This is a genomic window from Streptomyces sp. NPDC087787 (genome assembly GCF_044743035.1).
Lineage (GTDB): Bacteria > Actinomycetota > Actinomycetes > Streptomycetales > Streptomycetaceae > Streptomyces.
Genome location: NZ_JBIUVQ010000033.1, coordinates 1 through 43910, shown reverse-complemented (window position 1 = coordinate 43910; position 43910 = coordinate 1). Strand labels below are relative to the sequence as shown.

30 protein-coding genes and 4 pseudogenes are annotated in these 43910 nt (G+C 68.8%); 13 read left to right on the top strand and 21 right to left on the bottom strand.

The window, feature by feature from the left end:
- Positions 1–227: dihydrodipicolinate synthase family protein (locus tag ACIOWN_RS32975; RefSeq protein WP_401984257.1), on the bottom strand; the 227-nt coding region annotated here is incomplete at its 3' end.
- Positions 228–318: 91 nt separating this feature from the next.
- Between ACIOWN_RS32975 and ACIOWN_RS32970 the strand changes: the two genes are divergently transcribed.
- On the top strand, positions 319–1119 hold the full coding sequence (locus tag ACIOWN_RS32970) for an IclR family transcriptional regulator (protein ID WP_401984255.1): 801 nt from the start codon (positions 319–321) through the stop codon (positions 1117–1119).
- Between the two features lie 237 nt (positions 1120–1356).
- Here the strand turns inward: ACIOWN_RS32970 and ACIOWN_RS32965 are convergent, their stop codons facing one another.
- Positions 1357–3441 (bottom strand): SpoIIE family protein phosphatase, encoded by a 2085-nt coding sequence (locus ACIOWN_RS32965; protein WP_362357948.1) that lies wholly within the window; start codon positions 3439–3441, stop codon positions 1357–1359.
- A 439-nt stretch (positions 3442–3880) separates the two neighbouring features.
- Between ACIOWN_RS32965 and ACIOWN_RS32960 the strand changes: the two genes are divergently transcribed.
- The 3 genes from ACIOWN_RS32960 (at position 3881) to ACIOWN_RS32950 (ending at position 6089) form a co-directional block, all read left to right on the top strand.
- Entirely contained in the window at positions 3881–4456 is a 576-nt protein-coding gene (locus tag ACIOWN_RS32960) for an NADPH-dependent FMN reductase (RefSeq protein ID WP_362357946.1), read from the top strand.
- Between the two features lie 376 nt (positions 4457–4832).
- Complete coding sequence (locus tag ACIOWN_RS32955; RefSeq protein WP_401984252.1) at positions 4833–5300, top strand: lipocalin-like domain-containing protein; 468 nt, start codon at positions 4833–4835, stop codon at positions 5298–5300.
- A 21-nt stretch (positions 5301–5321) separates the two neighbouring features.
- On the top strand, positions 5322–6089 hold the full coding sequence (locus tag ACIOWN_RS32950; protein WP_362357942.1) for an SDR family oxidoreductase: 768 nt from the start codon (positions 5322–5324) through the stop codon (positions 6087–6089).
- 66 nt (positions 6090–6155) lie between these two features.
- Here ACIOWN_RS32950 and ACIOWN_RS32945 read toward each other — a convergent pair whose 3' ends face one another.
- Positions 6156–7412, bottom strand: a complete 1257-nt coding sequence (locus ACIOWN_RS32945; protein WP_362357940.1) for a threonine/serine exporter family protein — start codon at positions 7410–7412, stop codon at positions 6156–6158.
- Positions 7413–8388: 976 nt separating this feature from the next.
- Here ACIOWN_RS32945 and ACIOWN_RS32940 point away from each other — a divergent pair.
- Positions 8389–8598 carry a DUF6243 family protein gene (locus tag ACIOWN_RS32940; protein WP_093896585.1) on the top strand — a complete coding sequence of 70 codons (210 nt, stop codon included), beginning with the start codon at positions 8389–8391 and terminating at the stop codon, positions 8596–8598.
- A gap of 626 nt (positions 8599–9224) precedes the next feature.
- A pseudogene (locus ACIOWN_RS32935) lies at positions 9225–9526 on the top strand (type III effector protein); the annotation flags it as partial.
- A 1006-nt stretch (positions 9527–10532) separates the two neighbouring features.
- Here the strand turns inward: ACIOWN_RS32935 and ACIOWN_RS32930 are convergent.
- Positions 10533–10775: pseudogene (locus tag ACIOWN_RS32930) on the bottom strand (IS630 family transposase); the annotation flags it as partial.
- Positions 10776–10796: 21 nt separating this feature from the next.
- Positions 10797–11786, bottom strand: coding sequence for a zinc-binding alcohol dehydrogenase family protein (locus ACIOWN_RS32925; RefSeq protein WP_401984250.1), 990 nt, complete (start codon positions 11784–11786; stop codon positions 10797–10799).
- 93 nt (positions 11787–11879) lie between these two features.
- Here ACIOWN_RS32925 and ACIOWN_RS32920 point away from each other — a divergent pair, with 93 nt between their 5' ends.
- Positions 11880–12545 (top strand): TetR family transcriptional regulator, encoded by a 666-nt coding sequence (locus tag ACIOWN_RS32920; protein ID WP_401984249.1) that lies wholly within the window; start codon positions 11880–11882, stop codon positions 12543–12545.
- Between the two features lie 219 nt (positions 12546–12764).
- On the opposite strand, the pseudogene ACIOWN_RS32915 reads toward ACIOWN_RS32920, so the two are convergent.
- The 8 genes and pseudogenes from ACIOWN_RS32915 to ACIOWN_RS32880 form a co-directional block, all read right to left on the bottom strand.
- Positions 12765–13198 (bottom strand): annotated as a pseudogene (locus ACIOWN_RS32915) (NAD-dependent epimerase/dehydratase family protein); the annotation flags it as partial.
- A gap of 129 nt (positions 13199–13327) precedes the next feature.
- Positions 13328–13735 carry a hypothetical protein gene (locus ACIOWN_RS32910; protein ID WP_362357936.1) on the bottom strand — a complete coding sequence of 136 codons (408 nt, stop codon included), beginning with the start codon at positions 13733–13735 and terminating at the stop codon, positions 13328–13330.
- A gap of 179 nt (positions 13736–13914) precedes the next feature.
- Positions 13915–14305: pseudogene (locus ACIOWN_RS32905) on the bottom strand (NAD-dependent epimerase/dehydratase family protein); the annotation flags it as partial.
- 528 nt (positions 14306–14833) lie between these two features.
- Positions 14834–15121: an acyl-CoA thioesterase gene (locus ACIOWN_RS32900; protein ID WP_401984259.1), complete on the bottom strand. Its 288-nt coding sequence runs from the start codon at positions 15119–15121 to the stop codon at positions 14834–14836.
- A gap of 265 nt (positions 15122–15386) precedes the next feature.
- Complete coding sequence (locus ACIOWN_RS32895) at positions 15387–15674, bottom strand: hypothetical protein (RefSeq protein WP_362357577.1); 288 nt, start codon at positions 15672–15674, stop codon at positions 15387–15389.
- Positions 15675–16125: 451 nt separating this feature from the next.
- Positions 16126–18885, bottom strand: a complete 2760-nt coding sequence (locus ACIOWN_RS32890) for a BTAD domain-containing putative transcriptional regulator (RefSeq protein WP_362357575.1) — start codon at positions 18883–18885, stop codon at positions 16126–16128.
- Between the two features lie 163 nt (positions 18886–19048).
- Positions 19049–19900: a shikimate dehydrogenase gene (locus ACIOWN_RS32885; RefSeq protein ID WP_362357573.1), complete on the bottom strand. Its 852-nt coding sequence runs from the start codon at positions 19898–19900 to the stop codon at positions 19049–19051.
- On the bottom strand, positions 19897–20478 hold the full coding sequence (locus ACIOWN_RS32880) for a YceI family protein (protein ID WP_362357571.1): 582 nt from the start codon (positions 20476–20478) through the stop codon (positions 19897–19899). Before ACIOWN_RS32880 ends, ACIOWN_RS32885 begins: the two co-directional genes overlap by 4 nt.
- A 269-nt stretch (positions 20479–20747) precedes the next feature.
- Here ACIOWN_RS32880 and ACIOWN_RS32875 point away from each other — a divergent pair, with 269 nt between their 5' ends.
- The 3 genes from ACIOWN_RS32875 (at position 20748) to ACIOWN_RS32865 (ending at position 26456) form a co-directional block, all read left to right on the top strand.
- The gene (locus tag ACIOWN_RS32875; RefSeq protein ID WP_362357569.1) at positions 20748–23477 is read left to right on the top strand and encodes an AAA family ATPase; all 2730 of its coding nucleotides are present in this window, start codon (positions 20748–20750) and stop codon (positions 23475–23477) included.
- A gap of 104 nt (positions 23478–23581) precedes the next feature.
- Positions 23582–24907, top strand: a complete 1326-nt coding sequence (locus ACIOWN_RS32870; protein ID WP_362357581.1) for a class II 3-deoxy-7-phosphoheptulonate synthase — start codon at positions 23582–23584, stop codon at positions 24905–24907.
- Between the two features lie 37 nt (positions 24908–24944).
- A complete protein-coding gene (locus tag ACIOWN_RS32865; RefSeq protein WP_362357567.1) occupies positions 24945–26456 on the top strand; it encodes an FAD-binding protein in 1512 nt (503 codons plus the stop codon).
- Positions 26457–26494: 38 nt separating this feature from the next.
- Here ACIOWN_RS32865 and ACIOWN_RS32860 read toward each other — a convergent pair whose 3' ends face one another.
- The 4 genes from ACIOWN_RS32860 to ACIOWN_RS32845 all read right to left on the bottom strand — a co-directional run bounded on the left by ACIOWN_RS32860 (position 26495) and on the right by ACIOWN_RS32845 (position 34891).
- On the bottom strand, positions 26495–28135 hold the full coding sequence (locus ACIOWN_RS32860) for a copper resistance protein CopC (protein ID WP_362357565.1): 1641 nt from the start codon (positions 28133–28135) through the stop codon (positions 26495–26497).
- A 74-nt stretch (positions 28136–28209) separates the two neighbouring features.
- Positions 28210–33432 carry a hypothetical protein gene (locus ACIOWN_RS32855; protein ID WP_362357563.1) on the bottom strand — a complete coding sequence of 1741 codons (5223 nt, stop codon included), beginning with the start codon at positions 33430–33432 and terminating at the stop codon, positions 28210–28212.
- 23 nt (positions 33433–33455) lie between these two features.
- Entirely contained in the window at positions 33456–34007 is a 552-nt protein-coding gene (locus ACIOWN_RS32850; protein WP_362357561.1) for a hypothetical protein, read from the bottom strand.
- Positions 34004–34891, bottom strand: coding sequence for an ROK family protein (locus ACIOWN_RS32845; RefSeq protein WP_362357559.1), 888 nt, complete (start codon positions 34889–34891; stop codon positions 34004–34006). Before ACIOWN_RS32845 ends, ACIOWN_RS32850 begins: the two co-directional genes overlap by 4 nt.
- A gap of 172 nt (positions 34892–35063) precedes the next feature.
- On the opposite strand from ACIOWN_RS32845, the gene ACIOWN_RS32840 reads away from it, so the two are divergent.
- Positions 35064–36053, top strand: coding sequence for an SDR family NAD(P)-dependent oxidoreductase (locus ACIOWN_RS32840; RefSeq protein WP_362357557.1), 990 nt, complete (start codon positions 35064–35066; stop codon positions 36051–36053).
- 37 nt (positions 36054–36090) lie between these two features.
- Here ACIOWN_RS32840 and ACIOWN_RS32835 read toward each other — a convergent pair whose 3' ends face one another.
- Positions 36091–37278: a macrolide family glycosyltransferase gene (locus ACIOWN_RS32835; RefSeq protein WP_362357555.1), complete on the bottom strand. Its 1188-nt coding sequence runs from the start codon at positions 37276–37278 to the stop codon at positions 36091–36093.
- Between the two features lie 236 nt (positions 37279–37514).
- On the opposite strand from ACIOWN_RS32835, the gene ACIOWN_RS32830 reads away from it, so the two are divergent.
- Positions 37515–38000: a MarR family transcriptional regulator gene (locus ACIOWN_RS32830; RefSeq protein WP_362357553.1), complete on the top strand. Its 486-nt coding sequence runs from the start codon at positions 37515–37517 to the stop codon at positions 37998–38000.
- 95 nt (positions 38001–38095) lie between these two features.
- Entirely contained in the window at positions 38096–39637 is a 1542-nt protein-coding gene (locus ACIOWN_RS32825) for an MFS transporter (RefSeq protein WP_362357551.1), read from the top strand.
- Positions 39638–39729: 92 nt separating this feature from the next.
- Here ACIOWN_RS32825 and ACIOWN_RS32820 read toward each other — a convergent pair whose 3' ends face one another.
- The 3 genes from ACIOWN_RS32820 to ACIOWN_RS32810 all read right to left on the bottom strand — a co-directional run.
- Positions 39730–41295, bottom strand: a complete 1566-nt coding sequence (locus ACIOWN_RS32820) for a bifunctional 3-(3-hydroxy-phenyl)propionate/3-hydroxycinnamic acid hydroxylase (RefSeq protein WP_362357549.1) — start codon at positions 41293–41295, stop codon at positions 39730–39732.
- Between the two features lie 4 nt (positions 41296–41299).
- Positions 41300–42079, bottom strand: coding sequence for an arylamine N-acetyltransferase (locus ACIOWN_RS32815; RefSeq protein WP_362357547.1), 780 nt, complete (start codon positions 42077–42079; stop codon positions 41300–41302).
- 25 nt (positions 42080–42104) lie between these two features.
- The coding region (locus ACIOWN_RS32810) for an acyltransferase domain-containing protein (protein WP_401984245.1) at positions 42105–43910 on the bottom strand (1806 nt) is incomplete at its 5' end.

The following is a 43910-nucleotide window of genomic DNA, read 5'->3' as shown; positions in this document are numbered from 1 at the left end:
TCGTCCAGGGCTGTGAACTCACCCGTCCCGCAGGCGGGGAAGACCGCGCCCGGGCCGGCCGCGAGCTGCCGTTCGAGGTAGGCACGGAAGGCGCCGGGATCCAGGTCGCCGTTGCGCTGAAAACTCGTCAGCGGGAAGGACAGCACGCCCTGCCCCATCCCCTCACCGAGACGCCGCACGACGTCCGCAATCTCTTTCATGTCCATCCCACTGGATATCGTCTTCATACAAAGACAGCGTCTACATGTGGAGACGGAGGCTAGGTACGCGGACAGTCGAGGGTCAAGGGTTCTGCACCGGCGGATTTAGGATCGGGACATGACGCAGAGTGGGGGCGTACCCGAAGTGAAGTCGGCGGTGCGGACCGTCGCGTTGCTGGAACTGCTGGCCGCGCGGGGTGACCGCCCGGCGCGGCTGCGCGAGCTCTCCGAGGAACTCGGCGTGCCCCGCAGCAGCATGTACGCGCTGCTGCAGACGCTCGTCGAGCACGGCTGGGTCCGCACCGACACCACCGGATCCCTGTACGGCATCGGCATCCGGGCGCTGCTGACCGGCACCAGCTACCTGGACAGCGACAAGCGCGTCCGCCTGGTCCGCCCTTATCTCGACGAGGCGTCGGACGCCCTGGGGGAGACCATCCATCTGGCCCGGCTGGACGGTCCGGACGTCGTCTACCTGGCGACCAGGGAATCCCACGAGTACCTGCGGACGATCAGCAGGGTCGGCCGCCGGGTCCCCGCACATGTCGGAGCCCTGGGCAAGGCCCTGCTCGCCGAGCGCGCGAACGGCGAACTCCCGCTCCCCGAAGACCCGTTGCCCGCCTCCACCCCAAACACGCTCACCACCCGGACGTCACTGCTGGCCGACCTGGCCGAGGTGCGGGAACGTGGCTACTCCATCGACCGCGAGGAAACCGTCACCGGCATCACCGGCTTCGGCTTCGCCCTGCGCTACGACACCCCCGCCACCGACGCCATCAGCTGCTCGGTGCCGACCTCCCGCCTCACCGACGAACACGAGCACCGCATCATCGCCGTCATGCGCGAGGTCCGCACAAAGATCGAGACTCTCCTGCCGCTGCCGTCCCGTGACGTCGACTGGCGGGAACCGCAACGATGAGCGAGCGGCAGACCCCACGAGCGTCCACGACGGTTGTGAGCCCACCGCACTGCGCCGACTCGGCACACGTTCACTTGGTTCGAGCTGGAACGACCCACGCTCGCGCTCGGCTGAGCGGATGACACCGCCCCGCGGACGCACGGTCGCCGGGCCCACAAACCGTGACGGTGTTGAGGGCCTTTGAAAATGAAAACCCGCATCCCTGCTTCCCTCTCCTCGGCGGCTGTGACGCTGCCGTCAGTCATGTCGGGCGGGAAGCGCCTGCTCGGTCCAGACCGTCTTGCCCTTGGGCGTGTACCGGGTCCCCCAGGCCTGGGCCAGACGGGCGGCGATGAATAGTCCGCGTCCTCCCTCGTCCACCGTCCGGGCATGGCGCAGATGTGGCGCGGCCTTGCCCGTGTCCCGCACCTCGCAGGTCAGGGTGCCGTTGCGGATGAGGCGGAACTCGATGGGCGGGGCTCCGTACCGCACGGCGTTGGTGACGAGTTCGCTGACGATGAGCTGTGCGTCGAACGCCGTTTCGTCGTTTACACGCCAGGCGCTGAGCTGCCTGCCGGCGCGGGCGCGGGCGACCGCCACCGAGGCAGGGTCGCGGTCGAACTGCCAGGCGGCGACCCGGTCGGGCGGGAAAGGTCGGGTGCGGGCCACGATCACCGCTGCATCACCCGCGCCCACGCCCTCCGGGAGGGCGTACACGAGGGCATCGCAGAGCTCCTGCAAGGGGCGGTCGGCGTAGTCTCGGGCCGCGTTGAGCGGCAGTGAGGACTCCGACAGGTACGTCGTCAGCAGTGGATCGCTGGTGAAGACCAGGGTGCTACCGGCCGGCACCTCGAATGACACGGCTGCGAAGGGCGTGTTCTCCCGCGAGCCGAGGAGCGGCCCCGTCGGCGGGTCGGGAACGGTGAGGGTGTGGTCGGGGTGCACCGTGACGGGGGCCAGGGGGCCGGCCGTCGCCATCACGCAGGTGCCGGCCAGGGGGTCGTGGATGGCGTAGACGCAGTCCGCGGTGAGTGCCTCGCGGCGTAGCGGGTCGCCCAGCGGCAGGTTGGCCCGTTCAGTGGCCAGTCCGGTTGCCGTGTCCTGCAGGCGGGCGAGGAGTTCGTCGGGCGCGAGGTCAAAGGCGGACAGGGCTCGGATGACCGTCCGCATCTGGCCCATGGTGGCGGCCGCGTTCAAACCCTGCCCGGACACGTTGCCGACGACGAGCGCGGTGCGGGCGCTGGACAGGGCGATGGTGTCGTACCAGGCGCCGGGGGCGGCGCCGGTGGGGGAGAGGTAGGCGGCCTCCAGCGAGGCGTGGGTTTCGGGGCGTCGGGGCAGTAGCCGGCGCTGGACCGTGGCGGCGATGGCGTGCTCGCGGGTGAAGCGCCGTGCGTTGTCGATGGACAGGGCGGTGTGGGCGGCCACCTCCACCGCGAGTTTCTGGTCGGCCTCGTCGAATGGCGGCGACTTCCCCGTGCGGTAGAGGCTGACCAGGCCGAGCGCCGCGTCGCGCAGGGCCAGCGGCACTACCAGCAGGGTGTGGGCCTGCGCCGATTGGATGGCATCCGCGCGCGGACGGTCAGTGGGCAGCCAGGGCGCGGAGGGGTCCAGGGGGACCAGGCGGGGGCGCAGGTCGGTCAGGGCCTGGGTGAAGGGTGTGGGAGCCGGCAAGAGGCGCACATCACCCAACGGGTGGGCCTGCAGAGGGTGGGGGTGGCCGCTGCGGAAGGCGGTGCGCATCAGCGGTGTGCCCGGCGGCAGCGGGGCCTGTGGCGGGTCGTCGCCGCGCATCACGGAGTCCACCACCTCTACGACGGCGATGTCGGCGAACGCGGGGACCACGGCCCCGGCGAACTCGTCGCCGGTCGCCGCTGGATCCAGGGTGCGTCCCACGCAGCGCCGCACGGCGTCCAGGACGTGGACGCCGGCGCGCCCCCGCTCGCGTTCGGTGACGTCGACCAAGGTGACCACCAGTCCGAGCACCTTGCGCTGCTGGTTCGCCAGGCGCTGTGCGGTCACCTCAAAGTAGTGTGCCCGTGTGGGGGCGGCTCGGGTGACGGCTCGCACGATGCGCTCACGCAGAGGCACTCCTGTGTCCAGCACTTTGCGTAGCAGGGTCTCCATTTCGTGGTTCTCGACGAGGTCGAAGACGTCCCGGGCAGGGCGCCCGATCACGTCCTCCAGGGCCACGCCTTGCATGGCAGGCGTGGCGGTGTTGATGCGTACCACCCGCAAGTGGGGGTCCAGCAGGTGGAGCCCTATCGGTGAGCTGGTGAACATCGCTTCCAGCATCGAGGCCGCGGTCTCGTCCACGTCCGGGCCGGGATGGGCGTCGGGCATCGGTATCACCTCCGGGCTCCGCCGTGGCATGTCCCGGCGCGTGTCTGTCGACGCACGCCGAGCGCGTTTCCAGCGTGCTCCGCAGCCAGGCCGGGCGCACTTGGAGCGATGCGGGCCACTGGGCCAGGCGCTCCCGGTCCGCGCCAGGACCCCTGGGTGGCCGGCTCGGACCACCGGTCCCTTCCCGCTCGGGCCGGCGGTCTCAGCCCCTGCCGACACCACGCTTTGAAGGTGCTGGAACACACCGGAGATCGTCTGGACAGCGAAAACCCCCGCCGGATCGAGCTGCCCCAACGGCACCGTGACCCGTGCTCCTCCGGTTGGATCAGCCTGGAAGGCGAATTACCAGCGACCGTGATTTCGTGCACTTGGAGGAAGTGCGCCTGCTTCCGGCAAGAAGCCGGGAGAATGCGAGGCGCGTGCATCGAATCGAGGAGAAATGACCACGTACAAGGTCGGCTACATCGTGGGAAGCCTGGCGACGCAATCCATCAACCGGACGCTCTCCAAGGCCCTGATCCGACTGGCTCCACCGGACCTGGAGTTCAATGAGATCCCGATCAGCGACCTCCCGCTCTACAGCTACGACTACGACAGTGATTTTCCCAGCGAAGGTAGGAGGCTCAAAACGTCGATCTCTTCCGCCGACGCCATTCTATTTGTTACCCCGGAATATAATCGGTCAATCCCCGGCGCTCTGAAGAACGCCATCGACTGGGCCAGTCGCCCGTGGGGAGACAATTCATTCACCCATAAACCGTCCGCGGTGATCGGAGCCTCCCCCGGTGCCATCGGGACAGCCATCGCTCAGCAGAGCCTTCGTAGTGTCCTCAGCTACTGCAACTCTCCACAAATGAACGCGCCCGAGGCCTACATCAGATTTAACCCGGAGGTATTCACAGGCGATGGCCGGGTCGCCAATAGTGATACGGAACAGTTTCTGCGACGCTTCATGGAGGAATTTCGCGATCACATCGTACGCGTGCTCTCGGTGCTGCCTCCTCGAGACATGTGACGCCCTCCGTGCCTTCCGGAACTACCGGAATCGGAGGCCGCCTCAGACTGCACTGGGGGGGGGCATCCTTGCCTGCCGGCGGCACGAAACCGGCGCCGTCGCTTCGAGAAGCGGGCTCACCAACGCGCTCGGAGTCTTCTTGCGGCCGGCCGCGCTCACCTGGGGCTGGAGGCTGCCGGGCCTTCCGATCGGGCCTCGGGGTCAGGACCCGCGGCCGCGCAACGCCCCCCGGACGCCAGTCGCCGCTGCATTCGGTGCGAACTGGCGGACTCAACGTTGTCCGCGCCGGTGGCGGCGGTAGCGAGAAGCGGGTTTTCGCCGACCGTGGGCGCCGGATCGCGGGTGCCGTGATGGCGGCGGAACGGCACACTGATCGATGGAGGTGGTGATGGCTGAAGGCCTGCGCAGTCGGCTGATTGGTGCGTGGAAGCTGGTGTCGTACCGGGAGATCCCGGTGGACGGTTCCGAGCCGTTCGAGCCGCTGGGCGATGAACCGCAGGGCATCATCATGTACACCCCGGACGGGTACATGTCCGCGCAGCTGTCCAGGCCCGACCGTCCCGGCTTCGCCTCCGGGGACTGGTTCGATGGCACGACGGAGGAGTACAAGGCCGAAGCGACTTCCTACATCGCCTACTCGGGGCCGTTCCACGTCGATGAGGAGAAGCGGACCCTCACCCACTCCATGTTCGTGTCCCTGTTCCCCAACTGGACCGGCCAGACGCAACCGCGTGTGGTGAGGCTCGAGGGCGACATGCTGCATCTGAGCACCGCATCACCCATCACGTCGAGTGGCAAGACCGTCAACTCGGCCCTCACCTGGCGCCGGGCCGAACCCAACTGACCCCGCGCAGGAGGGACCCGCATGAACAGTGGACGACGGGTCGTCGTGACGGCTGGTGCCGCCGGCATCGGACTCGCGACGGCCAAGGCGTTCGCGGCCAACGGCGACCGTGTGCACATCTGCGACATCAACGAACGGGCCCTCGAAGAGGTCACCGAGGCCAATCCAGGGATCACCGCGACCGTTTGCGACGTGTCCGACCGGCGCTCGGTCGAGGCCTTCGTCGCGGAAGCGGTCCACGCCCTCGGCGGCATCGACGTGCTGGTCAACAACGCGGGTATCGCCGGCCCCACCAGCCCGGTGGAGGAGACGGACCCTGACCTGTGGGAAGCCGTCCTGGCCGTCAACCTCACCGGCACCTTCAACGTCACCAGGCTCTCCATCCCCTTCTTGAAGAAGTCCGACGCCGGCGTCATCCTCATCATGACCTCCGTCGGCGGACGATACGGCTACCCGAACCGCAGCCCCTATGCGACCACCAAGCGAGGATTGATCGGCCTCACCGAGACCCTCGCCATCGAACTCGGCGACGTCGGCGTCCGCGTCAACGCCATCGCTCCCGGCGCCGTCGCCGGCGAGCGCATCCAGCGGGTCCTGCAGGGCCGGGCCGATGCCAGTGGCCGCAGCCTGGCGGACGTCACCGCCGACGCCCTGAGCATCCAGTCCCTCAAACGCTTCACCGCCCCCGACGACATCGCCGCACTGGCCCTCTTCCTCGCCTCCGACAGCGCCAAGTCCATCACTGGACAGACCATCCCCATCGACGGCGGCTCGCAGGCCGCGCAGTGACACGCGATGAGAGTTGGTGGCGCAGCAGCGGGCGTCGCGAGCCGGTGAACCTTTCCGGTCACAGCACTAGGTATCGCTGTGCCCCTGCGTGAGCGCTTCGCCGACCACGAGGCCGATGGCGAGGGCGGTGACGATCGTGACCAGCTTCAGCAGGTCCTGGAAACCCTCGACGTAGCCGCCGACCAAAGTGGTCAGGCCGCGCATGCCGAGCGAGCCGACGGTGAGCGTGAAGAAGCCGGGCAGGATCAGGATCAGCCGGGGTGGACGGCGCGGCCCGCGCGCGATCAGCGTGGCCGCGGCGGCGAGGACGACCGCGGCGACGAAGGTGCTGCCCGTCTCCCCGGCGAGCTTCGTGAGCGCCGACTGCACACCGACGGTGACGTAGACGAGCAGGAGCAGCGGCCAGAAGAAGCGCAGGGGGATCGCGAAGGCGAGCACGGTGCCCGCTGTGAAGACGATCCAGGCCAGGAACAGCGCCCACCGGGAAAGGTCGGAGTGGGCGGCGACGTCGAAGAAAGCGTGCGGGGAGGCGCCGGCGAAAAGGACACCGAGCAGGACACCCACATACAGCTGGACCAGCAGGAAGACGGAGTAGACGAGCCGTATCGCACCGGTGGTGATCAGACCGGCGGCCAGCTCGGCGGTCGCCGCGCTCAGATAGTCGCCGGGAATGAAATAGAACAGTGCCGGGAGCATCAGCAGGACGGGACCGCCGTGCGCAGAGGCGTCGGCGAACAGCTCGATCGTGACGACGGAGACCGCCGTCGACACCGTCAGCGGAAGGAACCGGTGCAGCCGGGGCACACGGTCGGCGGTGACCGCGAGAGCCGCGGCGAGCGCGCCCAGCACAGCTGTGGTGGCGACCTCGTACCAGGTGGGCTGCATCAACGGTGCGAAACCCAGCGCGAACAGCACGATGCCGAGGAACTTCAGCCACCACGGGTACGGCGGCGGAGCCACCTCGATCTCCATCAGTCTGCGGTCGGCCTCCGCGATTCCGGTCCGGCCTGTCCGCACTTCGGCGAGGAACGGCTTGAGCGCGGCGACCTGGTCGAGGCGGAAGACCTCCGGGAAGCCGTGCACGATGACGGTGCGGGTACCGCCGTCCGCTGCGGTGACCGTGAGCACCGCCGCCTCCGGCACCAGCAGCAGGGACGCGACGCCGCCGAAGGCACGGGCACTGTCGGCCACGGCTCGCTCGATGAGATGGGCACCCTCGCCGGACGAGCGCAGCAACAGGCCGGCCAGCCGGGCCAGGAACGCCGTGAGATCGTCGATATCCGCGACCGATCGCTGCTCCACGCCCGCCTCCACCGCCTGCATCCTCGCTATCAGAGCCAGGAGTTCCTGCTTACACGAGCGGCCGCCTCAGGGCACCTCGGGCGGCGCGATCCCCGTCATGGGTGAGGGGCTCGAAAGCCCGCCCGTGCGCAGTACACGCCGGTATAGCGATGTTCGGTCGCAGTCGACGCGCGACCGGCGCTCAGCACTCGCTAAGAGATGTGAACACCGTGAGGCCGAGGCATTGCGCACACCAGCAATACCGACCCCTCACCAGTTCGACGCCTGCAGTAGGCAGCCCAGACGCAGGAGGGGCCCGAAGGCCCGGGCGTGATCAGGGCCCCTCCTCCGCGTACACGTCCACGGGGAGCACGCGTGCCGTGTTCAACGCCCAGCCCTGCAGGAAGGTTACGCCGCACCGCCTGCTGCTGGAGGCTATTCGCATGCCCGGCCCAGCGGCCTCGGCGCGCGTGAGGCGGGCAGCGGTGCGGGCGTGGAAGCAGATGTCGACACAGGCGCTGAAACGCACGGGATGGAGCACGGTCCTGGAACGTCGTAAAGACCGGCCCGCGCAGCGTCGCACGACGCGACGCGGGCCGGTCGACGATCGGTGAAACCGCAGGTCAGCCCACCTTGCGGAACAGCCCCTCCTGGACGACGGACACGATCAGTTGCCCCTCGCCGCGAGCGCTCGGCGACCTGCATGTTTCTGGGGTGGAGAGCGCTTGGACGCATGCCCAGCACACCATGCGCACAATCGTGCGATGGGTGGTAGCCAGTCTGCTGGTGGTAGAACCGGCCGGCCCCTGGGCGCTCACCGAAGGCCCGGCCGACGCCGGGACGGCGAAAAACTTGGTATGCGGAGCCGTCGCGACCAGGTAACGTCTTCCTCATGTTCTTCCAGACGCCGATTTACGAGTGAGAGCGTGATGGGCCCCTGCTGACGTCCTTCGACGTCGCCGTGCCCGTCCCCCACCGATGAATCCGTAGATCACTTCACAACATTCCGGGAGAACCCGTGAGCAAGAACATCAACAACCCCGTGGGCATGGGCGGCGGCCAGCGCAAGAAGCTGTCCCGCGCCGAACGGCAGAACAATGGTCCGCACCGCAACCTCGACCGCCAGGGTGCCGCCGACCAGAAGGCGGAGCTGGTGCGCAAGATGCGCGAGAAGGCAGGCACAGCCGAGGGCGCCGGGCAGACGGGCGACAACACCGCACAGAGTTGACGCACCGCCACCGCAGGCGGCACCGCACGGTGCAGGGCCCGGACCGCAACACGTGGTCCGGGCCCTGCTGCCGTACCGGGCGCGGCCTGCCCCGCTCGGCTCTCGGCCGAGCACCCGCGTCTCAGCCGACGGGGGCAGTCGCAGATTCAGCAGCCCCGTCACCGCCACCACCCCGAGCTGCACCAGCAGCGTCACCACCAGCACTGCTGCCCGTCATCGAGATGCCGTCGACCGTGCAGCTGGCCCCGACGGTCTTCGCCGACTACCGCGCGGCCGGTGATGCCCTGGAGGCGCAGGGCCGGCGGGAGTCCGGCTGGATTCTGCGGGACAAGCTGGTCCTGTCGTTCCGCGACCTGCGGGACTCACCTCTGCGGGTGCTGTGCAACGGAGTTCCCGAGCGGCACGAAACCAGAGAGTGGGCGGACAGCAACGACCTCGACACCCAGCATCGTTTCGCTGATCTGCTCTCCCGGATTGTCCAGGGCTCCTATCTGCTCATACGCTGTCCCGTACGACTGCTGGTGCTCAAGTGGTATGCGCGCGTCGGAGATCACTGCGGTGCATGCCTTTCGTGGAGCAAGAATGGGTGGGGTGGTGCCGGGGTTGCGGCACCACCCGTCATGGTCAGGTGGGCCCGCGCCGCCGAACGCACCACCGCCACCTGGGCCCGCACCAACGCAGCCGACCTGCGCCGCCTCGCCGGCCAGATCACTGCCCTTACCGACCTTCTCCCCGCCGCTCACCGCCCGCTCGGCGAGCTCCACGCGGCCCTCGCCCACGACGACCCCGCCGACCTCATCGCCCCCTGACCGCGACTCGCCCCCACCTGGCCGTCGCCCACCCCGACCTCGCCGCCCGGCTCGACACGGCCCGTCCGCCCTGCTTCTCCGCCACGGCGTCCGGGTTGGCCCCGGACTCCTATCCGTGACCCAGGCCGGTCAGCGTGCTGGAGAGCACAGCCGCGCGCCACGAGGCCCTGACAGGGCTTCAAGAACCAGGGCGCCGCGGACGGCGCCGGCCTGGGCATCGACGTTGAGATCGTCGGCGGCCGTGCAGGCCGGTGAGCCGTACGGGCCACGGACCATCACCGTCCAGCTCCGGCCGGTGAGTTCACCGGCCGAGTCGCGACGGGGCGCGCCGTCGAAGAGGTCCGGCAGATCCCTCGCCCGCCGCCTCCACCACCTCGGCTACCGCACCACCGGCATCGACTTCGCGCCCAGCGCCAAGGAGATCGCCGACCGCTACCTGCCACATGCCCGCCTGAGCCGACCTCGTCGACGAGCGCGGCATGTACGAGGGCGTGGATGGCATCGCCGCCGCGCTCACGGCGGCAACCGGTGTGAACTCCCCGGCCCGCAGCACCGGCCGGGTACTGCGGGCCGGATGACCGCGGGTCGTGGGTGGGGCGCCTGTTCACCGTGCGTGGCCCGCATCCGCGGTTGTACCTGACGCCGAGGATGGTGCAGGGGGCGGCGGCGAGCCCAGCCGGCCGCCTCGTACCGACCAGGCCGACCTCATCCTTCCGCTGCGGCTGCGGTACCAGGACATGGAACTGTCCCTGATCTGCACCATCGCCACCTTCGGCATGCCGCTCGCTCGCCGTCACCGTCGCCGAACTGGCCGTCGAGACGTTCCTGTCGGCGGACGGGTTCACCGGCGAGCTGCCCCACCACCTGCGCGCCGCCGCCCCCGCCGGGCCGGATCCGTCGGGGGCGGCGGGCTGCGGCACGCCGCGCTCGCCCTCGACACCGATACGCAGGGCCTGCTGTACATCGTCGGCCCCCTGGCGCCGCCGCCCTCGCCGCCGCGTACAACCCCACCGTCGCGCTCACCGGCACCGCCGTCCTCGGCCTGGCCGGCACCACCGTGGTCGTGCTCGCTCCGCCATCGCAGCACTGGCGACCGACACCGTCAGCCGGCGCTCAAAGCAATCTTTTCTTCGTGGTCAGGTGCGGGGAAAAGTTGTCGAGCGCGATCGCGATCCGGATCTCGGCCGGGTAGAGGCTGCGCAGGTAGCGACAGAACTCCAGGAAGCTCGTCCGGTTCTACCTCGGCTTGATGCGGCCGTAGGGCTTGTCTTTGCTCAGGTCGTAGGCGGCGAACAGGTGCCGGATCCCGTGTGGGTGAGTGCAGGTCGCCCGTCGGCGGGGGCCGGGCTCGCGGTCGGGGTCCTTGTGATGGCGCTCAACGCCTACCAATCAGGTCGGCTCGGCTGGTGTCAGGGCGATGCGTCCGTTGAGGGAACGGCTTGTCATTCGCTCGTGGGCGGTGACCGCCTGGCTGAACGGGAGCACGTCGACCTCGGTCCGGCCGAGTCCGGCGGCGACGACTTGGACGGCCGCTTCGAGCGCGGGCTTCACGGTGTCCGGGTGCGTGGGCAGGTAGGCGCCGGCGTTGAAGCCCATGACCGCGACGCTTTTGAACCAGAGCCGGCTGGTCTCGACCGAGTGGCCCCAGTCCCCACTCGCGTTACCGGAGGCGATGAGCCTGCCGCCGGGGCGCATCACATCGAGGCTTCTGCCGCGCAGCTCTCCGCCGACGGGATCGATGACGACGTCGAAGAGCTCCTCGCCGACCGCTGTCAGCTCGGCCGAGTCGATGATCTCGTCATACGGGAGCTTCGTGACCGCGGCGGCCTGGAGCTTGCTCGCGCGGACCGTGCCGACCACCCGACCGGCCCCCAACTGCTTGGCCATGCCGGGAAACGCCGCGGAGAAGCCGCCGAGCGCCCCGTGGATCAGGACGCTCTCGCCCCTGGCCAGTTGGGCCACGCGCGTCAGCGCGACGTGGGCCATCGCGGCATTCGGCACGACCGATACCGCGAGAGCGGGGTCGATGTCGTAGCCCTCGAGGGACACGGCGAGAGCCGCACGTCCGATGAAGACGGAGGCGTAACCGCCGATGCCGCCGTTGGACATCGAGACCACTCTCTCGCCGACCGTGAATCCGGTGACCCCCTCGCCGAGAGCGCGCACCGTTCCGGTGACTTCGAGACCGGGGACGAAGGGCGGTCGCGGCATCCCCGGCTGGTCCTTGAAGTGGCCCTCGCGGAAGAACAAATCGATGAGGCCGACGGCGGCGTGGGTGACGTCGATGGCGATCTCGCCCGGGCCCGGCACGGGATCGGGCAGCTCCACCACTTCGAGAACGCTCGGATCTCCGTACCGGACGGCTTGCACAGCCTTCATGGCGTTCCTCTCACAGACTTAGCACACCTCGTGATGCGTTATGTTGGGACGGTAGCACGCGTAACGCAACACGCCATGCGTTACGGTTGTGGGGTGCGGGAGAGGGCGAGATCGACGGAGGACAAGGCGCAGCGTTCCAAGGACCTGCTCGACGCCGCGGAGGAGCTCGCGCTCGAACTCGGTGGAGTGCGGTTCGTGACCGTCGCGGGGGTGACCGAGCGCGCCGGCCTTCACCGCACCGGCGTGCGGCGCTACTACGCGAGCAAGGAAGAGCTGCTGCTGGAACTCGCGGAGCGCGGCTGGACCCGCTGGCGCGACACGATCAGCTCGCGACTTGTGGAACAGACCGGCCTCGGTCCATCCGATGTGGCGAGCCTGCTGGCCGAGACGATCGCATCACTGCCCGTGTTCTGCGACCTCCTCACCCACGCCGCGATGAGCCTGGAGGGTGATGTGGACATCGAGCGCGCCCGCCGGTACAAGACTCAGGCGTTCGCGGCGCACGACCGGATTGTCGAGACGCTGGATCGCGCGAGCGTGATGTCGCACGGCCAGTTGAAGGCGCTGGTCGGCGCGACGCTTCCGCTGGCCAGCGGGCTCTGGCAGGCCGCCCATCCCACGCCGGTCCTTGCCGAACTGTACGAACAGGTTCCCGCATGGGGACATCTCGCGCTCGACTTCAAGGCCCATCTCACACTGCTGCTGCGCGCGATGGCCGCAGGGCTCATCGAGACGCTGCCCGTCTCCGAGACCGGCTGAGTGTGATAGCCGGACCTGCCGCCGGTTCCCGTACATTGAGGGAGTCGAGGCCTCCGTCGACTCTGGCGGACGGCTGACGCGGCGTCGGGTGGACTGTCACGGGAAACATGTGCGCTCATGACGAACCCGACGAGCTTCATGGGGAACGGAACTCGTCCCCCTCCACCTGAACTTGACCTGGTCCCCGCCACCGCCCGCTGACCCACGGTCGCTCATCGCCTACGACCGCTGGCAGACCGACGCTCGCGCCTGTGCCCCGCGCATCCCGGCTCGCGCGAACTCCGTCATGCCTTCCTCGAAACCGACCTCCGGCTTCCAGCCCGGCCCGCAGCCGCGACGAGTCCGCGCCGTCGCGCCGACGGTGTGCGGTTCGCCGCTGTCGGTGTTGTACGCCGTGAGCGCACCCCGGCGGCCTCCGCCTCCAGCGCCACCGCGTTGGCCGCCGCCCCGTCCCGGACGTGCACGAAGTCCCTCAGCTGCCGCCCGTCCTCGAATACCCGCGGTACCTCGCCCCGGGCGAGGGCCGAACGGAAGAAGGAGGCGACACCGGCGTACTGGGTGTCGCGTGGCATCCCGGGCCCGTAAACACTGTGGTCGCGCGGCGACACCGCCGACCCGCCGGTGCAGCGGGCCCAGGCGGCGGCCAGGTGCTCCACACGGGAAACCAAGGCGAAACAGACGCATCTGACTACACCGAAGCCCTGAGTCCCCCTCCGACCGCACACGACAACGGAGCGGACCGAAACGGCCCGCTCCGTGCCTCGGGTTACTTGTGAATCGTCTTACTTGTGAATCGTCGCGCAGGCCTTGGTCCCCGGGTAATTGTGCCAGTACCCGCAGATCTTGCTGCCGTCCGCCGCCGAAAGCCCCCACGTGGTTCCGACCGTCTTCTTCTCGACCCGCGCGGCAGTGACGGTTTGGCTCATAAAACCGCCCGACCCGTCCGTGAAGTCGATGTGCGCGTAATCGGTCCAGGCCCGGTTGTTCGACTGCTTGGACAGGTAGAAGCTGTCCACCTTGAGCCCGGTACCGTTCACCGTGATGCAAACCGACCCGGACCCGTCCGTGGATCCCGCATTTCCGGTGCAGTTCGTGGCGCTGAACGGAGTGACATCCACCGCCTGGGCATTCCCGCCGAACATCGTGACACCCATGACAACGGCGGCGATTGCGGTCAGAACCTTCTTCAAGTGGCTTCACACCTCAAGCGATTGAGCGGCAAGTGACAGGTCATATAAACAAGCTCCCGTGCACCGCAGCCACTCATTTCCGGCCCCGATTTGACCAGTTCTCCACTTCTCAAACACGTCAAAGCGCCCTCCCGTTGAACGGACGCTGTTGGTAAATCCGGGGGCCACGTAACGACGGCCTGTACGACCCCGTGCCGCGGGCACTCGTACTGCCCCTCCCCGTGGACCACCATCGACCCGGCCGGCACCAGGCGTCCGACGCCGGCCTCCGCCATCGCAGCGAGCAGCACGGCGGTGCCCAGGTCGTTGCGCGAGACGTACTCCGCCGGGTCGGCGACCCCGTTGCCGAGTCCGACCATCGCGGCTTGGTGACACGCGGCCTCCACACCGGACAGGGCACCGGCGACGGCTGCCGGGTCGGTCCCGTACGTCGGCGCCGGGCCCCCGCACGTCGAACACGAGCGGCTCGTGTCCGCGCTCCCGGAGCGCAGCGACGACATGGGACCCGATCGACTGAGCGCCGTTCGCTGGCTGGGCTTCGACCTTCCTCGGTCTGGCTGAGCAGCCCACGGTGGAGGCGTCAACGGAACCGTTATGCCAGCGGACGCTGACTGGCCGCCATCGGCCACTGCTGGCAGCGATTTTCACACGCTGCCTGACGTAACAGCCGATGCCGACGTTCCGCCCGATTCGCCCACAGCAGACGGAACCGGTGTCCCCTGAACTGGTGCAGATACTGCGGACGTACGTCGACGAGTTCGGAACGGCGGAGGACGGTCGGCTCTTCCGCGGCCCGAGCGGAGGCCGGTTGGACTCCACGCGATACCTCGATGTCCGGCACAGGGCGCGGCGCATCATCGACGCCCTCAGTGACGATCGGGAGGGCGGGGCATCGGGCGAAGTGGACTGGACCATGCGTCTTCGGCGGCACACTATTGGCACAATCGCTGTGGGGTGCAACGAAACGCGATGAGACGCGGTGGGGCGCACCTCGGGCCACGGCCTCTGTTTCGTTCTCGGCGAGAACGTCGTGACGGCCGGCCCGCGGAGCGTCGGACGACGCTCCGCGGGCCGGCCGATGGTCGGTGAAACCGCGGGTCAGCCCACCTTGCGGAACAGCCCTTCCTGCACCACGGACACGATCAGTTGCCCTTCGAGGTTGTAGATGCGGCCCCGGGCGAGGCCCCGGCCGCCCACCGCGATCGGTGACTCCTGGTCGTACAGGAACCACTCGTCCGCACGGAACGGCCGGTGGAACCACATGGAGTGGGCGGAGAGGGAAGCCGCGAGTGCTCGGTGACCTGCATGTTTCTGGTGTAGAGAGCGCTTGGACGCATGCCCAGTACACCATGCGCACAATCGTGCGATGGGTGGTAGCCAGTCCATCTGACAAGTTGCTGTAGGCATGCTGAGCGAATGCCGCAGGTTTCCTGCGCGGAGGGGCGCCAGCAGGTTCTTCGTCTGCTGGTGGTACACGAGCATGATACGCGCTGACCTGCAGAAATGAAGGTAGATAGGGGCATTCCGCAGTGCCTTGGCCCGTGACTGGCCCGGTCTTGTGTTCGGGGATTATGATCGCTGATCACTTGCCGAAGCCGAGGCCGGAAAGTGCCGGGCCAGACGTCCCGCCTACTTGGTGATCAGCGGGTTCCTATCCCGGTAGAAGACGGTGGCCGCCTATTCCTTCGTCGTCGGCACCCTGCCACAACTCCGGGTCGTACGGGGCGTCCGGGACCAACGTCGTATGGACATCGGCCGCCGCGTACAGCTCAGGCCCGGCGGCGCTGATGAGCGCGGCAGCGTTGTTCCTCAGGCGCTCGATGTTCTCCGCCAGTCGCAGTACATCGGTCCGCTCGCCGCTTCGCGACCGCAGCGATTCGACGCAGCAGGCCAGGCGGTCGATGGTGCGCAGCAGTTCCCCAATGTCAGTCGTGCTCATGCGTCACCTCGTCAGTTCGGTGGTCCGAGCTCGCCGCCATGGAGCTCCGGCGGCCGCGGAGGGTGTGGTGCGGTGCTGCGGTCCGATCGCTGAGGGACCGCCGAACAGCCCCCTTCGTTCGGCGTGCCCTGCCGTGGGTCATCGGTGCGGCGATCCACGGCCCCCTCATCCTCCGTTCCGGGTCGATCAAGCCCGGTCACCGCCGCATTGCCGAAGTTAGGCGGTCGGCCGAACCCGAGCTACCCCTATTCGGCCCCAGTAGTGCCTGCGCCCGGCCGGCCGTGGGCTCCTCGCTTTCCGGGGTGCACAGGAAGGCCGAACCGGCCGAGGGTGAACGCACGCCACCGCCTCGCGATCTTCGGTCAGACCGCGTCCCTCGGCGTCCTGCCCCCCCCGGCCGCCGAGGCACCCCGCCTCTCGAACACGCCGGTGACTACACCGCTCCGCGACATCATCGCAGCCGGGCGTCGAGGTTCTCCGCCTTCTCGAAGACGCTGACCGCCACGACCGACCGCAGCCCTCGGTCCGTGGTCGCGGGCTTGCTGGCGGACCGTGCCGGAGTATCGGCCAACCGCTCGTGATGGGCGACCAGGTCCGGGTCGGCCGAAGGTGTCGTCGCCAGCCAGTCCGCAGCACGGCGGTGCCTTTTGGCGCGGTCGTCGCGGCTCAACTGCGAGTAGGCGATGTCTTGCACGAGAACGTGACGGAATGTGTACTCTGACCGCTCCTGCGCCGCACCGCTGCTGCCACGTGTCATGAGCTTGCCCTGGACCAGGTCCTCCAGCACGCGGGTGGCTTCCACAAGCGTGCGGTCGCCGACCGCTGCGACTGCCTCGGCGCGCACCGTGGTGCCGATCACCGCGGCGTCGCGAAGGACTTCCTTCTCGACTGGCGACAGTCGGTCCACGCGCGCCGCCACGACGTTGTGGACGGTCTGAGGCACGGCGATGGGGTCACCCGAATCGATCCACCCGGCCGCGCTCGCACGCCCGGAGGGAGAGGACCGGTCGAGTCGGCTTGGATGTCCGTCGCGCAGCATGCGCACGTATTCGGTGGCGAACAACGGGACGCCGCCGATGCGGGCGACGAGGGCGTCGCGGAACCGCTCGAGCGCGGGCCCGGTCAATGAGTCCGCGCCCTCGCCGCACAGTCCGAAGCGCACGGCGAGATCTTCGACCAGCCTGTCGATGTGGTACTCGGAGAGCTGCTCCAGCATCAGTGTGCGACCGTTCCATTGCATCGCGCGGGAGGTCTCCGGTCTCGTCGTGACGATCAACAGTGTGGGAACCGGGACGGCCTGCTCGGGGAATTCGGCCAGGAAATCGAGCAGGGTGTCGTCGAATCGGTGGATGTCCTCAAACACGACCGCCAACGGTCGCCGTGCCGCGATCTCCTCCAACAGGCGCCGGAACGCGGCCAGGGTCTCGCCCACCTGGGGGTCATGCTCCTGACGGGAATTCAGCAGCGGGCTCAGCCGCAGCATGAGCCATTCCGAAACGTGGCCCCTGCCGACGAGGTCGTTGACCGCGCGGGCCAGTTTCCTCTCCGCATCGGCGCCGTTTTCGCCGATGCCGGCGAACGACCGGAGGATCTCTCCCAGCGCGGTCAGGGAACTGTTGGTGCCAGGGCCGTTGGCCCGGCCGACCAGGAAGCGCGCCGGCGTGCGGTCGTCGTCGAGCGCCAGGCCGAACTCGGACACCAGGCGGCTCTTGCCCATCCCTGCCTCGCCGACGACGGTCACCAGCCGTGCTCGGCCGGTACGCCGAGCGGCGGCCCACTCCTGGCGCAGCACCCTCATCTCCCGGTGGCGGCCGATGAGGGGCGCCGCGACGGGCGAGGCGGGGCGGCAGCTCGGCCCGATGACTTCGAACCCCTCCCCGGGTGAATCGGCCGGAACGCAGGCGAAAGAGTCCTCGCACGATCGCTGCGTCCTGTCGCAGACCCGGACCTCGCCCGGTGAGAGCTGCATCAGCAGCCGCATGCCGTCGTCGACGAGCGTGCCGGCCACTTCGCAGTCCCCTGTCATGGGTTGCGTGTACCGCACCAGCACCTCGCCGGTGATCACCGTGCTCCTGGCGGAGTTTCGGTACCAGCCCGACAGCGCCTCGTTTGTGCAGAGACTTTCCCGGATGCCGAGCGCCGTGCGTACGGCCTGTTCCGCGTCGTCCTCACGGGTGTTCGGCACGCCGAACAACGCCATGTGAACAGAGCCGACCGAGCTGTGCGCGATCCCACCGCGCCGCTCGGCCTCGGCGATCACCGTGCCGACGACCTCGCGGCGCGCCGTGCCGACGACCTCGGGATCGTCGTCGGCTTGCGTGTTCAGCGGGGCATCCACCAGCAGCACACTGACGAACTTCCGTTCGGTCACGGTGGTGGACGGCGCGGCCGTCTTCGCCGGTGGCGCCGGACTGTCCCCGTGGGAACAGAGTTGCGGGGGCATTCCCCTGTCCGCGGGAGCGAGCGCGAGCGATGGGTCATGGGCGAGGATCGCCCGCTCGAGATCCTGTAGTTGTCTGCCCGGGTCAAGGCCGAGCTTCTCCACCAACTGGTCGCGGGTGTGCCGGTACACACTCAATGCGTCCGCCTGTCTGCCGCACCGGTACAGCGCGAGCATGAGCTGCGCGCAAAGCCGCTCACGGGGCGGACCCGTCAACGCGATCGGCTCCAGTTGTGCGACCACCTGGTAGTGCCTGCCCACAGCCAACTGGGCCTCGGTGCACTCCTCCAGCGCCGCGAGACGCGCGTTGCTCACCGCCGTGAGATGCGGCCAGTCGATGCCGCTTTCGACGAGATCGGCGAGTACCGGCCCACGCCACAGGGCGAGCGCCTCCTCGAGCACGGCGATGGCGCGCTCCCATGCGCCCCGGGCGAGTTCAGCACTGCCACGTTTGGTCAGGGACTGGAACCGCAACAGATCCAACCAGTCCGGCTCAAGGCGCAGCAAATAGCCGGGCGCTTGTGTGATGAGATTTTCGGAGTCGGCGGCGGAAAGAGTAGTACGCAATCCGGCCACCGCATTGTGGATAATCTTGCGTGCGGTAGGTGGAGGGTCGTCGCGCCACAGAGCTTCGATTAACTGACTGGTGGATACTACTCTGTTCTCGTGGAGCAGTAGAAAGCCGAGTATCGCACGCCGATGAAGACCTCCCAATGGAATTGCTGTGCCATTGTGTACGACTTCCAGCGGGCCTAAAAGGTTGAAGCGCACGAATCCCCCTGATCGCGATGTCACAGTGAAGCCACTTGGCGCGTTATGCCTTGTAAGGCCTGCCCAAGTAGTTGTCCGCTGGACGAGCTTATCCAGGAGTCGTCGATCAACAAACCTCCGGGATCCGCAAGGGGGTATTCTCGGCCAGGTTGACCGAGAGTGCTCACCTGTCGCGTGAATCCGCTGAATGTCCGCGCCGGTCGAGCCCGAAGAACTTGAGGTAGGCGGGAATCTGGTGGCTGAGCATGTGAATGCCGGAATGTACCGGGTGCCCGAGTGACGCGGCGCGCCCAAGAAGCCGAGTTTTTTCCGGCTTCATGATGATATCGGCGACCGTCGCGCCCGCCGGCATCCCGTCGGGCGGGTACGGCAGGTCGTCGTCCTCGCGCAGGCCGAGTGGTGTCGCGTTCACCGCGAGGTCGACTCCGCGCAGGTCCGGTTCGGTGGTGAACACCGCGCGGCTGGGCCACCGTGGCGCAAGGCGGTCGCGGAGGGCGAAGAGACGTGCGGGATCACGGTCGGACACCCGGAGTTCTGTGACACCGGCGTCCAACAGGGCGACCGCGATGGCGCTGCCCGCTCCACCCGCGCCGACGAGTGCCACCGTCTTCTGCGAGGGGTGGCGTCCCTCGTGGGCGAGGCCGGCGACGAAGCCCGCGCCGTCGAAGTTCTCGGCGCGCCACCGGCCGTCCTTTTCGCGGCGCAGGGCGTTGGCGCTGCCGGCGAGCCGCACCGTTGGGCTGACATGGTCGGCCAGGGCGCAGACCGCGGCCTTGTGCGGCACGGTGACGAGTAGGCCGTCGAGGTTGGCGATGTGCTGCAGGCCGCGCACGACTTCGGTCAGTCGCGCTGACGGGGCGTGGACGGGAACCAGCAGGGCGTCGATGCCCAGACGCTCGAACTCGGCGTTGAGTAGCGCTGGCGCCCGTACCTGGTCCACGGGATCGCCGAGCAGACAGAACAGCCGAGTCCTGCCGGTGATGCGGGACGCCGCCGGGTTTGGCTGTGCGGTCACTGCTCTGGAACGGTCTTGACGGCAGAAATGTCGAAATCGAGACCGATCTTCTCGGAGACCATCACGCCCCCGGTCTCCAGTGCGGCGTTGAAGTTGATGCCGAAGTCGGAGCGGTTGATCTGCGCCGTGCCCTCGAAACCGGCGCGCACGTTGCCCATCGGATCCTTGGCGAGCCCGGCGAACTCCCAGTCGATATCGACCTGTCGGCTCACGCCTTTGATCGTCAGGTCGCCGGTCATCCGAAACGTTGATTCACCGGTCCGCTCGACCGAGGTGCTCCGAAAGGTGATCTGCGGGTGGTTCTCGACGTCGAAGAACTCGTTCGTTCGCAGGTGGCCGTCACGGTAGTCGTTGCGGGTGTCGACGCTCGCGACGTCGATCGTCACGGCCGCGGTCGACTTGGTCGGCTCCTGCGCGTCGAGGGTCAATTGCCCGTCGAACTGGTTGAAGGTGCCCCGTACCTTCGTCACCATCGCGTGCCGTGCGACGAATCCGATGCGGCTGTGCGTGGTGTCGATCAGGTAATCACCGCTCACTTCCGGTGAGAGTTCGGAAACCACTGGGTTGGTACTACTCATCGGCCTGCCACCTACTCCGGTAGAACGAACACACAGTTGCCGGGAACGAGATTAGTGGAGAATTCCTGCAGCCACCCCCCTATGACACCCCAGTCCTGCGCGGGGCGGGCGTGTCGGCGCCGGCACCGGGTCGGTCCAGCCAGGCGATGACGGGTCAGTGGGCGGGCGGTTTCCCGGGAGTGGGTACCGCCCGGCCGCTTCCGCTTAGGATGCATTCCGGTTGACGGTCGCTATTCATGTCGTTCCGATGCGGCGCTTGGGGGATGCGCATGATGCTTGTCGAACGCAATGTGGAATTACAAATGCTGGAGCGAGCACTCGCCGAAAGTTCGAAAAAGGAAGGGCGGGTCGTTCTGGTCGAAGGCCCGGCGAGCAGCGGAAGAACCGAATTGCTTCGTACATTTACCGACCAAACGGCCGCATCGGGAGTGCTTTTTCTCACCGCCAGCAGTTCGCGCGCCGAGCGTGCGCTGCCGTTCGGAGTGGTCAGCCAGTTGTTTGCGGGCGCGCCGCTGAGCGCGTCGCTGCGCGACCGAGTGAGCGAGCTGCTGGACGCGGGCACCCGACGGGCCGATCCCGGGGACCAGGACATCATCCAGGTGTTCCACGGACTGTGGCTCGCCCTGCTCGAACTCACCGCGCACACCACGGTGGTGCTGGCGGTCGACGACCTGCACCACGCTGACCTCGTGTCGGTGAAGTGCCTGCTTCACCTGATAAGACGCATCGGGTCGATGCCCTGCCTGGTGGTGCTCACCGGCGCCGACGACTTCCAGGATCAGCAGATGCTGCCTTTCCGTGCGGAACTGCTTCGTCAGCCGACGCTGGACCGCATCCAGCTTGCGCCGCTGTCGCCGGACGGTGCCACCGAGCTGATCGCCCGGCGCCTCGGCGAAGGGGCGGCCCGGCGCGCACCATGGTTCTGTGAAGTGAGCGGCGGAAACCCGCTGCTGCTCAACGCGCTCATCGATGACCACGCGGAGGACGGGGCAGCCCCCGGCCAGGCATACCGGCTGGCTCTGCTGAGCTGTCTGCACCGCGCCGACCCGGCGCTGCTGCGCGTGGCCCGCGCACTCGCGGTACTCGGTGGGGAGACCGCGGTACTCGCCGAACTGGCCCGACTGGACGATGACGTCGTCAGGTGTGCCGTGCGCACCATGAGCACGGTCGGCCTGCTCGATGGGACGGCGTTCCGCCATCCGGCAGCGCGTGCGGCGGTGCTCGACGAGTTGTCGTCGCACGAAAGCGCCGAACTGCACCGACGAGCGGCGCGATCGCTGCACGAGCGTGGCGCCGATGCGCCGACCGTCGCGCGCCACCTGGTCGCGGCGCAGAGCGTGGTGGGGACCTGGGCCGTGAGCGCGCTGGTGGAAGCCTCGGAACAGGCGCTGTTCGCCGGTCAGGCCGCAGCCGCGGCCGACTGTCTGAAGCTTGCCCACCGGTCCACATCGGACGAACCCAAGCGCACCACGGTCCTCATGCGGCTGGCCCATGCCGAGTGGCAGATCAGCCCGTCGGCCGCCGCCCAGCACCTCACCCCCCTGGTGGCCGCGGCACGCGGGGACCGGCTCGACCGCACCGACCGCCTGGTACTCGTCAGATGGCTGCTGTGGCTGGGCCGCGTCGACGAAGCCGTCGAACTGCTGAACCGGTTGCGCGACAACGCCCCTGAGCCCGGCACCGAACCGGCGGATGTGGAGCAGTGGCTGGCGGCCTCGCACCCGGCGCTCGCGCGCAGGCACCAGCCCTCGCCGAACCAGCGCGACGCGGCGCTGATCGCCCCCATCGCCGATCGGTGGCTGCGCTCGGCGGCGACGCTGTCCGGCGCGCTGATGTGCGGCAAGCCCGGCGGTGTGATTGAGGTGCTGGGCGACATCCATTTCGGCCGCAACACCACCTGGGCCGAGGAGTCCGCCGCGCTGGCGCTCACGGCGCTGATCTGCGCCGAGGAGACTGAGACGGCGCTGGAGTGGTGCGACCGCCTCAGCCGGGACGCGCGGTACCGGGGCTCTACCGCGGCACGAGCGTTCTGCCTTGCCACGCGCGCCGAGATCATGCTGCGCCAGGGCGATCTGCCTGCCGCGGTGACGCACGCCGAAGCGGCGCTCGCAGAGCTGCCGGCTAAGGCATGGGGAGTGACCGTCGGCCTGCCGATGGGCACGCTTGTCATGGCCAATACGCGCATGGGGCGTTACGACGAAGCGGCGAAGGCGCTGACGCTGTCTGTCCCGGAGGCGATGTTCCAGAGCCGCTGGGGACTCCCTTACCTGCACGCGCGCGGCCACCACTACCTTGCGACGAACCATGCGCACGCGGCGCTCGCCGACTTCTTGTCCTGCGGCGAGCTCATGCGGACCTGGGGGCTCGACGTGCCGGGCCTCGTGCCCTGGCGGACCAGCGCCGCCGAGGCCTGGCTGCGGCTCGGTAACAAGGACCAGGCGCGCAGGCTTGTCTACGACCAGCTGGGCAGGCCGGGCATCGCTGGGAGCCGAACCCGCGGGGTCGCGCTCCGGCTGCTCGCGATGACGAGCTCCGCCGGGCGCCGTACCCAGTTGCTCGCCGAGGCCCTCGAGGTCTTCGAGGACACCGGGGACCGCTTCGAGCAGGCGCGGGTGCTTTCCGACCTCAGCCACGCCTACTCGGCGCTGGAGGAGAATCGCCGGGCCCGCCTGCTGCTCCGCCGTGCGCTGCACGTGGCGAACATGTGCGAGGCGCGGCCCCTGGCCGGCGAGTTGCTGACGCTGTCCGGCGACCAGACCGGCGTCGCGCCGATCGGGATCGGGAGCGGCCGGGACGACCTCGAGCTGCTGACGCGCTCGGAACGCCGGGTCGCCTCGCTCGCAGTCATGGGCCACACGAACCGCGAGATCGCCGCGAAGCTCTTCATCACGCCGAGCACGGTCGAGCAGCACCTCACCAGGGTCTACCGGAAGCTCAGGATCAAGCGTCGTAGGGATCTTCCCGTCGACCTGTGGTGCGAGGCGACCAGGACCGGCTGATCCGTTCATCCGTCAACTCACTTCCGGACCGGGGGTAGCCCGTTGTGAGCCACTTCACCGTCCACCATCCACCGTCCGACCCGACGCGGCCGTTTCCGTGGCCGCTGCACGACCGGCTGGCGGGCGCTCTGGCGAAACCGGCCGCGCAGCAGCCGGACTGGCCCGACCCCGACAAGGTGCGCGAGGTGCGCACCGCACTCGAGGGAGTGCCGCCCATCGCCGTGCCCGCCGAGGTCGACAGATTGCGCGAGCAGCTGGCGGCTGTCGCGCGCGGCGAGGCCTTCCTGCTGCAAGCCGGGGACTGCGCGGAGACGTTCGACGGGAACACCGAGGCGCACCTTCACACCACCGTGCAGACGCTGCTTCAGATGGCCGTCGTGCTCACCTACGGCACCGGTCTCCCGGTGGTCAAGGTCGGCCGCATCGCCGGCCAGTACGCGAAGCCTCGGTCCAACACCGTTGACTCGCTCGGCCTCCCGGTCTACCGCGGCGACATCGTCAACTCACTGCTGCCGACGCCGGGCGCCCGAACACCCGACCCGGACCGGATGTTGCGTGCCTACGCCAACGCCAGCGCGGCCATGAATCTGCTGCGCGCAATGACGAGCGGCGGCCCGGCGGACCTGGACCGGGTGCGAGACCGGAACAGGGACTTCGTGCGAACCTCGCCCGCGGGAACGCGGTATGAGGCGCTGGCCGCGGAGATGGACCGCGCTCTGCGGTTCATGTCCGCGCGCGGAAACGCGGAGACCCCGTTGCACGCCACAGAGATCTTCGCGTCGCACGAAGCGCTGCTGCTGGACTATGAGCGCGCCCTGCTGCGTTTGGACAGCCGTGGTGACCAGCCGAAGTTGTACGGCCTGTCCACCCACTTCCTGTGGATCGGCGAGCGAACCCGGCAACTGGACGGCGCACACATCGCGTTCGCCGAGTTGCTGGCCAACCCGATCGGCCTGAAGATCGGCCCGACGACCACACCTGAGCTGGCAGCCGAATACGTCGAGCGGCTGGACCCGCACAACCAGCCGGGCCGGCTGACGCTGACGACGCGCATGGGCAGCACGAAGATCCGCGACATACTGCCGCCGATCGTGGAGAAGGTCACCGCGTCGGGTCATCAGGTGATCTGGCAGTGCGACCCGATGCACGGCAACACGCACGAGTCGCCGACCGGCTACAAGACCCGGCACTTCCACCGGATCGTGGACGAGGTGTGGGGCTTCTTCGAGGTGCATCGCCGTCTGGGCACCCATCCCGGCGGCATCCACGTCGAGCTGACCGGCGAGGACGTCACGGAATGCCTCGGCGGTGCCCAGGGGATCTCCGACACCGACCTCGCGGGCCGTTATGAGACCGCCTGCGACCCCCGCCTGAACGCCCAGCAGTCCATCGAACTCGCCTTTCTCATCGCGGAGATGCTGCTGCGGTGAGGAACCACAGTTCAGCGAGTACACAAGGGAGAACAGAATGCTCAACAGACGTGCGCTCCTGCAGGCCGGCGGAGGAGCCGTGGCGGCCGCCGCGATCGGCGGCGTGGGCGCCGAGACCGCCTTTGGCATCGGCCGCGGCTGGGAGCGGCTGCGGTCCAGGCTCACCGGTGACCTGGTGCTGCCGTCTGATCCCGGCTACGCGCAGGCGAAGCAGCTCCAGATCGCACAGTACGACTCGGTCAACCCGCAAGCCATTGCCTATTGCGCGAACACGACCGACGTGCGTGACTGCGTCCGGTTCGCGCAGGCCCACGGAATCCCGGTGCGGGTCCGGAGCGGCGGGCACAACCTGTCCGGCTGGTCGACCATCGACGGACTTGTCATCGACCTGGCCCGGATCAACCACGTGGCCGTGGGCGGCAGCACCCTCACCCTGGGTGCCGGCCTCCAGTCGGTGGATGCCCTGGCCAAGCTGAGGCCGCACAACAAGCAGATACCGGCGGGCACCTGCCCGACCGTGGCCCAGGGCGGCTTTCTGTCCGGCGGTGGAATCGGCTACCAGACACGGAAGTTCGGCCTGGGCTCCGACCGGATCGTCTCGGCGGGCGTCGTGCTCGCGAGTGGCCGGTTCGTACGCGCCAGCACCACCGAGGAGCCGGACCTGTACTGGGCGCTGCGCGGCGGCGGTGGCAACAACTTCGGTGTCGTGGTCGATTTCGAGGTGCGGCCGATCAACGCCCCGACGTCCGTCAACTTCGACCTGATGTGGTCGATCGACGACGCCCTCGATGTCTTCGCCGCGTGGCAGGCGTGGATCAGCGGCGGGTCGAACGACATCGGCACGTCTCTGGTCGTGCTGCCCCCGGCGGACGCGGGAGGCGCGGCGGTCGTTCTCGTCACCGGCTCCTGCCTCGGTCCCAGGCCCGCGCTGGAGACCGCGTTGAACCAGCTCGTTGAGCGGGCGGGTGTACAGCCCCTCAGCCGGGTGGTCGGTGGCCAACTGCCCTATGCCGACTCCCTGCACATCAAGTACTGCCGGGAGATGACGCTGGAGCAGTGCCACCGCGAGGGCACGACCCCGGCTGCGGAACTGCCGCGCATGCCGTTCCAGCGGCAGAGTTACCAATTCGTCAACCGCACGCTCACCGCGGCCGAGACGGGCTCCCTCTTCTCCACGTGGGACTCGCACACGACCCTGAAGCACCGGTACATTCAGTGCATCGCGATGGGCGGCGCGATGAGCGATACCGGCCGCACAGCCACCGCGTTCGTCAACCGCGACGCCAAGTTCCTCCTCGGCTACCAGGTCGGACTGGACAGTCCCACTCCGCCGCGGGAGGAGATCGCGGAGGCCACCGCCTGGACGGACGCCGGAGCGGCCGCACTCGAGCCGCTGGCCAGCGGCTCCTACATCAACTTCCCGAGTTCCCGGCCGGTGGCCGACTGGGCGACCTCGACGTACGGCGAGAACCACGCGCGCCTACGGCGGGTGAAGCGCCGTTACGACCCCGCCGGCTTCTTCCGGCACCCGCAGAGCATCAGGCCGTGAGCACTCAGCCGGGGCCGGCGGGCGCCGCCGGCCCCGGCTCACCGTACGACGACATCCGTCTCGACCGTCTCCTGGTCGATGTCGGAAGTCCTGATCGTCAGAACGACTTTCCAGACACCGGCCATCGGCAGGATCAGACCGTCCGACTCGTACCGCGTCCCGGTCTTCGCCACGAGCCTCACCTTCAGCGGTCCCACGCCCCGCTCAGGCAGGCTCAGCATGGCGCTCACCTCGCGCACCGGGGTGTTGCGCACTCGCATGGTGAGCGTGTTCGCTCCGGGCCTCGATGGTGTCAACACGACCCCCACTTTTCCGCTTCCCACGGCGAGTTCGCTCTGCGCCGTGTCATGGGGCCGCGGTCGGGTGGCGGGCGGTGTGGCGACCAGGAGCGTCGTCACGGCGAGTACCGCCACGGCGAAGAGCGCTTCGCCACGTACCGACCACGCGAGCTGCCGGCGCACCACTATGTGCCGTTCCCGCGCCGCACGGACCGATTCAGCCGGGGGACCGGGCCTGCTCCAGCGGCGTACGGCGGCGCGGGACAGCGCTGCCAGCCACAGCAGTCCCGCGATGACGGCAAGCTTGATGACCAGCAGAGTCCCGTAGGCGGTTCCCGCCAGAGCGGTGAGGGATCCGACCCCCACCCATGCGCGCCACAGGCCCGTCACGGTGAGCACGCCCACGGCCGTTGCCGCGATCCACGAGAAACGGACCGTCGGCGCCACGGAGCGGAACGCGCTCGCACAGCACACCAGGAAGGCGAGTCCGCCCAGCCATGCCGGCATCGCGCTGAGATGGGCGATGTCGGCAACCGCGGTGAGCAGGCCCGGCGAGGCGTTCGCGTGCCCTGTTCCGTACCACGTCGCCGGCAGCGCCACCACCAGTGTCAGGACAGTGAGCGAACGCAGCAGGCGGTCCCGCGGATTTCGCAGGAGACCCTGCAGGATGACGCCGCCAAAAGCGAGAAGTCCCAGGCGCGCCAGCACGAACCAGCCGTAGTCGGTGCCGAGTGTGGCTCCCAGGAGATCCGGGTCAAGCAGACCGGCGAGGGAACGGCCCGCGGCGTTCGGACCCTGCAACAGCAGCAGCGCCGTCGCGGATGCCGTGCTGCCGATCCAGCCCAGGAGCAGCAGCCGGCGTGCTCGCCGGTTCATCCAGCCCTCGGGCCAGCAGAGCAGGAGGAAGACCACGCCGCCGGCGAGCAGCGCCAGCGCCGCGTATCCGAGCCAGCGGAAGGCGCCGAACACCAGCGACAGCGCCGTCACCGGGTCCTCCTGCGCGCCCGGCTGCGGCAGCGTCCCGAACCGAGCGTCACCGATGCCGAACACCAGCGCGCCGCGGACGGGGTGTGAGTCCTCCGACACCACACGCCACAAGACGGTGTACAGGCCGGCGTCGAGCGTGCGGGGCACGCGCAGCACCACCTCGTCGGGGCCGTCCGTGCGCACGTCGTCCGGTCCGGTCAGCGTCCCTCGCGGGCCCAGGAGCCGGATCCCGTCCGGTACGAGGAAGACGCCCTCGCTGAACCGCAGCCGCACCTCGTTCGGGGCACTGGTCAGCCGCTCGCCGTTGGCCGGCGTGGACTCAAGGAGCTCCGCGTGGGCGGAGGCGGGCGCAGGGGCGAGCAGTATCACCAGGATCGCGAGCACCGCCGACAAGGCCCCGCGTCGCCGCCACATCCGCACATCACCGCTCAGCCCACGTGCCGTTGCCCGGGACCCGAGGGCCCGGGCAACGGTGGTCGGTCCACTCGTCACAGCGGGGCCACGCCCTTGGCGCTCCGCGGCAGTACCCGGAGCAGGCCCCACATCCCCGCGGTCGTGAAGGGGGTCCTGGCGTCGCCGAAGACGTAGTCACCCGTCCCGCCGAGGCTGCCGCCCGCCGGACCGAGCCGGGCATCGACCGTCTCTCCCGCGGTGATGGTGCGAGCCGCCACCCGCTGCGCTCCCGCCATCTTCGGTTCCAGCGGGAAGGTGTGACCACTGACGGTGAACGAGTGGAACTGGTCCGACGCGCCGACACCGACGCGGAAGACCACGGGGTCCTTCGAGTGCGCAGTGAACACCGGTGTGTCCGGATCCCCGTACGGTGTCGAGCTGAACGCGATGCCGTACGCCCCGATCACCGTGGCCTTGGTGAAGTCGTTCCGCTCGGCCGTGAGGCCGAGACGCTCGGTCAGCGGCTCGCTGTGGTAATTGACGTGGCTGAAGCCCTTGTCGAAGGAGCCCTGGTTGCCTGCCGTGCCCGGAGGCGCGCCGGGCACCGGCGGCACTTGCTGGTTGGCGACGGTCGGGCTGTTGAGCCCGTTGCCGGCCACCTGGTCGCCGTAGGGCAGGACGCTGCGCGCGTATTGCTGGTCGGTCGACTGCATCGTCATCGCGAACTCGCGGAACGCCCGGTGGCCGGGGACACGGATGATCGCCTGTGTGCTCGTCAGATTCGCTCCGAGCCTGCGGTTCGTGGCGCTGTCCCACCACGTGGAGCCCCGCGGTTCCACGATCAGCATGCCGTAGGCCCCGTGCCGCAGGCTCGCGGTGCTGCCGAGATTCTGGAACAGCCCGGTACCGAGCTCGACGTCCGCGTGGAACGTATAGGTCGCCGACTTTCCGGCCGCGACGGTGGTGTCCGGGTTGAGTCCGACGGCGGCGCCACCGGACAGCTGCGGATTGCGGGTCAGCTTGCCGAGATCGAAGCCCGCTCTTCTGCCGCCGTACAGCGAGCCGGCCGTGATCCGGTTCCGCAGCGTCACCGTCACGCAGTCACCCTTGTTCGCCCGCAGCACGAGCGGTTCCACGGGTTTCCTGCCCGCCTTGATCGCGTTCACGTCGGACGACAGCGCGTAGATCACGCCTCCGGTGTCCCTGAACGGTGCGGTCGGCAGTGTCCTGTCGAACAGCGACACGTCGTAGTGCCTCTCCGGCGCGCTCTTCGGGCAGGTTTTCGCCGTGGACGTCACGACCGAGGTGTCGACCCGGCCGTCCGCGAGCCATGCGGGTGCGGGGTTCGGCCCGGGTGCGGCCTGTGTGTTCCCGCCGGCGGCGGTCTGGACCGGGAAACCGGTCCCACCGGGAAGCGGGGCCCGGCCGGGCAACGGCTTCAGGTCGCCGCGCAGGCGGTCGTGCACCCGGAAGACGCCCCACGCGCCGCTCTCCAGCGCGAACGTGCGGGTGCTGTAGTACAGGTAGTCGCCCGGGCTCGCCGTGGGGCCTCCGGCGCCGCCGTCCAGCACGTAGTCGAACCGCTCCGACATGCCCGTGGTCGCCGTGTCCATCAACTGGCCGTCCTGGTTGAACCGCTCCATCCGGAACCGGTGTCCCTGCACGCGCAACGCCTCCGCGCGTTCGCTCAGGCCGATCGTGCGGATCACTACCGGGTCGCCTGCATAGGCCCGCAGCAACGGAGTCCGCGGATCGCCGTACTTCACCGACGAGAACACATACGGGTCCACGGTGGACACCGTCGCCCGTACGGTGTTCGCGTCCGGGTTGCCCGGGATGTCCGCGGCGCGGCTGAAGGCGTTGCGGCAGCGTGCGCCGTTGTACTCCTGACGCTGTTCGGTCGTGGTGGGATCGGCGGGCGTGGCGCCCGGCTTTGTACGCTCACCAAGCGGTTCGGCTCTGAGGTTGATCGTTCCTTCCTCGCACTCCTGCCCTGAATTGAAGGGTGTCAGGCCTTCTGGTGGTGGTTCGGCCAGCTCCGCCCGGCCACGTCTGCCGTTGTGCAGGAAGATGGTGAACTCACGGAAGGACCCGCGCTGACCGACGCCGACGGAACCGCCCGAGGTGTTGACCACGTCCACGATCGGCCCGCTGCGCACCGCCTCACCCGTCACTGGATCGCGGTACACCGAGCCCTTCGGTTCGATGATGTGCGCGGCGAAGAGACCATGAGCCCAGGAAGTCAGGGCATTGACGTGGTCGTGCCAGAAGACGGTTCCCGAGTCGACATCGGAGTACCAGCGGTACTGCACGAACTCGACCGTGACCGGCTCGCCGGGCCGGTGTTCGCGGGTGAGGGCCGCGTCGAACGTGAGCTGGTTTCCCTCGATCGCGGTGATCTCTCGGACCTCGACGCTCGCCCGCCCCACACCGATGCCGATGGAGATGCCCGGCCTCAACTTGTCCGTCGAGGACACTGTCACCTGGTCGGGGGCGTCGACCGACGTCAGTGTGCGCCCGTCCTTCGTGACCGAGAACACCGACTGTTCGTAGGCGAACCCCGCGACGACGCCGTCCGACGCCAGCGGGTCGAACTGCACGAAGTGCGTGTGCATGTTGACCTTGCTCTGCACCGCCGGGTTGAGCTCGCTGCCGAACGTGATCGCCACGCAGTCGCCGACATTGGAGCGGATCACCAGCGGATCCACCGGTTTGCGCCCGGCCAGCATGTCGTCCTTGTCCTCGTTGAGGACGTACAACTCGCCGTCCTTGTCCCGCTCCCGGCTGGTCTGCTGGACGGGCACCGCGACCGCGGTCACGTCGAACCGTTGTACGCGTGATGTCCGCGGGCACAGGCCCCCCGGACGCTGCGCGGTCGCGGTCTCGCCCACGCCGGGCGCGCCCGCGTGGCTGTTCGGGGCGAACGGGGGCCGGCGGCCCAGGTGGGGCCGCAGCATCGGGTAGGCGGGTCTGCCGGTCAGTGGATTGAACAGGATCTCGGGCCGGACACCGGGGTTCGGTGACCGGTAGTTGACCCAGACCGAAGACGTCTCGGGCTCGCCCAGGTAGACCGGCGCGTCGGCCGGACCGGTCTTCTTCCAGTCCCAGACCGTGGCGTCGTCGCGGTCCTCACCGCCGGCGGTCCTCCAACGCGCGCCCTGGGGTGGCAGATGGCTCTCCACAAGCTGGTCCAGCCCGATCTGGCGTCGGGGATCGATGACCTCGTCCGCAGGCACCACGGTCTTGCCCTCCACGACGCGGCCGAGCAGGCCGGCCGAGGTGACGCCGGTGGGTACGGCCCGGCGGCCGGGCAGCGGGGCGAGGTCGGGTTGCGCGGTGTCGAACACCCGCCACAGGCCCCACATGCCGGCGATGTAGTGCTGTGCGATGTGGCAGTGGTAGAGGAAATCACCCGTCGCCCGCTGGCATCCGCCCGCACCGCACTCGTGCTCCAGCGAGAACGTCTCCGTCGGACCCACCGTCTGTGAGTCGAGCCGGATGGAGGTGGCCTTCTGGATCGGGATCTTGGACAGACCGGCGTTCATCGCCGTGTCGTCGGCATCGGGATTGAGCCGCCAGCGTGTTCCGCCGCCGTGCACGTGGTGGACGTGCAGCTGCTGGACACCGGCGTCCACGAGCCGGGTCTTCGTGGGCTCGCCGAGGTAGGAACGCGGCATGGGCGTGGCTGGGTCGCCGTAGGTGTAGGAGCTGTACGCCAGCGACTTGTTGGCCTCCTGGGCCTGCGCGCCGCGCTCGGCCTCCAGCTGCAGTCTCCGGTAGAACGGCTCGCTGCGGTAGTTGATCGCCCGGCTGGCCGGACGATAGGCGTTGGTGCCGCCACCGCCTTCGTTCGGGATCGTCGGGGTCGGCGGTCGCACGTCGATCATCGGCAGGAAACGCCCGTACTCGACCTGGTCGCCGACCGGGATGCCGGGGTCGCCGCCGATCGGTATGCCCTCGTCGTTCTCCCGCAACGGCCTGCGCAGATTGAAGTTTTCGTCGCCGATCTCGTGGTAGATGACCGTGAACTCGCGGAACGCGGGGCCGGTGGCAGGCTTGATCATCGCCTCCCAGTTGTTCCAGTTCGCGTCGTCGGTCCGGTCCGCGCCACTCACCGGGTCCAGCCATCGTGCGTTTGCCGGTTCCGCGACGAGCGTGCCGAACAGGCCGTGCGCGGTCAGCTGGGTGGACTCGCCCCCGCTGCGGAATACCTTGGCGCCCTCACCCATCGTCGGGTCGAGGTAGTACCGGTACTGTTTGGTCTGGCCCGGAGCGGCCATCACCGAGTCCGGGTTGCGGCCGGCTGCCTGCCCGCCCTCGCCCCGGCTCGCGTCATAGGCGACACCCGACATGTCGACCGACACCGACGGGACGCCGCCGGGCTGGGTGATCGGCGGGTTGCCGAGCGGACCGCTCCGCGGCGCCCGGGTGAGCTTGTTGGTCAGGTTGATCACGACGCATTCTCCGAGCCGTGCCCGGAGCACCAGCGGTTGGATCGGGTCCTGGCCGAGGCCGACGGACACCTTCGCCGCCGCGGGGTCGTTCTTGTCCATCGAGGAGGCGGCGCGCAGTGCGGCCTCCTGGGCGCGTACCTCGTCCTCCCGGTCCGCCAGTACGTACATGAAGCCGTAAGGGTCGTGGTCGCCGAAGCGGTCCACGACGATGTCGACCTCGATGGCGTGCACGTCGAACACCCGCTGCGGCGCGGTCGCGCACCCGCCGTCGTAGCTCGTGGCCGGCGTCGCGCCGGTGGCGGGCGGCGCCGTCAGCAGCGATCCGAACACGAGCAACGCAGGCAGTGTCCGCACCGGTCTGCGGACCATCACCGTCCACCCGTGCCGCAGGCCGTCGAGCGTCAGGGCGGCTGCGAACACACCGGCCAGAGCCAGCGCGAGCGCCGCCGGCGCCACTTGCAGGGCCTGCGACACCGCGTCCGGCAGCAGGCCGTCGGCTCCGGACGAGAGCGGCCCGGCCGATCCGTGATGGCCCCCTTGCGGACTGATCACGGAGTGCGCGGTCGCCTGCACCACCGCGAAGGGTATGTACATCGCAGTCATGGCGAGCCCGGCGAGCACCGCGCGCATCGGGCGTTCCCAGGCCCACGAAGGCGCGATCACGCGTGCGAGCCGGGTCGCGATTCCCGCCGCCGCGCCGGCCGTCGGCAAGGCGAGCATCAGGTCGACGAGCGCGAACACCCCATGCGAACGCGACTGCCCGCCGGCGCCGAAAACCGTCCAGTGCTGCCACAGGACGCAGCCGACGGCCAGGAACACCACCAGCACGACATGGGTGCGGAACGCGGCACGCGGCTCACGCACGGGGGCGGTTCCTTGTCCATTGGTCATGATCCGTGTTCCTGTCCGTGTTCGGGCGTGGAGCCGGGTATGCGAACGGCCAGGTGGCGCTCCTCGCCACTGCGTTTCCAGACGAGGTGCAGCGGCGGATCGTCGGGGCCGGGGACCCTGGTGTCGAAGTAGAGGACGCCATCGGCCGCGCTGCCCGGGCCGAGTCGGCCGAGATGACCGAAGGTGTCCGAGTGCAGCGGCCGGGGACCGTCCGGCCCGCCCGTCAGAAAGAACTCCGACGCGAGGTCGAACGTCCGCGCCCGGTCTCCGTCGTTGGTCAGCGTGATCGGCACGCCGAGCCGCATGTCGTCGCCCTCTGGTGCGCCGGGCATCATCTGCGCCGGCATCTGGTAGCCCGTGTTGCCCATGTGGTGGTTCTCCATCGAGGCCCACTCAGCCTCGCGCGGCACGGCCGTGATGCCGCCGGTGGTGGCGACGGCGACCGGCCGTTCGGCCGCCTCCGCCCGGTGCCGCGACCAGGTCGCGGCACCGATCCCGGCGACGAACAGGGCGACCAGCGTGACCACCACGCACAGGATCTTGATCATGCGATGGCCTCCCGCGCGAGCAGCAGGGCACCTCGCAGCGATGACAGGCCGCCGAGCACCGCCTCATGCACCTCCGGCGCGGGATGACCGGGCCGTTGCAGCGCGTGGGTGTGGGCATCGACCACGGCGGTGAATCCGGGGAGCCCGGTCGCGAACCCGCCGCCGACCACGATGGCCGCCGGGTGCACCAGTTCACAGAGGCCGACCACCGACGCGGCAAGGGCGGCGCAGGACTCGTCGACCGCCGACACGGCCCACGGTTCTCCTGCCAGCCACGCCGCGCGCAGCTCCTCGAACGTCACAGGGGCTCCCCGGGCGAACGCCGCACGGCGAAGCGTGGCAGGACCGGACGCGATCGACTGGAGGCAGCCGCGCCGCCCGCAGTCGCACACCGGTCCGGACCGGTCGATGATCATGTGCCCGACCTCGCCGGAGACCAGCGCCGGGCGCCCGCCGAGCACGAACCCGCCGCCGATTCCCGTACCGACCCCGAGATAGACGATGTCGCCGCGGCCTACGGCGGCGGCCTCCGCGAGCGCGGCGAGATCACCGTCGTCGGCGAGCCTTACCTCAGCGGTGGGGAACAGGGCCTGCAGTACGGTGCCGATGTCGGTGCCGGCCCAGCTCGGCCTGCCGGGCCAGCTGACGACGCGGCGTGCACGGTCGAGGGTCGCGGGCATCGCGACACCGACAGCGCCCACCGTGCCGGGCCACCGATCGAGCAGTGCCCGGACGCCGTCGCTGAGGGCGGTCAGGTCACGCGTGATGTCGCCGTCAGGCCACCGGAATACGGTCTCGTCAGGCTGGGCGTCCTCGCTCTCGACGCGCAGCGCCACCTTCGTGCCACCGAAATCTATGCCCAAGCAGCCCTTCGCAGCCCTCATGCGAGCGATATTCGCACATGCCCGGCAACTCGCCGGTAATTGCCGACCCATCGGGCTGCACGGACCTGATTACCGAATTTCAGGGGGGAATGAGGGGTTGGCGTCCCGATAAATCCGAACCCATCCTGATGCTTCATGCATATATTTGTCTGACTATAAAGCGAGGGTGTCGATGTCACCCGATCGATGGGCGGGAAGAACGGTTTTCGTCACCGGTGGGCTGGGCTTCATCGGGTCGCATTTCGTCGAAGAACTGCTGGCACGTGACGCCCGAGTGGTGTGCCTGTACCGCACCCCCAGGGAAGAGATGCTCGCGCAGCTCCCACGGGGAGACAACCTACGGCTGCTGCAACTCGACCTGCTCGACCACGGCGAGGTGCGCGCCGCGTGCCGGTACGCGTCCCCGAACGTGGACGCGATCATCCACTGCGCCGCACTGGACGGGAACACCGAGTTCAAGCTCAACCACTCGGCGGAGATCCTCGACACGAACCTGCGGATCACCTCGAACGTGCTCAACTGCGCGCGAGAGTACGGGGTGCCGGACGTCGCGCTGCTGAGCTCGGCCGAGGTCTACCAGGGCGAGACGACCGGCGCGATCCACGAGGACGACGACTACCGCAGGCACATGCGGTACTCGACCAACGGCTACGCCCTGTCGAAGACGTTCGTCGAGGTGCTCGCCGAGTTGCACAGGGCCCAGTACGGAATGAACATCCTGGTGCCGAGGCCGACGAACGTGTACGGGCCGCGGGACGGCTTCGACGGTACGTCCGGCCGGGTCATCCCCACCATGCTGCGCAGGATCGCCGCGGGCGAGGAGGTCGTGATCTGGGGGGACGGCAGCCAGACACGCACCTTCGTCCACGTCGCCGACTTGGTCCGGGCGACGTTGCGGATGATGGAGCAACGCCGCTACGCCACGATGAACGTCGGCACCGATGAGCCGGTGTCGGTGCTGGAGCTGGCCGCGACACTCTTCGCGGTGATGGACCGGCCGGAACGCATCAGGCTCGACCCGTCCAAGCCCACCGGGGCGTCGAGCAGACTCCTGGACGTACGGCGGATGGCGGAGATCACCAGCTTCACCCCGCGCCCGCTACGGGTCGGCCTGCGGCAGACCGCCGAGTGGTTCCTGGCGCAGGAACCGGTTCTGGTGTGAACGTGAAGGGGCCTTCCCCCGGGAGGCCCCTCGGCCGTCAGGCCACTCGTTCCAGGTGGCCCTCGATCCGCGCCACCACCTCCCGGGCGCCGCCCGCCTCGCGAATCCGCTCACTCATCTCCCGCGTGCGGTTGACGATCTCCTTGTCCCCGCTGACCCGCAGGATCGCGTTGCGCAACCGCTCGGCCGTGACGTCGGCGGGCCGCAGCACGACACCGAGCTCCAGTTCGGCGAGGCGCTCGGCGTTGGGCACGACATCCGGGAACGGCGGGACGGCGACCATCGGGCGCCCCCAGCGCAACGCCTCCATCACGCCGCCCATGCCGGCGTGGGTGACGGCCAGCTCGGCGTGTTCGAGCACGGTCAGGTGCGGTACCCACCGGCGCACCTCCACGTTGTCCGGCAGGTCCCCCAGCTCGGCCGGGTCGATGCCGTTGCCGACCGAGACGACCGCGTGCCACGGTAGGTCCGTGAACGCGTCGATGGTGGCCTTGAAGAAGCCGGCGTCGCGGTTGTTCACCGTCCCCAGCGACACCAGCGCCGTCGGAAGGCCACTGACCGGCGGATGCCATTCGCCGAGGAAGTCGCGATCGGCGAGGCAGGGGCCGACGAACGCGAACCGCTCGTCGAAGGTGTCGCCCGCGGGCTGGAACGCCCTGGGGACGAGGACGATGGTGAGATCCTCGACGTGGGCCATGAACTCCTGGACCGACTCCTCGAAGCCGTTGGTGAGGAGCAGTCGGCCCAGTTTCTCGCCGAACTCGGCCATCGCGTCGGTCCCCATGTCGACCGGGCCCGCGGCCTCCATCATCTTCTGCACGAAGGAGTAGTGCTCGTTCGAGGCGAACACGGGGGAGAGCCGGACGGCGGGGCGGCTCCACCGTTTCGCCAGCACCCGTCCGGCCTGCATGGCCACCCCGTCGTAGAGCACGAGATCCGGCACGTCGTCGGCCAGGTGCTTTTCGGCCGCGGCGATCTGGGCGAGATTCTCCTCCAGGAACACCAGCGGAGCGCGCCCGGATTCCGGGCCGCTGACCACGGAGACCGGGTCGACCGAGTCGTAGGGCAGTACGGTCGCTCCGACCGACTCAACCATGCGAGCGAAGTCCCCGACCATCGGGTAAGTGACGCGATGGCCCTTGCGGACCAGTTCCGCGACAATTGCGAGTGTGGGGAGCACGTGACCGTTCGCGGGAATGCTGTGTATCAGAACATGATGACCCATACCGTGCGTCCTATTCTTCGGCGACGGGTTGGTGGTCCGCGCAGAAATTCCGAGAAATCAACAGATAGCTGATTCGAGGCGGACGGTATCGACTTCCACCAGAGCAGGCCAACCCCTAGCCGACCCCTCATCCGGGGAACTGGTCCCTGCGTCGGGGGCGGGTCGCTTCGCGCCTCCCGGACATATCGTCTGAGAGCAGACCATCTGCTTCCGGCTGACCCCGGTAGCATGTGGGCATGCCCAATACCACGCCCTCCGCTCCCGAGATGGATCTGATGTTCCTGCTCTCCTGGGCGAGCCACGCGCTCGCGACCGAGCAGACGGCGGCGCTGTCCGGTCTGGGGATCACGCCACGCGCGTACTGCGTGCTCTACAAGGCGCTTCCGGGCAACCTCACACAGCGACGCCTCGCGGAGATCTGCGGGCTCGACAAGTCGACGATGGTGGTCACGGTCGACGAGCTGGAGAAAGCGGGACTGGCCGAGCGCAGGCCGTCGAGCACCGACCGTCGGGTGCGCATCATCCACGTCACCCCGAAGGGTATGGAGATGATCGCGGAGGCGAACCAGATCGTCGCGCGGGTCCAGCGCGATGTGCTGTCCGCCCTGCCGCAGGACCAGCGCGAGGGGTTCACGAACGGCCTCGCCGTGCTGGTCGAGGGCCGGCTGTCCACGCTCACCCCGTCCGAGCGGCCGCCGCGGCGCCCCTCGGTCAGGTCCTGAGTCCGGCAGGTCCAAAGTTCGACCATGAAAAGACCGTCTGAAACTAGACGATCTGCTAGTGTCGCTTCTGACGTCATGAAACAGGAGGCGACGACATGTCCGGGACCGCTCCCACGACCAGCAGAGCGCGCTGGCTCGCGTTCGGTGTGCTCTGCTCCGTGCAGCTGATGGTCATCATCGACACGAGCATCGTGAACGTGGCTCTGCCGTCGATCCAGTCCGAGCTCGGTTTCACGCAGCCGGGGCTCGGCTGGGTCACCAACGCCTACACGATCGCCTTCGGTGGTCTGCTCCTGCTGTCCGGCCGCCTCGGCGACCTGATCAGCCGCAAGCGGATGTTCATCGCCGGACTCGTCGTGTTCACCGCTTCCTCGGCTTTATGCGGTCTGGCCGGCAACCGGGAGATGCTGATCGCCGGGCGCTTCCTGCAGGGTGCGGGAGCCGCGATGGCGGCGGCGGTCGTGATGGGCATCGTGATCACGGCCTTCCGGGATCCCAAGGAGCTGGGCAAGGCGATTGCCGCGTTCAGCTTCGTTGGGGCCGCCGGCGGCTCCATCGGCGTACTGGCCGGTGGTGTGCTCACCGAGGGCATCAGCTGGCACTGGGTGTTCTTCATCAATGTGCCGATCGGTGTGGTGGCCGCGATTCTTGCTGTGCCGCTCGTCCAGGCGGACCAGGGGCTCGGTCTTGGGGAAGGGGTCGACCTGCCCGGCTCCGTGATGGTGACCTTCGGTCTCATGAGCGGCGTGTACACGATCGTCAAGGTGCCCGAGTACGGCTGGGGCTCCGCCCACACGATCGGCGTCGGCGCGCTCTCGGCCGTTCTGCTGGCCGCGTTCGTCGTGCGCCAGGCCACCGCGGTCAAGCCGCTCGTACCGCTGAAGCTCTTCAGGTCCCGCAACCTCTCCGGGGCCAACCTGGTGCAACTGCTCCTGGTCGCGGGCATGTTCGGCTTCAACTTCCTCGGCACGCTGTACCTGCAGCAGGTGCTCGGCTACACGCCGGTCGAGGCGAGCCTAGCCTTCCTGCCGCTCGCGGTCGCCCTTGCCGTGGTGTCGATGGGCTTCTCGGCCAAGCTCAACATCCGGTTCGGTCCGCGCAACGTCCTGCTGGCCGGCCTCGTGCTCATCGCGGCCGCCTTGTTCCTGGCCGCGCGGGCACCGCAGAACGCGGACTACGTCGTGGACGTCCTGCCGATGGCCCTGCTGCTTGGCGGCGGCGCGGGTCTCACGATGCCGGCGGTCATGGCCCTGGCCATGTCGGTCGCCACGCCGAGCGATGCCGGCCTCGCCTCCGGTGTCGCGGGCACGGCCGGGATGGTGGGTGGTGCGCTTGGCCTCGCCGTACTCACCGCCCTGTCATCCAGCCGTACGCAGAGCCTCATCAGCGAGGGCCAGAACGCGACGGCCGCCTTGAACGGCGGCTTCCACATGGCCTTTCTCGTCTCGGCCGGCCTCGTCGTCGTGGCCGCGGTCATCGGATACTTCGTCCTGGAGAACACTCCCATGCCGTCCGGTCCGCCCGCGCCCCCGCCCGGCGCCGAGGAGGGCGTCCAGCACGAGGCCCAGCAGGGCACCCAGGACGACGCCGGCGAGAGCGACGGGAAGCCGTCGACGGCAGAAGGCCTCCGGTCCTGACACTCCCGGAGGATCCCGGGGATCAGCATGAACATGCCGGTGGCCGCGGAAGTTCCGCGGCCACCGGCGAGTGGTGTGTGTCCGGGCCCGGCTCAGCCGGCGAGGGCGGCAGAGGAGAGCCGGCCACGCAGATCCGCGACGAGCTCGCCGAGACCGGTGCCGTCCCGCGCACCGCCGAACGCGTAGAAGTCGGGGCGCACCAGCACACCGACCGCTTCCACATGGTCCAGGTAGGACAGGTGGACGCCGTCGACGTCCACCACGGCACGGTCCCCCACGGCGCGGTCGGCCGCGGGAACCAGGTGGACCAGCTGGGTGTCGATCTCCGCAAGAGCCGCCAAGGCGTCAGCGCCCAGTAGACGCTGCGGGTCCTCGCGCGCCAACAGCACGAACCCGTTGCCGATCACCTCGTCGAGCAGCCCTGTACGGCCGCCACGGGACACCCGCCCCTGCGGGACGAGGGAGCCCGCGATGGTTGAGCCACCCCCCAACAGGCCGGTGGTCAGCGGGTGGTAGACCGCGGAATCCTGCTGCGGCCTGCCCTCGTTGCGCTTCCTGGTCGCGAGCATGACCATGTCGCGGTCGGCGGCGGCCTTCGGGTCGGGTTGGCAAATGACCTTGCCCAGATTCACCGACATGCCGATGGCGTGCTGCACGTGTGATCGCCGCTCGGCCGTGTAGGTGTCCAGGAGGGACTCGTCGGCCTTGCCGGCCAGCACGAGGTCGAGCTTCCACGCAAGGTTCACCGCGTCACGGAACCCAGAGCACATCCCCTGCCCCGCGAACGGCGGCATGAGGTGTGCCGAGTCGCCGGCGAGCAGGATCCGGCCCACCCGCCACTCGTCGGCGTAGCGCGCTTGGAAGCGGTACACCGCCTGCCGCTGGAGGGTCGCGTTCTTCGGCGTGACGTCGAACGGCGCGAGCAGGCGCCACACGGTCTCCACCCGGTCCAGTTCTTCGATCGGCTCACCGGGCACACGCATGAACTCCCAGCGCCGGTGGCCCGGGCCCGCCGACACCGCGGTACTCGGCCGGGCCGGGTCGCAGATCTGCAGGTTGTTCGGGACGAACCGGCGCGGCTCGTGCAGGGCCACGTCGCAGGTGAGCCAGTCGTTCGCGAAGCCCAGATCGGTGAGTGTGACGCCCATCCGCTCGCGTACGAAGCTGTTCGCGCCGTCACAGCCGATCACCCAGCGACCTGTCAGGTGCACCCGGCCCTCATCGCGGGAGTCCGCCACGAGCGTCACCCGGTCACCGTCGTCGGTCAACTCGACCGCCCGGTGGCCGCGCAGCACCCGCAGACCGGGCAGCCTGGACCCGCGCTCGGCGAGGGCCGCCTCCAGCCCCGGCTGGTACATCGACGTGGAGTCCGGCCAGCCACACTGGCCGTGCTCCGCGACGTCGACGTGCAGCAGTGTCTCCCCGTCCGCGTTGCGCCACACGTAGTCGCCCGACGGCTCGCCGAACCGCTCGATATGCTCGCCGACCCCCGCGGCCGCGAGTGCGCGGGCCGACTCGCCGTCGAACGAGACCGCCCTCGGCATGGTGAACGGCTCCGGCCACCTCTCCACGACCGTCACCGTCCAGCCACGCTGAGCCAGCAGGACGGCCGTGGTCTGCCCGACCGGTCCGTAACCGACGATCAGCACGTCCGCCATCTGCTCAGCCGACCGGGTTGAGGATCGTGCGGACGGTCTCCTTGTACTGCTCCGCGTCCACCAGAACGCGAACCCGCTCGACGCCGTCGGCCAGTTCGAGGTACCGCCTGCCGATCAGGACGAGCTGGCCGTTCTCGGTGGCCCGGCTGTGGATGTAGGTGCCGACGGCCACGAGTCCGGGCGGGAACTCGACGAGCTTCGGATCCGGGTCGGTCCACTCCTGGATGTCGCGGAACTGCATCCGGAAGCGGTAGATGGCCAACCAGTCGCCGTTCTTGGGCTTGCGCTCGACGACCGTGTACCCGTCGGCCTCGTACATTCGGTACTGCACGCCGTACTGCTCCTGGACCTCCTCGGTCACCCGCAACGGCTCGATGTAGTGCGGTCCTGCGATACCGACGTCGACCAGCCAGGTCTCGTCGTCCAGTTGCACACAGCCGAAGATGTGCTCCAGGTCGGGGCCGAAGCCGCCGTTCACCTGGCGCACCGCACCAGCGAGGATGCGGTAGTCGAAGCCGAGCCCGGTCAGCAGGAAGCGGAACAGGCCGTTGAGTTCGTAGCAGACGCCACCACGGCCGTCGACCACCACGGCCTCGAACAGTTCGTCGGGGTCGATGTCGACGTCGTCCCACACGGACAGGCCGCGGTCCACGCCGGCGTTGACCGAGTTGTCGAACGGGATCGACATGATGTGCCGCTTCTGTACCGCGCGCAGCGTGTCGAGCGTCGGTTCGGGCGAGCCGGTGTAGCCGATCTTCTCGAGGTACTTCGGGATGTCGAACATGGGGAGCACATGTCCTTCCGTGGATTCAGGGGATAAGCAGACTGCGCAGGTGGTCGACGACGAGGCCCGGTGTCGGATGGTCGAAGACCAGCATCGGCGACAGGGTCAGTCCGGTCGCCTCGTTGAGCCTGTTCCGCAGTTCCACCGCGATCAGCGAGTTGAACCCGACCTCGAAGAACGGGCTGTCGTGCTCGACGCTGTCGGTCGCCGCGTCGCCCAGCGCCACCACCGCCTCGGCCAACACCAGCTCGGCCAGGACCTTGTTCTGTTCCTCCTCGGACAACGCGGCCAGCCGATCGGCCAGCGACCCGCTCGTGTTCTGTTCTGTTGACACCGGGTGTGTCACCTCCACTGTGGGATTTCCTGAAGCCAGCCAGAAGTGCCGGCGATCGAAGGCATAGGTGGGCAGCGCCACCCGCCGGGCACCGCTCGCGCTGAAGAACGCGGACCGATCGAACGGGACGGCGCGGATGTACAGCTGTCCCAACGCGCCCACGACAGCGGGCACTTCCGGGCCTGCACCGCGCAGCGCGGGGACGAACGCGGCGTCGGCCGCGGCGTCGGGGAGGCAGTGGGGCAGCATGCCGCTCAGCACACCGCTCGGCCCGAGCTCCAGGAACGTGGTGACGCCTTGGTCCTCGAGTTCGCGCGCACAGTCGGCGAAGCGCACCGGCAGCCGGATGTGCTCCACCCAGTACTGCGGCGAGCACAGTTGCCCCGGCTCGGCCAGCCTTCCGGTCACGTTCGACACCACGGGGATGTCCGGGTCGTCGAACGAGATGTCCGCGATGGACCGCGCGAACTCCTCCAGCATGCCGTCCATGCGCGGTGAGTGGCCCGCGTGCGACACCTGGAGGCGTTTCGTCTTGCGTCCCAGAGCGCTGAAGTGCGCCGCGATCGCCAGCGCCTCGTCCTCGTCGCCGGACACGACGATTGAGGTGGGCCCGTTGATGCCGCCGATACTCACCCGCGGCGACAACATCGGCACGACCTCCTCCTCTGCGGCCTGCACCGCCACCATGGCGCCGCCCTCGGTCGGCAACGACTGCATGAGCCGTGCGCGCGCCGCGACGAGCGTCGCGGCGTCGGGCAGCGACAGCACACCCGCCACGTGCGCGGCGGCGATCTCGCCGATCGAATGGCCCGCGACGAGGTGCGGTCGCACGCCCCACGACTCGACCAGCCGGAACAGCGCCACCTCGAACGCGAACAACCCGGTCTGGGTGAACACCGTCCGGTTCAGCCTGGTGGCGTCCTCGGCGAAGACCACGTCGGCGACAGGACGATCGACGTGGCCGTGCAGCGCGTGGTCCAGCGCGCAGCAGACGTCGTCGAACGCTCTCGCGAACACAGGGAACGCGGCGTACAGGTCCCGTCCCATTCCGGCGCGCTGGCTGCCCTGCCCGGAGAACAGGACGGCCAGCTTGCCCCGCGCCGTACGGCCGGTGAAAACGTTCGGAGCCGACTCACCCCGGGCCAGCGCGTTGGCCCCGTCCACGGCGTTCTGCCTGCCGTCCGCGACCACGACGGCCCGCAGGTCCCAGGAGGATCGGGTGGTGAGCAGGGAGTAGGCGACATCGTCGAGGCGCACGCCGCCGTCCTCCAAGTGTTCTGCCAGGCGCTTGGCCTGTGCGTGCAGCGCTTGGGGGCTCTTGGCGGAGAGGATCAGGGGGACGGTTGTGTCGGTGTGTGTGGGTGTGGTCGGTTGGTCGGGTTGGTGGGGTTGTTCGGGGGCTTGTTCGAGGATGATGTGGGCGTTGGTTCCGCTGACGCCGAAGGAGGAGACGGCGGCTCGGCGGGGGTGGTTGGTGTGGGGCCAGGGTTGGTGTTC

Bases quoted from the DNA above. Each gene is read 5' to 3' on its own strand.
- ACIOWN_RS32970 (WP_401984255.1), top strand. From the start codon at position 319: ATGACGCAGAGTGGGGGCGTACCCGAAGTGAAGTCGGCGGTGCGGACC.
- ACIOWN_RS32965 (WP_362357948.1), bottom strand. From the start codon at position 3,441: ATGCCCGACGCCCATCCCGGCCCGGACGTGGACGAGACCGCGGCCTCG.
- ACIOWN_RS32960 (WP_362357946.1), top strand. From the start codon at position 3,881: ATGACCACGTACAAGGTCGGCTACATCGTGGGAAGCCTGGCGACGCAA.
- ACIOWN_RS32955 (WP_401984252.1), top strand. From the start codon at position 4,833: ATGGAGGTGGTGATGGCTGAAGGCCTGCGCAGTCGGCTGATTGGTGCG.
- ACIOWN_RS32950 (WP_362357942.1), top strand. From the start codon at position 5,322: ATGAACAGTGGACGACGGGTCGTCGTGACGGCTGGTGCCGCCGGCATC.
- ACIOWN_RS32945 (WP_362357940.1), bottom strand. From the start codon at position 7,412: ATGCAGGCGGTGGAGGCGGGCGTGGAGCAGCGATCGGTCGCGGATATC.
- ACIOWN_RS32925 (WP_401984250.1), bottom strand. From the start codon at position 11,786: ATGAAGGCTGTGCAAGCCGTCCGGTACGGAGATCCGAGCGTTCTCGAA.
- ACIOWN_RS32900 (WP_401984259.1), bottom strand. From the start codon at position 15,121: ATGGACTGGCTACCACCCATCGCACGATTGTGCGCATGGTGTACTGGG.
- ACIOWN_RS32895 (WP_362357577.1), bottom strand. From the start codon at position 15,674: ATGAGCACGACTGACATTGGGGAACTGCTGCGCACCATCGACCGCCTG.
- ACIOWN_RS32880 (WP_362357571.1), bottom strand. From the start codon at position 20,478: ATGAGTAGTACCAACCCAGTGGTTTCCGAACTCTCACCGGAAGTGAGC.
- ACIOWN_RS32875 (WP_362357569.1), top strand. From the start codon at position 20,748: ATGATGCTTGTCGAACGCAATGTGGAATTACAAATGCTGGAGCGAGCA.
- ACIOWN_RS32865 (WP_362357567.1), top strand. From the start codon at position 24,945: ATGCTCAACAGACGTGCGCTCCTGCAGGCCGGCGGAGGAGCCGTGGCG.
- ACIOWN_RS32860 (WP_362357565.1), bottom strand. From the start codon at position 28,135: ATGTGGCGGCGACGCGGGGCCTTGTCGGCGGTGCTCGCGATCCTGGTG.
- ACIOWN_RS32850 (WP_362357561.1), bottom strand. From the start codon at position 34,007: ATGATCAAGATCCTGTGCGTGGTGGTCACGCTGGTCGCCCTGTTCGTC.
- ACIOWN_RS32845 (WP_362357559.1), bottom strand. From the start codon at position 34,891: ATGAGGGCTGCGAAGGGCTGCTTGGGCATAGATTTCGGTGGCACGAAG.
- ACIOWN_RS32840 (WP_362357557.1), top strand. From the start codon at position 35,064: ATGTCACCCGATCGATGGGCGGGAAGAACGGTTTTCGTCACCGGTGGG.
- ACIOWN_RS32835 (WP_362357555.1), bottom strand. From the start codon at position 37,278: ATGGGTCATCATGTTCTGATACACAGCATTCCCGCGAACGGTCACGTG.
- ACIOWN_RS32830 (WP_362357553.1), top strand. From the start codon at position 37,515: ATGCCCAATACCACGCCCTCCGCTCCCGAGATGGATCTGATGTTCCTG.
- ACIOWN_RS32825 (WP_362357551.1), top strand. From the start codon at position 38,096: ATGTCCGGGACCGCTCCCACGACCAGCAGAGCGCGCTGGCTCGCGTTC.
- ACIOWN_RS32820 (WP_362357549.1), bottom strand. From the start codon at position 41,295: ATGGCGGACGTGCTGATCGTCGGTTACGGACCGGTCGGGCAGACCACG.
- ACIOWN_RS32815 (WP_362357547.1), bottom strand. From the start codon at position 42,079: ATGTTCGACATCCCGAAGTACCTCGAGAAGATCGGCTACACCGGCTCG.